Genomic DNA, 46,649 nt, shown 5'->3' on the forward strand with positions numbered 1-46,649 from the left:
GTCCCCGCGTTCGGCCCCAACGGTGCGCCCGCCGCGCCGCATCGCGACCGTGGCGCGGCCCGCAGGCCGCCGTGACATCCGCCTCCATCATCGTGCCGAGCGCCTCGATCCCCGCCGCAAGGCAGAACCGATCAAAGCTCGCCCGCACTTCTGCAAACGCTTCGTCCACAGCCCCAGTCGCCGGCGAACCAGCCGGTGTGATATCTCTCGTCATGGCGTTGCTCTCCTTTGTGGAATCAGCACCCCGAGCCTACCGGCTCAAGGTGGGCAACGCCGACCTCTTCAGAAATTCAACAGAACCCGGGACATCCCCTAGAGGAAGGGCGAGGTGAGATAGGTCCAGAGCGCTTCGCTGGCGAAATAGGCGACATGGAATTTGTCCCAGGGCGTCTCGCGGACATGTCCCTCGAAGGCCGCATCGGGATCGTTGCGCATCTCGCAGACGCCGCCGTCGAGGGTTTCCAGCGTCAGGCGGTCCGGCACGAACACGCTGCGATGCTTGGGCGTGGCGAACGGCGTGATCGAAAGCCGCTCGGCATGGGTGTCGATCTCGAACATCTTGTTCTTGAGCAGGTCCGGCTGCTGCTTGAGGTGCCAGATGGCACCGTCGACGGAGAGCTCGGCGCGCAGCCTGGAAAACGCGTTCCAGCGGGCGAGACCGCCATGGGCTTCAACAGCGAAGGCGAGAAGGTCGTTCATCTTCATTCTCCTGTCGGGGGCCGGGTGGAAGCCCGTCGTCGATGGAGAATGGGTACGCGGGCTCAGGCCGGGCCTGTAGCCATCCGTTTCCGCTAGGATTTATGTACCGCCCGCATAAGCGGTCGGCGGGGCCGGATTTCAGCCCGCCTTCGCGTCGGCCTCTTCCTGGCTGCGAAACTCGGCGGCGAGGAAGTCGGTCAGGGCGCGTGCGGCCGCACGAGTGGCGCGGCCGGCCGGAAAATAGGCGTGGACCGGAATGTCCCGGGTCTTCCACTCCGGCAGCAGCCGGACCAGCGAGCCGTCGCGCAATTCGCGGCGGCAGGCCCATTGCTGCGTGGATGTGATGCCCATGCCGGCCGCCGCGGCCGCGACAGTCGCCTCATTGTCATTGGTCGAGATGTGCGGCGATAATTCGAGGGTTTCCGTCTTGCCGTCGCGTTCGAAAATCCAGGCATTTGGCACCATTGTCGCGGGGCCACCGATGATGCGGTGCTGCGACAGGTCCGCGGGCGCGCTCGGCGTGCCTGCCTGCGACAGATAAGAGGGCGCGGCAACGACGACGCGGTTGATCTTGGCAATCAGCCTCGCGGTCGCGCTGGAATCGGTGAGGCGGCCAATGCGAATGGCGACGTCGACAGCTTCCCGCACCAGATCCTGGCGCTTGTCATCGAGCAAGATCTGGATGTTCAGCTTGGGATAGCGCGCGGCGAACGGCGTCAGGCGCGGGATCACCTCCCGGATCGCCATGCTCGAGGGCAGGCCGATCCTGAGCGTGCCGCGCAGCTCGCCGCCTTCGCGTACGCTTTGCTCGGCTTCATCGAGCGCGTCGAGGATCGGCTCCATCCGGGCCAGAAACTCGGCGCCGGCCTCGGTCGGCACCACCGCGCGCGTGGTGCGTGACAAGAGGCGCGCCCCCAGCGACTCCTCGAGATCGGCGACGAGGCGCGAGGCCTGGGACTGCGAAAGGTTGCACTCGCGCGCGGCGGCCGAGAAACTGCCGAGACGCGCAACCCGCGTATAGAGCTTGAGCGCGAAAATATCTTTCATGTCGGCCCGCACATTCATGTCAAAAACGGGCAACTGACCGGTTCAATCGCCCCATTGATGTGATCGATGCATAGAACATAGCGGGAAAGGCCGGCTACTGGCCAGTGCTGCAACCGGCGAAATCTCCTCCGCCTGACAAACCAAGGAGATTTGCCGTGTCCGACCGAAAGCTGTCCAAGCCCGGCGACGCCATCCGCGACGTCAATTCGGGACTAGTTGCCGCCGAGGCGGCCAGGCCGCTGTCGCGGTCCGGTGCCCTCTATGCGCTTGCGCTTGGCACCTTCGCGGTCGGCACCGAGGGCTTCATGATCGCCGCGATCCTGCCGACGATCTCCCAATCGCTGCAGGTCAGTGTCGAGGCGGCGGGCCAGCTCGTGACGGTTTTTGCGCTGGTCTATGCGGTGAGCTCGCCAATTCTCACGGCGATGACGGCGCACCATGATCGCAGGCGCCTGCTGATGGGCTCGCTCGCCGCCTTCGCGCTCGCCAATCTCATCGCCTCCGTTGCGCCCGGCTATTGGGCACTGGCCGGTGCGCGTGTGCTGCTGGCGCTGGCCGCCGGACTCTACGTGCCGAACGCGAATGCGTTTGCAGGTGCGTTGGTGCCGGCGTCCCATCGCGGCCGGGCACTCGCCATCGTCAACGGCGGCATCACGGTCGCAGTTGCGCTCGGCGTGCCGCTTGGCGCCTTCATCGGCACTCATCTCGGCTGGCGCGCTACCTTCCTCGGCGTCGCTGCGATGAGCGCCGTGGCGCTTGCCGTGCTCGCCGCCCGCCTGCCGCGCGACATCGCGAGCAGTCCGCCTGCGACCTTGCGCGCGCGTCTTGCCGTCATCGCCCATCCCGGCGCATTCATGGTGCTGATGACCACGACGGTGTGGGCGATCGGCGCTTATACCGTCTACACCTACATCTCGCCGTTCCTGGCGATGGCTGCCGGAATGACGACCGCGCAGGCCGGCTTTGCGCTTACGCTGCTGGGGATATCGGCCGTCGGTGGTGTGGCCCTCGGCGGCGTCACCAACGATCGCTACGGCGCGCGCCGCGTTCAGGGCCTTGCTCTGCTGCTGATGGCGCTGGCCTTCGCGGGGCTGACGGCTGCTGCACTGGCGTTCGCGCCGCATGCCTTGCCTGCGATTCTGCCGCTGATCGTGTTGTGGGGATTGAGTGCCTGGAGCTTCTTCCCGCCGCAGCAGAATCGCCTGATCGGAGTCGTCGGTGCGGCCAACGCGCCGGTCGCGCTCTCGCTCAACGCCTCCTTCATGTATGTCGGCTTCTCGCTGGGCGCATTGCTGGGATCGATCGTGATTGCTTCCTCGTCGGTGATCTGGATCGGAGCTGCCGGCGCGGCCTGCGTTTTGGGCGCCGCCGCGCTTTCCACCATCGGATGGCGTCGCGGCTGACGGTCGCAATCGTCGGCGCGTTTCGCTAGACTGAACCCGAGACAAGATGTCTCGGGTCCGGCTGTCTTGCATAGTGCAATGCGCCCACAAAGGACGGCCCTGGGAGGAGAGCCGTTCGATGTCACAATTCGCCGTCCATGCCACACCGGGCAGTCCTTACGCGCGTGCGGTGATGGCCGCGCTGGAGGAGAAAGGGGCAGACTGGCGGCTTGCCGCGCTCAAGCCGGGGACGTCGCGACAGCCCGAGCATCTCGCGCGCCACCCCTTCGGCCGCATGCCGGTGCTCGATCACGGCGAATTCAGACTCTACGAGACCCAGGCGATTCTGCGCTATCTCGATCGCGTGCTGCCGTCGCCCGCACTGACGCCGGCCGATCCCAAGGCGGCCGCGCGCATGGACCAGGTGATGAACATCGTCGACTGGTATCTCTTCCAGGGCTGCGGCAACATCATCACCTTTCAGCGCATCGTGCGGCCGATGCTGTTCGGCCGGCCGACCGACGAGGCCGCGGTGTACGAGGCAATGCCCCGCGCGCAGGTCGTGTTCGGCGAACTGGCGCGGCTGCTCGGGAATGCCGATTGGTTCGGCGGGGACAGCGTGAGCCTTGCCGATCTCATGGCCGCACCGCATTTTGATTTCTTTGCCCAGACGCCCGAATGGCCAGCACTTACCGCAGGGCGCGCCAACCTCGTTAACTGGCTCGCGCGCGCCGAAAATCGCGCATCTCTGAAAGCCACGACCTGGGCCAGGGTCAAGGAGATGGCCGCAGCCGGCTGATCCGTGCCCCAAAAACCGCCAAATCGGCGGTCACTAAGCCCCGCGAGGGCGGCCCGTTGCCTCCTGTGGTGGGGACTTATGCTTGATCCAAGGCGAATGGTTGTGCTGGCGGCGGTTGTGCTGCTCGCCTTGAGTGCCGGCGCGGCCGTGGCTTCGCCGGCCAAGCCGAAGCCGACTGCGATTGCGACGGCCGTGCCGACAGCTCCGCCACCGCCTCCCCAGGTGCAGCTGCCACCGCCGAAGATCTACCTGTTCCGCGGCGCCATGGGCCCGATCTTCTCGACCGGCATGGACCGGCTCAGCGAGAAACTGACCAAGGCCGGCTTCTCGGCCGACGTCTACGAATTCACCCTCTGCCGGCTGGTCGGCAACCGCGTCATCTCCAGCTACAAGGAGAGCCCGGCCCCGATCGTGATGATCGGCCATTCCATGGGCGGGCTGTGCTCGATCATCATCTCCGAGATGGCGGCCAAGGAGAACATCCCGGTCAGCCTCGTTATCATCATCGACCCTGCGCACGCGACCGGCAACGTGCCGCTCAATGTCGAGCGCTTCATCAACATCTTCATGTCTGACAGCGTGCTCGGTGGCGGCGACGTCGTGGCCGAGCCCGGCTACCGCGGTCATTATGCGAGCTTCGACCTCAAGGAAAACTCGCGCGTCACGCACATCAACATCGAGAAGTCGGACGACATCCATCGCCAGATCATCGACATGGTGACGCAGCTGCCGCGCATCCCGCCGCAGACCCAGGTCGATGCCGTGCCGCTGCGCTATGTCGTGCCCGCGAACACGCCCGTCGAGCTCTGGGATTCCGGCGTGCGCGTGCCCGTGCGGGCCGGCGACACGATGGAGAGCATCGCCGCAGCCAATCGCGTGCCGCTATGGTCGATCGCGCAGAGCAACTCGCTGCCGGAGAACGCGCCGCTCACCCCCGGCCAGTCGATCATCGTCCCGCGTCATCTGATGCCGCTCGAGCCGGCCGCTGCCATGGCAACGCCACCGGGCCGGCGGTAGGCATCGCCGCGAATCCGGAGCGTCTTGAGCGACCGGCCGTTCCACAAATTCGTCGTGTCCCGGCAGCTTGGGCAGGCCAATGTCACACGATGAGATCGTGTTGCACATGAGGGGCGACCAAGCCGTGTCCGTGGTGAGCGCCATTGTCCGGCTGGAAGTCCTCGGTCGTTGGCGCCGCGTCGGCATGCCCCTTGGCTTCTGCCGCGCGTCCGTGCTCATAACGCGGTGAGGGGAGATCGCTCACAAACGTGATGCTCGATGTCTCGTGACCCGGATTCAAGAACTTGAAGGAATGGCCGGGTTCACGCGCGTTTTCGTCCGAGCCGAACGCGCCATGAGCCTTGGACAGCCATTGCGCATCGGGCACGTCGAGCCACTCCGCGCGGGCATGGCCGTGTTCGTTCGCTTGACGATAGATCCAACGATCTCCGTCGTCATTCTCGAACCATTTCAGGGGGCTGGATTCGACCGCGCTGTCCGTATCGGCAGCGCTTGCTTGGTCGGTAGTTTCGATGGCGTTGCCATTGTTGACGTGTTGATCGGCCGCAAGCTGGACGGCATTTTGCGTGCCGAGAGTGACATCCACTATCGAATGACTTTCGGTCCCAGTGCCGGCTGTTGGACCGCTCCCCTTCGAATGCGTGCTGTCGGCGGTCTCGGTCCGGTCGAAGACAAATCTGGAGTCCGTCGACGGCGAAATGCTGACCTGTTCCGAGAAAGTGGGCTGCGCCGCAGTGCCGTCCGCGCTGGAAGAGAAGGAATTGTCGTTCGACGCGGTCCGGCTCTGATCGACGGCGGAGTGATGGCCCACGTCGGTTGTTTGGGGAACTGAGCTTCCGTCGACCGAGCGGGAGCCGCTACTGTCCGTCGTGCCGGAGGAGGCGTCGGATGTGTTGACCGTAACGATGGCCGCGCCGCTTTGTGTCGTTGCAGTCGGGTCAATGGCGTCGCTGACCGCGGCGGCCGGTGCCGCGGCCGAGTCTACGATGAAATCGGACGATTCGATGGTCGCGACGCCCTCTAGATGAATCTCGACCAGGCTGGAATCGCCGATATGAAGGGAGTGATCCGTTGGATTGACAAACACGACGGTCTCGTTGGCCGAGCTGTCGTAAAGCCAGGCGATGGTGTGCGCCGGCACAGGCGTGCCTGCCGAGTTCAATGCCAGGATCGCGAATCCGAGCGCACCGATGGCCGTCAGATCGATCTTGTCGGATCCCGATGCGAAATCAGTGATGGTGTCGAACCGGCCCGCTCGGGAATCCGCAGCCGCGAGATAAACGAAAACATCATTGCCGTTGCCGCCCGTGAGCTTGTCCGCCCCGAGCCCGCCGATGATGGTGTCGTTGCCGTTACTGCCGTCGATATTGTCTCGTCCCGAGCCGCCGTAGATGACGTCGTCCCCGTTATTGCCTTTCGTCGTATCGTTGCTCGATCCGTCGAAGATCGTGTCATTCACGCCGGAGCCGTTGAGGGTGTCCTCGCCGGCGCCGCCATAGATGATCTGAGCGGTATTGCTGCCGCCAGCGGTGTGGTCATCACCGGGAGTTCCGTGGACGGACGGGGGATCCGATACGACGGTGTGCCCTACTGCCAGATTGTCGAAATCGTTGGGATCGCCATCGCCGGCGCCATGGATGGTGATCGTGATCTCCTGCCTGGTGCCATCGATGGTCGTGACCGTGAAGTGATCTGTGAGCGTATCGCCGACATCGAGCGCGTCGACCACGCAGTTGTTGTTGTCGAGCGTATAGGTCCATACGCCGGCCGCCGTCATCGTGAAGGTACCGTAGCCGCAGTCGCTTGCCGTGGGGCAGGGCACCGCGGTGAAGGTGTTGGACGGATTGTCGACGTCGGTGTCGCCGAGCGTGCCGGTCGCGACCGGCTTGCCGCATGAGATGCCGCCGGCTTCGAGCACCGAGCCTGTCGTGTCACCAAAGATGACGGCCGCGTCATTGGTGCCATGGATCGTGATCGTCACCACCTGCGGCGTGCCGTCGATGGTCGTCACTGTGAACCGATCGGTCAGCGTATCGCAGACGTTGAGAGCCTGCACTGTGCTGTTGTTGTTGTCGAGCGTGTAGGTCCACACGCCTGCCGCCGTCATCGTAAAGGTCCCGAAGCCGCCCGCGCTCGGCTTTGGAGAACTCACGGCGGTGAAGGTGTTGGGTGGATTGTCGGGATCGGTGTCGGTAAGCAAGCCGGTTGCAGTTGGCCGGCCAGGCATCTGATTGTCGACGCATCCGGCCTCGATCACCGCGCCGGTCTTGCATCCGGAGATGACGGCCGGATCGTTGCTGCCGTTGATCGTGATCGTCACCACCTGCGGGGTGCCGTCGATCGTGGTCACCGTGAAGCTGTCGGTCAGCGTGTCGCCATTGTTGAGCGCCTGCACCTTGCTGTTGGCATTGTTGAGTGCATAGGTCCACGCGCCGTCCGCCGTGATCGTAAAGCAGCCGTAGCCGCCCGAGCTTGCCGTCGGCGAACCGATCGCCACGAACGTGTTGGAGGGATTGTCGACATCGACGTCTGTAAGCGTGCCCGTCGCGACCGGCTTACCGGGCGATGCACAGCTCGCTTCGATGACTGAACCGGCCGTGTCACCGGAGACGACGGCGGCATCGTTGCTGCCATGGATGGTGATCGTTATGACTTGCGGCGTGCCGTCGATGCTGGTCACGGTAAAGCTGTCGGTCAGGGTATCGCCGACATTGAGGGCCTGGACCGCATGATTGGTATTATCGACGGTGTACGCCCACAGCCCGGCTGCGGTCATCGTGAAGCTGCCGTAGCCGCCCGTGCTTTTGGTCGGGGAGCTGACCGTCGTGAAGGTGTTGGGCGGGTTGTCGACGTCCGTGTCAGTGAGCGTGCCGGTTGCCGTTGGCGTGCCCGGCGTCACGTTGGCGACACCGCCTGCCTCCGCCACCGTGCCACCGGCGTTGCCTGAGATGATGGCCGCGTCGTTGACGCCGTTGATGTCGATCGTGAAGGTCTGGCTCACCGAGAGCGAGCCGTCCGAGACGGTGATGACAAAGCCTGTGGTCGTCGGCGACTGCAGGGCATTGATCGCATCGTTGTTCGGAACGAAAGTGTAGGCGCCGGACGTGCTGTTCAAGAAAAGGGTGCCGAAGGGGCCCGTCTGCGAAAGATTGAATGTCTCGCCGTTCAGGACCGTATTGCCGACCGTTCCTCCGCTGAGGCCGAACGTCAGCACGGCATCGCTGTTGGGACTGCTGGCCGCGAAAGTGCCGCTTGTCGCTGCGAACTTGTCGAAAGTGCTCGTGTCGATTTCGATTGGCCCGACCGGCACGCCCAGCGACGGCGGCGCGCGTACGATTATGACTTCGTTGATCGGGATGACGAATGTCGGCAGGGGCGGAAGCACGTTCGGCGGCGCGGGCGAATCTTCCGGAGTGAAGTTGATGGGCTCCACGGGAAACGTACCGACGGACGGTGGTGTACCTGATCCTGTCGCACCATGCGTTAGATTGGCGAGCACGTCCTGTTGAGCCGCCTGCAACTCCTCCATGCGAGCGGCGCTATTGGTGACTTGGCTCACGCTGACCGACGAACCGATCCTGTTCAGGACGACGGTCTCGGCGGGATCTTCAACGATGATGTGTCGAGGTATGGCTTCCTTGGTAATGAGCTCGAAGACGCCGTGCTGCATGTCCTTGTAGTTGATCTTGTCGTCATCCAGGAATGTGGCGTCCGGGTCCGCGGCGTTTGCGTCCGGCATCATCGAGAAAGTCAATGCGGCAAGGGTCAAGATTCCGAATCCGCTTGAATAGGAGCGGCCGCGAATGCTTCCCATGGGCGTGTCGACCGTCAGGGTTCCGCCGTCTTCAAGTCGGCCGGCTGCGAAGGAAAAGCTTCCTCTGGTGACCGCAAGCACGATCGACCGCACGGTGCCGTCGGGATCGTAGACGTACTCGCTCAGCTCGATGCGAGCCCCGCTGGCGACGTTGAAGACGGTTCCGTCGACAAGCAGAATTCCGATCTGCCCGTCCGTCGCGGTCTCGATTATGTCACCATGACAGACAGGGTCGCCAACACTGACTTGCACCGCCGCGCCGCTATCACGCGTCAACGTGGCATGACCCATCGCCGTCTGAACAATGCCGATGATTTGGTGAGGTAGGGTCGAGACGGCCTCATCCGTGGGTTCAACGCCGGACGCAACTAACATTGGATGTAGCCTCGCCTGCTGGATAGTTCAGGCTCAGTGCGATGCCGCAGTCTTCTTATTGGTTTTGCCTACGCCACGGGGCAAATAGATTGGCGTTGGCAAACTTGGGCTTGCACGCCGAAAACGTCTGATGAAGAAAACCGATCTTTATATGTATAGCCAAGAGGATGACGGGTTCACGCGAACGGCAATGCCCGACGCGAGCGGGTGTTGTCTCTCAAGAACAGTTCACGATTGAGCTGCGCAAAACAAAATGTGACTTACTTTTGGTGGTCAGGCAAATGGCTTGGAACTAAGATCGATGGCAAAAAAGAGGTACTCCATCTGGGGGACTGGTCCGCAGGACCGATCCAGGTCGTAGATACCCGTGATGCATGAGGTGCAGGCTTAAGCCAGGGTTCAACGAGACATCAAGCGGCCACGCGAACGAGATCTTCTCGGAAAGGGCGGGTCAATGTGCAGGCAAACGATAGCTGCTTTGGTGGCCGGTTTCGTTTGGGCATTTGCGAATGTTCTCGCTGGTCCAGCGCAAGCGCAAGTCAACCCTGCGACCCCCGCCGTTCAGGATGCTGCGGCAAAACCCATCGGTAAGGTCATAGTCGTCGTCGGCTCGGTCACGATCGAGCACAAAGGCGCGGTCGTGGTCCAGGCGAACCTCGGAGATCAGGCCGCCCAAACCAGGGTTGGCGATGTCGTCTATCTGGGCGATGTGGTGCGAACCGAGGCCGACAGCCGGGTCGGCATCAACTTCAGCGATGGGTCCTCGTTCAATCTGTCGAGCAACGCCCGCATGACTTTGGACGAGTACGTGTATGAGCCTGAGGGAAAATCCAATGCGACGTTCTTCAATCTGACCAAGGGGACGGCCACGTTTGTTGCCGGCAAGGTCGCCAAGACAGGCGATATGAAGGTCGATACGCCGGTCGCAACCATGGGAATCCGAGGCACCACGCCGCACATCGAAATTTCGGATGATGGTTCTACCAAGTTTTCGACTCTTATCGAAGAGGGCAAGAGCAAATTGCTCAAGAAGCGCGCAGCCGCCAAGACGCCGCAGCGCGCAGACGCGGCCGATCGCAAGCTTAACATCTGCCGAGGATGCTGAAGCGAATTCGTGCTGCTCGGTCTGTTTCCATTGGGGCCTGATACGGACATGACCATGAGGGCCGCCATCATCGACAGCGTCGCACCCATTCTCGTCTTGCTGTTGCTCGGTTCACCGGCGGCAGCGCAACAGTTGCAGAAGCATAGCCAGCTCAAGAGCATCGAACAGTGCAATGGTGCGGACCGCATCCCGCCTCAAGCCAGGATCGCCGGCTGTACGGCGCTGATCGATTCCGGTGAGGCCAATGCGGACGCGCTGGCCGTGGCGTACAACAATCGCGGCAATGCGTACACCGCAACAGCGGAGTACGACCGGGCGATCAGAGATTTCGATCAGGCCATAGAGCTCGCGTCAGCTTACGCCAAGCCGATGAACAACCGCGGCGTGGCCTACCTGAGGAAGGGAGCATATGACGACGCGGTCAAGGCGTTCGACCAGGCCATCGAGGTCAACCCCAATTACGGCGGCGCCTTCGCCAACCGTGGGGAAGCCTACCTGAAAATGAACCAGTTCGAGCGCGCCGCGCGCGATTTCGACGAGGCCATTCGTCTCGATCCGAATTCCAGTCTTGCCTGGAGCGGACGTTGCTGGATCCGAGCGATCCTCGGCGATCTGCAGGCCGGGCTCGACGACTGCAACAGGGCGATTCAGTCGGGACCGGAAAATGCTGCGACATACGACTCGCGTGCGCTGATCCATTTGAAGATGAGCCAACTCGCTGCGGCCATCGATGACTACAATTCGGCGCTGCGTGTCGAGCCACGCTTGGCAAGCGCGCTTTATGGACGCGGGCTTGCCAAGCTCAGGCAGGGTGACAAAGCCGGCGGCAACAGCGACATCTCGGCGGCAAGGATCATCGAGGCCAAGGTCGCTGACGATTTCGCCCGCCATGGCGTGCAGTGACGCCGGCCAAGGGGCGACCTGGTCCATAGCCGAGGTGTTCTGCCTGAGTGAGCCCCGTTAGCGCTTTCTGAATGTTTCGCGCGCATCATGCGAGGCTGACACGCCATTCATGCACGTGTTGTCCGGGAAGGCCTGCGCCGGTCGGGTTTGCCTCCATTCCCGGCCTTCGAAGGCCCCGGACGGTCAATTTTGTAAGTAACTAATTACCTCGTGTCCTGTCAGCAAAAGCGCGGACGGGAAGGGTCGGTTTCGGTCTGGATCAATGGTCACCTGATCGGGTCCACATTCTGCGCGGCAGGAACGGGAAGGCGTAGGTCACCGGTGGAAGAGCGACGCAGAGAGCAGCGCACGTCCGTCAGCGAGATCGCCTACATTGCCGGCGACGGATCCAGCATGCGATGCCACGTGGTCAATCTGTCCGATCATGGCGCCGCGATCGAGATATCGGACAAGATCTATGTCCGACCCCGCTTCAAGCTGATGCTGGAGAGGAGCCGTACCATCAGGGATTGTCGCGTGATCTGGTCCAGCGGAAATCGCATTGGCGTTGAATTTGTGGACTAGAGGGCCCGGAGACGCTCCGGGCCGTGATGGTCGAGGAAGACTCAGGCCGTCGATCTCCCTCAACCAGTCTGGCATCGGATGTCACTCCGATCGCGTGCTCTCCCGAGACTGTTAGACGTTCGAGCCGTGGATCGCGTCGATCACGGCGTCGGTGACTTCCTCGGTCGTCGCCTTGCCGCCGACGTCGGGCGTCAGCACGCCGGCCGCGCAGACGCGCTCGACGGCCACCATCAGCCGGCTCGCTGCGTCCTTCTCGCCGAGATGCTCGAGCATCTGCGCGCCGGTCCAGAAGGTGGCCACCGGATTGGCGATGCCCTTGCCGGTGATGTCGAAGGCCGAGCCGTGGATCGGCTCGAACATCGACGGGAAGCGGCGCTGCGGATCGATGTTGCCGGTGGGCGCCACGCCGAGGCTGCCGGCGAGCGCGCCGGCGAGGTCCGAGAGGATGTCGGCGTGGAGATTGGTCGCGACGATGGTGTCGAGGCTCTTCGGATGCAGCGTCATGCGCACGGTCATGGCATCGACCAGCACCTTGTCCCAGGTGACGTCGGGGAAATCGCGCGCGACCTCGGCGGCGATCTCGTCCCACATCACCATGCCGTGGCGCTGCGCGTTCGACTTGGTCACCACCGTGAGCAGCTTGCGCGGACGCGACTGCGCGAGCTGGAACGCGTAGCGCATGATGCGCGTGACGCCGACGCGGGTGAACACCGCGACCTCGGTGCCGACTTCTTCGGGCAGGCCTTTGTGGGCGCGGCCGCCCATGCCGGCATATTCGCCTTCCGAATTCTCCCGCACGATCACCCAGTCGAGATCGCCGACGCCGACATTGCGCAGTGGCGAGGCGACGCCCGGCAGGATCTTGGTCGGCCGCACATTGGCGTACTGGTCGAAGCCCTGGCAGATCGGCAGGCGCAGGCCCCACAGCGTGATGTGGTCGGGCACGTCGGGTGCGCCGACCGCGCCGAAATAGATGGCGTCGAACTTCTTCAGTTCGGCGAGGCCATCAGCCGGCATCATCACGCCGTGCTTCTTGTAATAGTCCGAGCCCCAGTCGAAGGTCTTGACGTTGAAGGCGAGGTCGCCGCTGCGCTTTGCCAGCGCTTCAAGCACGCGGACGCCAGCGGAGATGACCTCGGGGCCGATCCCGTCGGCGGGGATTGCTGCGATCGAATGGGTACGCATGGGAATGCTCCGTTTGAGATATCAGTGCGATTGCGTGACGGGCTCGGCGCGTACGGTCTGTGCACGCGACAATAGCAGGGTGAGGACAGCGGAGAGAACGAGCAGGCCGCCGACGAAGTAAAGTCCGCCGACGAAACTGCCGGTCTGGTCCTTGACCCAGCCGATCATGGCGGGTCCGACGAAGCCGCCGAGATTGCCGATCGAGTTGATGGTGGCGATCCCGGCCGCGGCGGCCGACCCCGACAGGAACATCGTCGGCATGCTCCAGAGCGGCGGCTTGGCCGAGGAGATGCCGATATTGACCAGCGCCAGCGCGACGAGAACGCTGACCACGCCGGTTGCAAGGCCGGCGAAGGCGAGACCTGCGGCAGCGAGCAGACAGGCCCAGACAACGTGCCAGGTGCGCTCGCCGGTCCGGTCCGAGTGCCGCGCCCACAGGATCATGGCGACGACGGCGGCGGTCGCGGGCACCGCGTTGAGGAAGCCGACCTGGAGCGAGGACAGGCCGAACTGCTTGATGATCTGCGGTGCCCAGACGCCGAGCGTGTAGAGGCCAGCCGAGGTACCGAAATAGATCAGCGACAGTGCCAGCACGCGCGGATCGGCAAGCCCGCGCCAGATGCTGTGGCTCGCGGTCGCGGCCTTGCTCGTGGTCTCCGCGTTCATGGCCTCGACCAGCCACCGGCGCTCGTCGTCCGCGAGCCATGTGGCCTTCTCCGGACGGTCGGTCAGGAACACCAGCACGACGAAGCCGAGCACCACCGCCGGCAGCGCCTCCAGCACGAACAGCCATTGCCAGCCCTTCAAGCCGAGCAGGCCGTCCATCTCCAGAAGCGCGCCGGAGATCGGCGACCCCAGCACGGTCGAGAGCGGCGCCGCGGCCATGAACAGCGCGGTCACCGCGGCGCGTTGGCGCGCCGGGAACCAGTAGGAGAGGTAGAGGATGATGCCGGGAAAGAAGCCGGCTTCGGCGACGCCGAGCAGGAAGCGCAGCACGTAGAAGCTGGTCGCGCCCTGCACGAAGGCCATCGCAGCCGACACCAGACCCCAGGTGATCATCACCCGTGCGATCCAGATCCGTGCGCCGACCTTGTGCAGGATGATGTTGGAGGGCACCTCGAACAGGAAATAGCCCCAGAAGAAGATGCCGGCGCCGAAGCCGTAGACCGCCGGCGACAGGCCGATGTCCTTGTTCATCGTCAGCGAGGCGAAGCCGATATTGACGCGGTCGATGAAGGCCACGAAGTAGAGCAGCATGATGAAGGGAACGATGCGCAACGTGATCTTGCGCAGCACGCGCGTCTGAAGCTCGCTCGCCACCCTGGCCTCCTCGATATCTGGTTTATCGTTGTGCCGGCGGACCCTTAAGGTCCACGCCATCAGCAAGCCTAGGCGAGGAGAAGAGGCGGACTCAATTGGCGCTACTTTATACAAAAAAATGATATAATCCAGGGAAAGATCGGGCGAGAGGATTCGGAACAGGACCGGCGAATGGAATTGCATCAGCTTCGATGCTTCGTGGCGGCAGCCGATCAGCTGCATTTCGGCCGGGCGGCGCAGCATCTCCAGATGCTGCCCTCCGCGCTCGGGCGCCAGATCAGGCTGCTCGAGGAGGATCTGGGAACGCGGCTGTTCGCGCGGACGACGCGCGCCGTGTCGCTCACCGAAGACGGCACGACGCTGCTGCGTGATGCCCGCGCCATCCTCGCCCGCGTCGAGGCGGTCGAGAGCAACTTACGCAACCGCTCCCGCGAGCAGACCGCGCGGCGGCTGCGGGTCGGCGCCATCGACAGCGCCGCGGCGGGACTGCTGCCGCTGCTCTTGCGCGACTTTCGCGCCAAGCATCCGGAGATCGCGGTGCAGCTTCTGGAGGACAAGACCGTCCGGCTGCTGCCGAAGATTCTGACCGGCGCGCTCGATCTCGCCTTCGTCCGGCCGCCCGACCGGCCGGACAAGCGGCTCGAATTCCGCCCTCTCTTCCAGGAGACCGCGATCGTGGCGTTCCCGCAGCGCCACGCCCTCGCCGGGAAGAAGTCGATCGCACTGTCCGAGATCGCGGACGAACAGATGCTGGTGCCGGACCGCCGCTCGCGGCCGCACAGCTACGACCTCACCATAAAGCTGTTCGAGCAGGCCGGCCTGACGCCGCGGATCGTGCAGGTCGCCGACGAGAAGCAGACCATCATCAACCTGGTCGCAACCCGCCTTGGCGTTGCGATCGTGCCGCGCTGGACGACGCGGATGGCGGTCTCGGGCGTGCGGTTCGTTCCGCTGCGACCGCGGCAGAGCGGCCCGGTCGGCCGGCTGCCGCTGGCGGCGGCATGGCTGCGTGGCTCGCGCGATCCGGTTCGCGATGCGATGCTGGCCGTGCTCGAGGCACGCCTGCGCAGCTATGCGCGGGAGGCTTGAAGAGCTATGACACCGGCTTGGCGAGAAAGTCGGATGCGATGACCGAACAGAGAGCTTCGAACGAATTGCGGGTGGCGATCGCCGGACTGGGCTCGATCGGCACCAAGATCGCGACCGCGCTCGATCAGGGCATCGAAGGGTTGGCGCTGTCGGCCGTCGCGGTGCGAGATCCCGCCAAGCATCAGGCCTTCCTGAGCGGCCTCCGCCGCCCGCCGCAGGTCGTGCCGATCGATCAGCTCGGCGATGCCGCGGACATCGTGGTCGAATGTGCGCCGAGCCGGCATCTGCGCTCGATCGTCGAACCGGCGGTGAAGCGCGGCAAGACCGCGGTCGTCGTCAGTGTCGGCGCGCTGCTGGACAATTCCGATCTCATCGATCTCGCCCGCGCCAATGGCGGGCGCATCATCGTGCCAACCGGTGCGTTGATCGGGCTCGATGCCGTCAACGCCGCCGCGGTCGGCACCATCCATTCGGTGAAGATGGTCACGCGCAAGCCGATCGACGGGCTGAAGGGCGCGCCGTTCATCGTCGAGAACGGCATCGACATCGATAACCTTCGCGAGCCGCTCAAGCTGTTCGAGGGCACCGCGCGCGAGGCGGCCAAGGGTTTTCCGGCCAATCTCAACGTCGCGGTCGCGCTGTCGCTGGCTGGCGTCGGGCCCGACCGCACCTTGGTGCAGATCTGGGCCGACCCGACCGTGACGCGCAACGTTCATCGCATCGAGGTCGAGTCGGATTCGGCGCGCTTCTCGATGTCCATCGAGAACATCCCGTCCGAAAATCCCAAGACCGGGATCATCACGGCGCTGTCGGTGATCGCGCTGCTCCGCAAGCAGCGCGCCACGCTCTGCGTCGGGACATAGAGCATGATCCGGAAAAGTGTGTAGCGGTTTTCCGAAAGATCATGCTCAAACTATTAAAGTCTTACGCGCCGGTGACGCGCCAGATCACGTTGCCGACGTCGTCGGCCATCAGCAGCGACTTGTCGGGCCCGATCGCGACGCCGACCGGCCGCCCATAGGATTCCTTCTCGTCCGGCGACAGGAAGCCCGAGAGGATGTCGCGCGCCGGGCCGGACGGGCGGCCGTTCTCGAACGGGATGAACACGACCTTGTAGCCGGACAGCTTGCTGCGATTCCACGAGCCGTGCTGGCCGATCACCATGCCGTCCGGGAAGCCCGGCAGCGTGCCGGCCGGCATCCAGCACAGGCCGAGCGAAGCGGTGTGGCCGCCGAGCGCATAGTCCGGCGTGATCGCCCTGGTGACCAGCGCCGGGTCCTGCGGCACGCGATCGTCCACCGTCTTGCCCCAGTAGCAATAGGGCCAGCCGTAGAAACCACCGTCGCGCACCGAGGTGAGATAGTCCGGCGGCGTCTCGTCGCCGAGGCCGTCGCGCTCGTTGACGACGGTCCAGAGCACGGACGTCGTCGGCTCCCAGGCAAGGCCAACAGGATTGCGTAGGCCGCCGGCGAAGATGCGATGCGTCCCGGCGTCGAGGTCTAGCTCGTAGACCGCCGCGCGGCCTTCCTCGACCTCCATGCCGAGCTCGGCGATGTTGCTGAGCGAGCCGACGCCGGCATAGAGCTTCTTGCCGTCGGGGCTCGCGAGCAGGCTCCGCGTCCAGTGTCCGCTCGGCTTGAAATTGGTGAGCCGCTTGCCCGGCGCGGTGATGCGATCGGCGCCTGCGACATAGGGGAATGCCATCACGCCGTCGGTGTTGCCGACGTAGAAGGTGTCGCCGACCAGCGCCATGCCGAAGGGCTGGCTCAAATTCTCCATGAAGGCGCCGCGCTGCTCGGCCACGCCGTCGCCGTCCTTGTCGCGCAAGAGCGTGATGCGGTTGGCGCTGATGCCGAGTGCCGCCGCGCGCCGCATCGTTGCCTGCATCGCATAGTGAAACACGGTGCGGGGAGGGCCTGCGACCTGCGTCGCCTCCGCAATGAGCACGTCGCCATTGGGCAGCACCTCGATCCAGCGCGGATGGTCGAGCCCGGTCGCGAATGCGTTGACCTTCAGCCCCGGCGCGGCCGTCGGCTTGTGCCCCTCGCGCCAACCACGCGCGGTCGGCATCTTCAACGTGGGGATCGCGCCTTGCGGCTTCGCCTCGGGGATCGCCGGGGTCTGGCCCCAGGCCGGCGCCGGCTCGGTGCCGGACATCCGCCGCCATTGCAGCGCGATGCCGCCGAGCAGCGCAACGAACTGCGCGAAAATGCTGGAAAAGCTCATGAAAATCCCCTGTCGAACGTGTGGCACTGTCCGACGCCGGATCGCCCAATGCCCCGCGCGGGCGGAAGGCCTGATCGTCGATCCCCCCGGATCGACGAGGGAATGTCGTCGTGCCTCATTTGCGCGCGCATCCAACTGGGTGGCGGCGCAAACGTCAACCGGTGGGAGGCTTCGCAGACATCCATTACGGCGGAATGGCAGCCGATCGAATTTGCATGGGAGAGATGCCGACGGGCTTCGCCCGTCGTCGCCGGGCATCACCGGCCGATCTGCCGCTCCAGCCGCCGCGCGCTGCGGAAATCATCGAGATGCTGGACGTTCGGCCCGAGCGCCGCCTCCTTGGACAAGAGGTGATAGATGCGCGCGACCGTACGCTGCTTCTGCTTCGTCCGCCCGCGCGGCAAGCTCCGCGCCTTGCGGGCGGCGGCGATCGCGTGCGCACGGAAATAATCGTAAGCGTCCGACATGGTTCAACGCTCAGCCGAATTGCGTCCTTCGGGCGATAACGGCGTTGCGCTGGGGCGGTTCCGGGCGAGATTCGCGGCTAGGCAGTTGCGTAACGAACGGATCTCGCAACGCCAATCCACCCCCGTCATCCCCGCGCAACCGCTTCGCGGTTGCGCGGGGATGACGGGTTTGGCAGCGATGTCGTTGCGGTGAGTGTGACGACGCGATGACCGCGTCGAAGCTTTCGCCTCAGCGCGGCGACAGGAACGGGATGATCATCGGTACGCGCCGGCAATAGGCGCCGTAGGCGTCTTCGCCGAGCTCCTTGGACAGGAACACCTCTTCCATCCGTCCCTTCTGCCACATGCCGAGCGAGATCAGGATCGCGCCGAGGATCGCGGTCACGGTGCCGACTGCGATACCGGTGGCGAGCATGCCCGCGATCAGGCCGGTGTAGATCGGGTGACGCACGATGCCGTACGGACCGGTGTCGATGACGCGGTGGTCTTCCTTGTGCGTGATGGTGTTCGACCAGAACTTGCCGAGATGCAACCGTCCCCACCAGGTGAAGGAGATGCCGGCGAGCACGACGAGAGCCGTGATGTAGACGCCGGCATTGCTGAATACCCAGAGCGGCTTCTCGTTCAGAATTTCCGTAGTCCACGGCGTGAACAGGATGCCGCCGACCAGGATCGGAATACGATAGCGGCCGGATTCCAGCGTCAACACCTGCTTCTGGGTGCGGCCCTGCCAGAACGAGGCTCCGACCCAGCTTGCGAGCCAGGCGAGCCAGATCAGGGCGAGCAGTTGCGTCGGCCAGGTCGTGGTCCAGCCACCCCAGGCGACAGAGAGAAGCTTGCTGAAATCAAAGGACATGCGGAAAGGTTCTTTGGGTTGGGCCGCTCAGCTCGCGCGCGAGCTGAGCGCGTGATGCTCGATGGCGCCGGATGCGTGCCGGCCGCCGCGTGCGAGCAGGTGGGTGATGGTTTCGCGCAGCACCGGTTCGATCGGGCGCGGCGAATAGCCGAGCTCGGTGCGCGCCTTGCCGATCGAAAGGTCGCTCGCCGCGAGCGCAATGCGCACGCCCTCGGTGGTGCCGTTGGGCGGCCGGCGCGTGATGTGATCGGAGATGTATTCGAGCACGGTGGCGGACGCCTCGGCGAGCCTGCCGGGAACCGCGATCGGAAGCTGCCGGCGGCCGCTCATCGCGGACATCATCCGCAGGATCTGGCCGAGCCGCACGCAGTCGCCGCCGAGGATGTAGCGCTGGCCGATGCGGCCGCGTTCCATGGTCAGCACGAGGCCGGTGGCGACGTCGCGCACGTCGACGAGGTTGACCAGGAAGTTGAGATGCGGCTGCACCTTCTTCTGCAGGAAGTACCACAGCATCGCGGTCGGCGGCGTCAGATTGTGGTCGGCGGCGCCGATCGGCATGGTCGGCGTGCCGATGACGAGCGGGAAGCCTTCCGCTGCGGCCTTGGCCGCGTGATGCTCGGCGAGCGACTTCGAGCGCGTATAGGCGCCGGGCATCGCTTCTACCGGCTGCAGCGCCTCCTCGGCGGCACAGCCGTTGAGATTCGAATAGGGGAACAGGATCGATTCCGTCGAACAGTGCAAAAAGCGCGACACGCCGCGCTTCCGCGCGGTCGCCAGCACGACTTCGGTCCCGCGGCAATTGACGTCGTGAAAGTCCTGCTTGTTGGCCACCCACATCCCGGGCAGGCCGGCCAGATGGTAGACCTGATCGACACCCATGAACGCAGCATCGACCGCGGCGCCATCCAGCACCGAGCCGTGGACGTAGTCGACGTCAGAGCTTGCCGTGGCCGGCGGCCGGACATCGAGAACGCGCACCCGCTGGCCGCGGCCGCGGAGCGCTTCTACGAGATGTTGTCCGATGAAACCGCTGCCACCGGTAACCAGTACGAGAGCCATGAAGAAGGTTTGCTGTTCCGCTTCTGGAAGCTATCGGGTTGAAAGTGAATTGGTCGGAAGAGGCGCGAGAATCGCGGCAAGGTCGCGACGGAAGCCCAATGCAATAAACAATTTCGCCATGACAAACATAGGTCCAAGCAGGAAATGAGTCGGATGATCGACCATTGACGGCTGCCGCTCTTCAAAAACCTTGTGGCCGACGGTCTGCGCGCCGACGCCGAGCACGATCAGCACGGCAAAAATCGACCACATCATGACCGTTGAGACCTGATTGCCGATTGTCGTTGCGACCGAAAGCAGCACCACCGCGGCGGCGAGAATGCCGAGCCCGATACCGGCATCCAGCATCAGCCAGTACACCAGCACCGGCAGGGCCAGGATCACCGCCAGGCTCACCTCGAGGCCGAACACGGGGATGTGCACGAGCGTCAGCGGCAATGTCGCGCCGGTGAACAGGAGAAGGATGCCGACCACGTGCATCGCGCAATTCCAGGGATCGCGGTGATATTCGACGTATTCGGCCAGTTGGCGTTGAAAATAGCCAGCCATCTCGGTCTCGTGCATCATGGGGTCGGGAAGGACGAAATGAGCCTATAGCATCTGCCCGGGCACTGCACAAACCGGCGCTTTTGTCGCGCAAAACCGTGCCGTCGCGCCCTGGGACAGGCTATAAAACAGTCAGGACTTCAAGGAGTTCCGCGAGAGCGCGGGACGCACTCTAGTGGTGCTTCTTGGCCGGCTTTTTCGTCGCGGGTGCCGCCGCGGCCGCGGGCCGGGCCGGTTCGTCCTCGGGCAGCTTGGCGAAGGTCAGGATCTGCAGCTGCCCGTTGGCCGCCGAGGTCGGCTTTGCGCGGTCGAGAAACTGCTCTTCCCCGAGCCCAATCGACTGGACCCGCTTGGCCGAAATCTTGAACGTGTTCACCAGCACGTCACGAATCGCATCCGCGCGGCGCTGGCTGAGGATCGCATTGGCTTCCCGCGTCTTCGAATTGGATTCGACATGGCCGACGATCAGGAACGTGTAGGGCAGCAGCGAAGCGTGAACCAGCGCGTCCGCGATGCGACCGACGGTCTGGTAGGAATCCGGCTGGATGATCGGCGTGTCGGCGTCGAATTGGATCTGCGCGTTGAAGGCGGGGAGATTGGCGAGGTCGGGCGCGATCAGCGGCCGGTTCACGGGACCCGGGTCGTTCTTGATGCGCGCCTTTGCGCGCTCCATCACCTGCTGTTTCAGCGCGGGAAGGTCGACCTCGGCAGCCTGTTCGAAATGGTTGAGCTTGCCGACGATGTCGTCGCGCGTCGGCGCCGTCTGCGCGCCGGCTGCGCCCGCGAGCAGGGCGAGGCCGAGCGCCAAGCCGAGTGGGATGCCAATTCCGGCGATGGAAAACCTGCTCGCCCGCATCATCGATATCCCGCGTCGTCTATGGCCTTCAGGCAGTTGTTGCTGATGCCTTTGGGCGTCGTCGTCAGGCACGGGATCGACTTGCTGGTCTCCTTGGTCGAGCCGCCGCAGACCTTGACGATCTCGCGCTGGCAGGCGTTCGCCACCGTGACGCGGGCGGCGACGCGTTTCTGGATGGCGTCGAAGGCGCCGAGGTAACTGCTCTGGCACTGCGGCGACAGCACGTCGCGGTTGCGGGACAGGCACTCCTTCAGGCGGGTCGAGTCCGGATTGACGCCGCGGCAATTGGCGACGATTTCCGCGCCGCAGCCCTTGGCCAGCATCCCGATCGAATCGCCAAAGCTCATGGTTTCCGCCGTCGCAAGCGACGGCATCCCCAATGCCAGCACGATCAGTGTGATGGAGCCCCGGACCATGGTTCGCATCTGATACGGGGAAGTTCGCGGTGGTCAAGGGGCGTGGATGGAAGAAAGGCGGCGGCGTTACGCCGCCGCAACACCGCAAGGCCTACGCCCGCTGTACAAAGCTGTCGACGACCTTCTTCTCGCCGGCCTTGTCGAAGGCGATGGTGAGCTTGTTGCCGTCGATCTTGGTGACGTGGCCGTAGCCGAATTTCTGGTGGAAGACGCGGTCGGAGAGCGAGAATTCCGAGGTCGTGCCGGTGGATTTGGCGACCAGCTCGCCCTCGATGGTCAGGGGCCCGCGCCGGCGCGAGGAGAAGCTGCCGAAATCGGGCGAGGACGACGAGGACGAGAACGAGGAGGCTTCTTCCTCGAAGCCGCCACGGCTGCCACCGCCGCGGCCGCCCTGGCCCCGGTTGCGGTTGGCCTGGGCGCGCTGCCAGCCCGGCGTCGAATAGCTCGAGCCGAACGCCTCCATGTCGTCGAAGCGCGAGGCGCCGTAGCCGCCGGTGCCGCCCCAGGCCGAGCCGCCCTTGGATTCTGTGATCTCGACATTGGCCGCCGGCAATTCGTCGAGGAAACGCGACGGGATCGTGGTCGACCAGGTGCCATGGATACGGCGGTTGGTCGCAAAATAGATTTTGGCACGGCGGCGGGCACGGGTCAGGCCAACATGGCCGAGCCTGCGCTCTTCTTCGAGGCCCGCGCGGCCCTGCTCGTCCAGCGTCCGCTGGCTCGGGAACAGGCCTTCCTCCCAGCCGGGCAGGAACACGTTGTCGAATTCGAGCCCCTTGGCCGAATGCAGCGTCATCAGTGACACCGCGTCCTCTTCGGAGCCGCCGTCGCGGTCCATCACCAGCGCGATGTGCTCGAGGAACCCTTGCAGGTTCTCGAACTCCTCCATCGAGCGCACCAGCTCTTTCAGGTTCTCCAGCCGGCCCGCAGCGTCTGCCGAACGGTCCTTCTGCCACATCTCGGTATAGCCGCTCTCGTCGAGCACGATCTGGGCCAGATCCGTGTGCGCGGTGACTTCGCGCTGGGCGCGCCAGCGGTCGAACTGGGCGACGAGGTCGCGCAAGGAGCCGCGCGCCTTTGGCTTCAATTCGTCGGTCTCGACCACCGCGCGCGCCGCCTCGAACAACGGAATGCGGCGCTTGCGGGCGTGATCATGCAGCATCTGCACGGTGGCATCGCCAAGCCCGCGCTTGGGCGTGTTGACGATGCGCTCGAAGGCGAGGTCGTCGGCCGGCGAATTGATGACGCGCAAATAAGCCAGCGCGTCGCGGATTTCAGCGCGCTCGTAGAACCGCGGGCCGCCGATCACGCGATAGGGCAGGCCGAGCGTGACGAAGCGGTCTTCGAACTCGCGCATCTGGTAGGAGGCGCGCACCAGGATCGCGATCTCGTTGAGCTTCTCGCCCTGGCGCTGGAGCTGCTCGATCTCCTCGCCGATGCCGCGAGCTTCCTCTTCCGAATCCCACGAGCCGGTCACCGTGACCTTCTCGCCGTCCTGATCCTCGGTGCGCAGCGTCTTGCCGAGCCGGCCTTCATTATGCGCGATCAAGTGTGAGGCGGCAGCTAGGATGTGGCCGGTCGAGCGGTAGTTGCGCTCGAGGCGAATGACCTTGGCGCCGGGAAAATCGTGGTCGAAACGCAGGATGTTGTCGACCTCGGCGCCGCGCCAGCCATAGATCGACTGGTCGTCATCGCCGACGCAGCAGATGTTTTTGGTGGGGCCTTTCGGCTCCCTCGCCCCGCTTGCGGGGTCGCGACGAGTTTCGCTCGCGCTGAGAGGGTCGGGGTCCAAGAGCTCAGTCTGCGGAGAGTCCCCCTCACCCGATTTGCTTCGCAAATCGACCTCTCCCCGCAAGCGGGGAGAGGTGAAAGAAGAGGGCGCCTGCGACAGCAGCCGTAGCCACAGATACTGCGCGACGTTGGTGTCCTGATATTCGTCGACCAGGATGAATTTGAAGCGCTGCTGGTATTGCCGCAGGATGTCCGGGTGCTCGCGGAAGATGCGGATGTTCTCCAGCAGGAGATCGCCGAAATCGGCCGCGTTCAAGATCTTCAGCCGCTCCTGGTAGCTCGTATAGAGCTTGCCGCCCTTGCCGTTGGCGAACATCGCAGCCTCCCCGGAGGGGACCTGCGATGGCATCAGGCCGCGGTTCTTCCAGCCGTCGATCAGGCCGGCCAGCATCCGCGCCGGCCAGCGCTTGTCGTCGATGTTCTCGGCTTGCAGGAGCTGCTTGAGCAGGCGCACCTGGTCGTCGACATCAAGCACGGTGAAGTTGGACTTGAGCTGCGCAAGCTCGGCGTGGGTGCGCAGGATGCGGCCGCCGATCGAGTGGAAGGTGCCGAGCCACGGCATGCCTTCCACGGCGTGGCCCAGCATCTGGCCGAGCCGGTGCTTCATCTCGCGCGCGGCCTTGTTGGTGAAGGTCACCGACAGGATTTCGCCGGGGCGCGCGCGGCCCTGGCTCAGGATGTGGGCGATGCGCGTGGTCAGCACGCGCGTCTTGCCGGTGCCCGCGCCGGCCAGCACCAGCACCGGACCGTCCAGCGTCTCCACCGCCTCGCGCTGCTCGGGATTGAGCCCGGATAGATATTTCGGCCCCACCGAGGCGCGCGCGCGCGCGGCAATGCCGCCGGCCGCGGGCTGGTGGTCGGGAACGCTTTGAGAGGTGATCTTGCTCGGCTCGGTCATGCGAATCATTGGCCCCACGATGGCACCGCGGGGTGGCGGAAGGGAGCCTTCATAACAGGGATTACCGCCTATATGGGGCGGCTGCGAGAGGTTTTCCACGTACAGGGAAGGCCGATTTGTTCCAGCCGGCCCAGCGAATTTCCACCTTGCGCGGCTCGGAACCATCGTTTCGCGGTCGAGATTGTCTGGGCAGGTGTGGCGCGGTGGTCAGCCGCGTCGATCACAGACAGACATCAAGACAGAGGGTTCGACCATGCTTGGCTGGGTTGTGACGTTTCTCATTATCGCGCTGATCGCCGGTATTCTGGGCTTCGGCGGCATCGCTGGCGCATCGATCGAGATCGCCAAGGTCATCTTCTTCATCGCTGTCGTGCTGTTCCTGGTCTCGGCCGTGGTCGGATTGGCCCGCGGCCGCAGGATCTAGCGCACCTACCGCTTCGAGGGCATCGCCACGTTCCGGCCGATTCCCTCGGGCCGCGGTACCGCGCTGTGGGCCTTGACGACGGCCTGGATGCGCTCGCGGATGTCAGGCGGGAACGCCGCCACTTTTCGCGAGCCCATGTCGATATGGAGCGACATGTTCTCCGAGGTCGCCGACAGCCAGCCCTCGGTCGCATGCCGCAACTCCTCGAATGTGTGCAGTCGCTTGTCGTCGGCCTCCAGCAGCCAGACCGAGACCTGCACGGGATCGCCGAGATGGATTTCGCGCAAGTAGCGCACATGGCATTCGGCCGTGAAGGTCGAACCGTTCCGCTCCTTCATGTAAGTCGGCCCGATCCCGAGCTTCAGCCACATCTGGTCGATCGCGCGGTCGAACATCACGTTGTAATAGGCCATGTTGAGATGGCCGTTATAGTCGATCCATTGCGGCTCGATCTGCATGATCGAGGCGCGCAACGGCTCAGCAGCAGCGGTCTCCGGCATGTTTCCTTCCAGCCAATCTCTTCCTGACATGCGTCCGATCCCTTGACTTGACCGGTCATATGTCCTTTGCCACGGTTTCGTCTGTCGGGAGGAATGTCCGTGGGTACGACCATCACCAATAATCCGCCGCGGCCTGAGCCGAAAGCCCTCGCGAGCGCGCTGGAGCAGCTTGCCGCACGCTTCGGCAACCGGCTCGTCACCTCGCAGGCCGTGCGCGAGCAGCACGGCCACACCACGACGTGGCTTCCCAACCAGCCGCCGGATGGGGTGGTGATGGCGCAGGAGACTGCCGACATCCAGGACGTGGTGCGCATCTGCGCCAAGAATCGCGTGCCCGTCATCGCCTTCGGCACCGGCACCTCGCTCGAGGGCCAGGTCAACGCGCCGGCGGGCGGCATCTGCATCGACCTGCGCGACATGAACAAGGTGCTCGCGGTGCATGCCGAGGACCTCGATTGCGTGATTCAGCCGGGCGTCACCCGCAAGGCGCTCAACGAGCATCTGCGCGACCAGGGCCTGTTCTTCCCGATCGATCCCGGCGCGGATGCGTCCCTGGGCGGCATGGCCTCGACGCGCGCTTCCGGCACCAACGCGGTGCGCTACGGCACCATGCGCGACAGCGTGCTGGCGCTGAAGGTCGTGCGCGGCGACGGCGAGATCATCACGACCGGCACGCGGGCGAAGAAGTCCTCCGCCGGCTACGATCTCACGCATCTCTTCGTCGGCGCCGAAGGCACGCTCGGCATCATCTCGGAATTGACCATCCGCCTGCGCGGCATTCCCGAGATGATCGCGGCCGGCGCGGTCTCGTTCGAGACGGTGCATGGCGCCTGTCAGGCGGTGATCCTGGCGATCCAGACCGGCATTCCCGTGGCGCGCATCGAGCTCCTCAATGCCGCGCAGGTGAAAGCCTGCAACGCCTATTCCAAGCTGACGCTGCCGGAAACGCCGCTGCTGCTGATGGAATTCCACGGCAGTGAGATCGAGGTCGCCGAGCAGTCGAAGGCCTTCGGCGAGATCGCGAAGGAGTGCGGCGGCGGCGACTTCTCCTGGACCACCAAGCCGGAGGATCGCACAAAACTGTGGCAGGCGCGGCACGATGCCTATTGGTCGGTGAAGGCGCTGCGGACCGGTGAGGGCGTTGGCGTGGTTGCAACCGACGTCTGCGTGCCGATCTCGCGCCTTGCCGACTGCGTCAGCGAGACCGAGGACGATCTGAAGCGCCTCAATCTCTTGTCGCCGATCGTCGGCCATGTCGGCGACGGCAATTTCCACTGCTCGCTGGTCTGCGACGTCAACGACGCGGATGAGATGGCGCGTGGCGAAGAGTTCATGCATCGCCTGGTCGAGCGGGCGCAGGCGATGGACGGCACCTGCACCGGCGAGCACGGCATCGGCCAGGGCAAGCAGAAATACCTCAAGGCCGAGCTCGGCCCCGAGGCGCTGGACGCGATGCGGGCGCTGAAGAAGGCGCTCGATCCGCAAAACATCTTCAACCCCGGCAAGATTGTGCCGGAGGTGTAGCGCCTGTTGCGGTGCGACCCGGCCGCAGGACGCGGCCGGGACGGGAACTTTCGGCTGGCTGGCCGGTTCCAAATCCCGACACGTTTCGATGCCTCACTGGTGCGGATCTGCGGGAGCGTAAGATGTTGCGACCAGTCCTTGGAATTGTTGCTGTGGCCCTTGCTTGCGTGCTGGCGGGCGGAGCTCTGGCAAAAGGCGGCGGTGGTGGTCATGGCGGAGGCCACGGTGGTGGCCACGGTGGTGGTGGTCATGGCGGCGGTCACGGTGGTGGACACCACGGCGGCGGCCATTTCGGTGGTCATCATGGCGGCGGCCATTTCGGCGGCCACGGCTTCGGTCACGCGCATTTCGGTGGCGGCCATCATGGCGGCGCGAGGTTCGGAGCCGTCGCGCGGCATGGTGGACCGAACTTCGGCCAGCTCCGCGGTGCAGCCGTGCGTCCCGCCAATCTCCGCCATGCGCTGAACTTCCACGCCGGTGCATTTCGCAACGGCCGTTTGATCGGCAATCCGGCCGCGCGGGCCCAGATTGCGGCCGCAGCTGCGCTGGTCGGCTGGCACGGTGCGGGCAACGGATGGTGGCAGCACCCCGGCGGCTTCTATGGCTGGGTCGGACCGCTGTTCTGGCCCTTCGCCTATAACGATCTCTACGACTACACCATCTGGGGCGACGGTCTGGGCTTCTGGGGCTACGGCTATCCGGACATCTATGCCGGTATCTTCGGCCCCTATGGCTATGACGGTCTCGCGACCTACCTGCCGCAACGTCCCGTGGGACGACGACAGGCGAGGGGCGTCCCGCTCGATCAGCTCTGCGGCAGCGATCGTCGCGAGATCACCGGCCTGCCGGTCGATCAGATCGCAGCCGCGGTGCAGCCGACGGACGCTCAGGGCGCGAACCTCGACGAGCTCGGCAATGCCTCGATCCAGGCGGCAGCGATCATCCGCGCCTCATGTCCAACTCAGGTCGCGGCGACGGCGCCCGGTCGCCTGGCGGCGATGCAGCAGCGTGTTGATGCGATGGTGAAGGCCGTCGAGCTGGTGCAACCGGCGCTCGACAAATTCTATGCGTCGCTCACCGACGAGCAGAAGGCCCGTTTCAATGCGCTCGCCGAGGACCAGCGCCGGGCCGCGGCTTCCAGCAACGCCAATGCATCGCTGGTGCAGAATTGCGGTGCGCCTGTCGGGCTCGATTGGCCAGGCGCCGAGATCGAGGCGCGGCTCCATCCGAATGAGACCCAGCGCGCTGCTCTGCAGGTGCTTCAGGATACCAGCGCCAGGACCAATGATGCGCTCAAGGCAGCGTGCCAGCCCAGCGATGTGTTGACACCACCGGCGCGAATGGCCGCCGTCCACAAGCGGCTCGATATGATGCTGGACGGCGTCAAATCGGTGCGCGCTGCGCTCGATGATTTCTATGCCACGTTGAACGACGAGCAGAAGGCGCAGTTCGAGGCGATCGGGCCACGTCGCACGTCCTGAGCCGTCGCAACAAGGCGTGGCGGAAAAATCCGCCTCGCCGATCTCGCGACGGTTCTCTATGCTGGGCGGAGCTGAGGTGCGAGAATATGTGGCCGGAAGACCACGAATGGCAGGGCGATGAAGTGGTTCGCGAGGAAGCAACCGGGGGACATCTGGGACGAGGCGATCGCGGGTCCGCTCGGCGACATCGAGGCCGCCGAGCGCATCCGCGCGATCTGCCAGGCTGCGACCACAAGTGCCGAGGCGGTCGGAAGCTCCGGGGCGCGTGCCGACAAGCGTGAAGGCGAGCGCTATGAGCGCGCGGCACGTGCTGCCATGGAAATCGCGATGAAGATTTCCGACGGTCTGATGCGCGACGATGCGGTCAGCCGCATCGTCGGTCTCTGCATGAAGGCCAACGACGCCAAGACCGCGCGGATATTGTCGCGCGCGATCCAGGCGAGCTGGATCCGGGAGGCTGTGCAGCGGGACTATCCTGCGCTGTCGGAGTGAGGCGCAGCTAAAGCGTGATGGCTTGTTGCTGCCACGCATGCGGTGCGCTCCCCTCTCCCGCAAGCGGGAGAGGTTGACCGAGCCTGCGGTCAATCGATTCAACCGAAAGCCATCACGCTTTAGCGCGCCAGCTTGTGGACGGCCTCGTCCACGCTGTGGAACACGTGCTCCCTGGGCAGGGCCTCGAACAGCCTGAAGCGTTCGAAGGCGTTCTGCGCGCGCACCGACTCCAGCCGCGCCAGCGCCACCGTGACGCCCTGCTCGCTGCACGCCTTGAAGACGTCGAGCAGGATCTGCGCGGCGGTGAAGTCGATCTCGACCATGCCGCTCGCCTCCAGCACCAGCAATTGCGGCGTCGAGGTGCTGAGGACCTTTGCGACGTCGCTGCGGAAGCCGGGCGCATTGAGGAAGGACAGCGGCGCCTGAAGCCCGATCACAGCGACGCCGGCGATGCGCTCGCCGGTGATGTGCGGATGGGCGGGCCACCAGATCGTTGTGCCCGGCACGCGCTCGAATTCGACGAGCCTTGCGCGAGTGGTGCTCCAGATGCCGTGCAACAGCGATAGCACGATGCCGAGAAAGGCGCCCTGCTGGATCGGCAGCACGATGATCAGCGCGGCGGTGGCGACGATCAGCAGAAACTCGCTGAAGGACTGGCGATAGATCGTGACGATCTGCTTCACGCGGATGATCCGCAGCGCCACGAACAGCAGGATGCCGCCGAGCGCGGCATCCGGCACGTGCCGCAGCAGTCCGGTGCCGAAAGCGAGAAGCGCCAGCACGATCACCGCCGCGGCAAGGCCCGCGAGCTGCGACTGCCCGCCAGTCTCCGCGACGATGCCCGTTCGCGGCGGGCTGGCATTGACCGGAAACGCGCCAAACAGGCCGGCCAGCACGCTGCCGGCGCCCGCGCCGAGAAAGTCGCGATCGACATCGGCAGGCTTGTCGGGATCGGACGGAAACGATCGCGTCGTGGCGGCGGTCTGCACCATCACGACGACGGTGATCACGAAAGCAAGCGGCACCAGCCGCACCCACAGCTCCGGCGCAAGCTCGGGCAATGTCGGCCGCGGAAGCGTGCCCGGCACTGCGCCGACGACGTTGACGCCCCTGCTCTCGAGGCCGAGCCCGATCACGGCCAGCGTCGCACCTGCAAGTCCGATCAGGGCGCCCGGAATCTTCGCGCTCACTCTTTCGGAGGCGAACACCACGGCCAGCACACCGAAGCCGATGCACAGCGTGTAGGGATTGGCTTTGCCGAACTCGCCGGCGAGCACGCCGATGCGATCGAGCGTCGGTCCGCTCGGGCCCTCGACACCGAGCACGCCCGGCAATTGCGATACGATGATGTGGACGGAGATGCCGGCAAGGAAACCGACCATCACCGGCACCGACAACAGATTGGCGATGCCGCCGAGGCGGAAGGCGCCGCTGGCGAGCAGCATCGCGCCGACCATCAGCGCCAGCGCGATCGCCAGTCCCTGGTATTCAGGCGAGCCGGTCGCCGCCAGCGCCGCAAGCCCGCCGGCGAAGATCGGCGTGATCGTGGAGTCGGCGCCGCAGGACAGGAAGCGGTTGCCGCCGAGCAGGGCAAAGCCGAGCGAGCCCGCCATGAAGGCGAAGAAGCCGATCTGCGGCGCGAAGCCGCCGAGCCGCGCGGTGGCCATCTGCTCGGGGATGGCGATGGCGGCGAGCGTCAGCCCCGCCATCAGGTCGCCCGGCAGCGAATAGGACGCAAGCGAGCCGAACAGCGGCCATGATGTCCTGGCCTCAGATATCTTGGCGTGAGTGTCGTGCGGCATTGATGTGCAGTCCCGGAAAAGCTTCTCTGACGATCAGACTACAGCATTTCCGGACGGCTAGGCGGCAGAGAGGGGCGCTACCATCAACAAGAATGCCCGCAGGTGACCCCTGCGGACATCCATTCGTATCGGGGCGGGAGCCTCAGTACCGGCGGTAGTCGCCGTGTCCCTCGCTGCCGCGGCCGCCCATGCCCATGCCGAGGCCAATTCCGACACCGATGCCGATGCCTTGCATCACGGCTGCGGGCGGTGGACCGGGAGGCGGTGCGCGCTCGACGACGATGTCGTCACGCGGGGGCCGGCGTTTGGGCGGCGTGTCGACGACCCTGCGCTTCGGCGGTGTATCGTCCACCCTGCGCTTCGGCGGCGTGTCATCGACGCGCTTCTTGATGATCGGCGCCACCGCCGGATTGACCGGCGTTGCCGGTGTCGAGGGCGCCGAGCACGGACAGGTCGGCGCCAGCGCGACGGCGACCGGAGCGGGCAGGGCCGCGGTGGCGGCCGGGCCGTAATTGCGGTTCTGCACGCGGAGCAGCAGCCTGCGCGCGGTCGCAGCCAGGTCGCTGTTGTCCCAGTTCGCAAGATAAGCCTCGAACGAGGCGCGCGTGTTGATCGCGACCGCGCGCTCCCAGGCCAGCATCTGGCGCCGGCGCTCCAGGATCGTGCGCATGCGCGGCGCGGAGGCATCCTGCGCGAACAGTTCGACATAGGCCTGATACGCCGGCACGGTGTCGTCGGAGATCACGAGCTCATAGGCAGCCTTGGGCGCCTTGCCGCGCAGCTCGTTGCGCCAGTCGTCGACGCTGCGCGTGGCGCTGGCGAGCGCCGTCGAGCCTGCGCCCGGGACAGAAGACGGCTGACCGCTGCCATCGCCACCGAAGAATTTGAAGTCGGTCGTCAGCGAAGAGCTTTCCCAGGGGATCTGCCGACCGTCGGTCGATTGCGCCACGGCGACGCGGATGCGCTTGAACACTTCCTCGATCGGGATGTTGGGCTCCTTGGCGATGGTCAGCGCTGCCGTGGTGTAGGGGCTGTCGATACCGGAGCCGTCCTCGGCTTCCGCGCCGGGCGAGGTCGAATAGGAGATGAACGAGCCGGGCGCGCCGGCCTTGGTGTCGACGATCGCAAGGCCGTGGCCGGCGCCGCTGAGCGCCGGGAACGGATTGTTGCGGCAGGCATCGAGCATGAAGATGCGTGCCCGCATCGGCAGCGCGCCGAGGGTGTTGAGGAGATCGTTCAGTCGCACGCCCTGGAGCGGGATGTCGGCTTCGCGTTTGGGATCGAGGTCGACCGGCACCAGATAGTTCTCGCCGTCGATCTGCAGGCCGTGGCCCGCATAGAACACCAGTGCGACAGTATCGGCGCCGCTCGCGCTGACCTTGCTCGCAAAATCGCTGATCGTCTGGCGCATCTCGTTCTGCGCGAGGTTCGGCGCCGTGGTGACGCTGAAGCCGGCGTTGCCGAGCAGCTCGGCCATGCCCTTGGCATCATTGGCGGCGTTGGGAAGTTCCGGCACCGTGCGATAGGCGGATTGGCCGATTACGAGCGCGAGCCGTGCTTCTGCCGCGGCCTCCGTGGGCGTCATCATTTGGGCGAGGGCAAGAAGGCCGGATGCAACCAACAAACTGCAAAAGACTGGACGGCGCATGGTGTCACCTCCATCGGCAATGCGCGCGAGGATCTCACCTCTTCTAGGCCTTCGCCACGTTGCCGTCTGTGCGCTGGCTCACGCTCCAAGACATGCAACAAAAAGACATGCAACGAAAAGACATGCGACGAAGCGTGCGACAAAATGGGGCAGGGACCTGCCGGACCCGGTCGCGCCGAGCCGTGTGCGTCACGGCAGTCCGTGGTCCCAGGGCGGGACTGGCGAAAACCGCGCGGCGAGATAGTCGATGAAGGCGCGCACCTTGGCCGGCGGCCGGCGGTCGGGCAGGTAGACCGCATGCACCGCCGATGTCTGGATCTCGGGCTGGTCGAGCGGAAGTGCGATGAGCGTGCCTGCGCGCAGGTCGTCGGCGACGATGAAGGTCGGCTGTCGCGCCAGCCCAAGCCCGGCCAGCGTTGCGGCGCGCAGCGCATCGCCATTGTTGGCGCGCAGATTGCCGCTGACCTGGACACGGATCTCGCCGTCCGCCCCGAACAACCATTCCGCCGCACTCGCCTGCTGCGAAAGCGTGTAGCCGAGACAATTATGGGCGGCGAGGTCGGCGACGTTGCGCGGCGTGCCGTGCTTCGCCAGATAGGACGGCGCGGCGCAGACGACCAGGCGGTTCGGCGCGAGCCGTCGCGCCACCATGCTGGAGTCGCGCAGCTTGCCGATGCGGATCGCGAGGTCCCAGCCTTCCTCGGCGAGGTCGACCAGGCGATCGTTAAGGCCGAGCTCGATCGTGACCTCGGGATGGCGGTCGCTGAACTCTGCGATGAGGGGCGCGATCTGCCTTGTGCCGAACACGACGGGCCCATTGACCCGCAGCAGTCCGCGCGGCTCGACGCGCTCGCGCGCGACCGCAGCGTCGGCAGCCTCCATGTCAGCGAGGATCCGCTCGGAGGATTCGAGATAGCTGCGTCCGGCCTCGGTGATGGACAGCCGTCTTGTGGTGCGGTGGAACAGCCTGATCCCAAGCCGCGCCTCCAATGACGCCACATGCTTGGTGACCATGGTCTGCGACAGGCCCATGGCGCGGGCTGCGCCGGACAGGCTGCCAATGGCCGCCACCTTGGCGAAGACCTCGAGGCTGGTGAGGCGGTCGAGCAAAATGACTTCACTCTGTCAGTGTGAGCTATATTTCCAAAATAGGGGATTATCACTCCATTGAGAATAGATCATATCGCATCCAACAATGGAGACCGTCATGATCGATTCCCGCACCGCTCCCTACGCCGCGCTGGTGCTGCGCGTGACGCTGGGCGCGCTGTTTCTGGCCCATGCCAGCCTGAAACTGTTCGTATTCACGCCGGCCGGCACTGCCAAGTTCTTCGGCAGCCTCGGCTTCCCGCCCGAACTCGCCTATCTCGTGATCGCGGTCGAGGTGCTGAGTGGCGTCGCCCTCATCCTCGGCGTGTGGACCCGCTATGCGGCGCTGGCGGGCATCCCGATCCTGCTGGGCGCGATCTTCACGGTGCATGGGGCCGCCGGATTCTTCTTCAGCAATCCGAAGGGCGGCTGGGAATACCCCGCCTTCTGGGCGATCGCGCTGGTGGCGCAGGCCCTCCTCGGCGATGGCGCCTACGCGTTGCGGCCGTCGCGAGATGTCGAGGCGGCGAGCGGTCAGCTGAGCGGCGCGCATTCGCGCTGACGTTACGGCATCATCAATCGACAAGAGCTGCGGGAGCGCGATCTCCCGCAGCTCTTTCTTTTTGTGTCGCGTGCCGAAGGACGCTCGGCAGTCGAAAACCCAATCAGCAAGGCGCAATCAATATGCGTTCTGCATTGATTCATACCTGAATTGGATCGATCCGCGTCAATCCTGCTCCGCAGGCCCTTAGGTCACCGGATCATCGCGCAGCATTCATCGAAACATCGGCAAACGTAGGCCCTGTGCCGCGATCTACGCCGAAATGTCTGCTTCGCGGATGCTTGCTCCGTCACTGGGCGCGACCCTTGCGTGCGCTGTCGCTTTGGCCATACAGTCCGGGCAACAGGTCGCGACAATGATCGGGGCCGAACAAAAAATGCTTGGGAGAGACTGCATCATGACCATCGTGCCCGTGAGCCGTCGCGCGTTCATCAAGTCGTCGATGGCGGTGACCGCCGGTCTGGTGCTCTCTCCCGCGATCATCGGCCGCGCCCAAGCCGCGACGATGAAGCTGAAATGCTCCTCCTCGCTGCCGAACGATCCGAAATACGCCAACGGCCGCGTCTACTATGACAATCTGGTCAAGAACCTGAAGGCGAATGGGCTCGGCGAGCAGATCGAAGTCTCCTTCTTCCCCGACAACCAGCTCGGTCAGGAAATCGACGTCATCAATTCGGTGAAGCTCGGCGTCATCGACCTCATGGTGTCGGGCTCGTCGATCTCGGCCAATCTGGTGCCGCTCGTCGGCACCTTCGACCTCGGCTACCTCTTCAGCAGCTTCCCGCAGCAGACCAAGGCGTTCGATGCCGGCGCCGCCAAGCCGATCGAGGATGCGCTGCTCAAGGGCGGCAATATCCGGATCATCGCCTGGGCGTACAATTTCGGCTCGCGCAGCGTGCTGGCGAAGAAGCCGGTGAAGACCCCCGAGGACCTCGCGGGCCTGAAGATCAGGACGCTGCCCAATCCCGTCATCACCGAATGTCTGCGCCTGATGGGCGCGGCCGCGACGCCGCTGGCGTTCGGCGAGATCTACACCGCATTGCAGGCCGGCGTGCTGGACGGGCTCGAGCACGATCCGCCGACCATCCTCGCCAGCAAGTTTTTCGAAACGGCGAAGTTCTATGCGCTGACGCAGCACAACTTCTCGCCGCTGGCGATCTATTTCAGCGACATGACCTTCAATCGCATGGATACGAAGCTGCGCGAGAGTTTTCTCGACGCCGCCAAGAAGGCCGCGGCCGATACGCGCACGCACGGGCTTGCGGTGGAGAAGGAGGCGCTGGCAGCGCTCACCGACAAGGGCGTGACGGTCGCCGAATGCGATCGTGAGGCGTTTAGGAAGCGCGTCATGCCGCAGATCGACAACTTCATCAAGGCGCGGCCCGAGTCCAAGCCGGTCATCGACATGATCCGCGCGACCCAGGCCTGAGGCGGCGATGACAGGCGCCGCGTCCCTCTCGGGCGGCCGCCACGGGGGCATCACCTTGCTTCTTCGCGCCAGCGATGCGATCGCGGCCATCCTGCTGGCCGCCGATCTCGTGGTGGTGTGCGGTTCCGTACTGCTGCGCTTCTTCTTCAACGCGCCGGTCGAGTGGTCTGATGACGTCGCGCGCGGACTGATGGTCGGATCGGCCTTCTTCGGCGCGGCGAGCGCGCTGGCGCGCGGTGAGAATGTCGGCGTCTCCTTCTTTCGCGACATGCTGCCGTTGCGGCTGCGCGCGCTGGTCGATGCCGCGAGCGCGCTGCTGATCGTGCTGATCTCCGGCTACGTCGCCTACAACGCGATCAAGCTGGGCTCGCTGACGGCGGGCCAGACCACCGGCTCGGGCCTGCCGCTGGAGCTGACCTTCTATCCGATGGGCATCGGTGCACTGTTCATGACGGTGTTCGCGATCGATCACCTCTGCGCACGGCCGCTCCCCGACATCGCCAAGGGCCTGGTTGCGATCGCCGTGGTCACCGCCTTGTACTTCGCCTGGGACTTTCTGTCGCCGTCAACGGTGCTGTCATCAGGCACGCTGATGCTGATCGGCTTCTTCGCGACGCTGTTCGGCGGCCTGCCGATCGGCTTTGCGCTGGCGCTCGCCGCGCTGATCTTCATCTGGGTCGAGGGTGCGCTGCCCGGCGTCATCTTTGCCCAGCAGATGGCGCGCGGCATCGATAATTTCGTGCTGCTGGCGATTCCGTTCTTCATTCTCGTCGGCTACCTCATGGAAGCCAACGGCATGTCGGTGCGGCTGATCGAGCTGTTGCAGCGCGCGGTGGGGCGCATGCGCGGCGGCCTGAACGTCGTGATGGTGGCCTCGATGGTGCTGTTCTCGGGTATCTCGGGCTCGAAGATGGCCGACGTTGCCGCGGTCGGCTCCGTGCTGATCCCGGCAGCGCGCCGCTCGAAGCAGAACCCCGGCGGCGCGGTGGCGCTGCTTGCCGCATCCGCGGTGATGGCGGAAACCATTCCGCCCTGCATCAACCTGATCATCCTGGGTTTTGTGGCGAACCTGTCGATCGGCGGCTTGTTCGTCGCTGGGCTGCTGCCCTCGGCGCTGATGGCGCTGGTCCTGATCGTCGTCTCCATCATCTTCGGCAAGCGGCCCGCCACGGTCGAGGAGGTCGAGCCGGAGACGCCGGTGTCGGGCCTCTGGACCGGCGCGATCGCTTCGTTCGGCTTGATCTTCATGATCTTCTTCGGCTTCAAGAGCGGCTTTGCCACGGCCACCGAGATATCCGCTTTCGCGGTCGCCTATGCGCTCGTCATCGGCAGTCTCGTGTTCCGCGAGCTCAGCCTGAAATCGGCCGCGCACAGTTTCGTGCAGGCGGCGACGCGCGCGGGGCTGGTGCTGTTCATCGTCGCCGCCGCGCAATCGCTCGCCTTCACGCTGACCCTGCAGCAGGTGCCGCACGCCGTCGGCGATTTCATGCTTTCCTTGTCCAAGACCAGCGGCGTCTGGCTGTTCATGCTGCTCGCGATCGCGGTGCTGATCGTGATGGGCTCGGTGCTGGAAGGCGCGGCCGCGCTCATCATCTTCGGCCCCCTGCTCTTGCCGGTGGCGGTGCAGCTCGGCGTTGATCCCCTGCATTTCGGCGTCGTGCTGGTCATCGCCATGGGCATCGGCCTGTTCGCGCCGCCGCTCGGCCTCGGCCTCTACGGCGCCTGTCTGATCGGCAACGTGCCGATCGAGCAGACGGTGAAACCGATCATGGGATATCTTGGCCTGTTGATGCTGTGCCTGCTGGTGATCGCCTTCGTGCCGTGGCTCAGCACCGCGCTGCCGCGCGCATTCGGCTACTGAAGGAGCTTTGCCGTGAAAGTCCTGTTGGCTCACACGCCGGAGATGCGCCGGAACTATTACGGCGCGCGCAGCCTGAGCGGGCTGCAGGCGATCGCCGAAGTGATCCTGCACGAGGGCGATCAGCCGCTCGATTCCGCTAGCCTCGTTCGCGCGGCGAAGGATGCCGACATCATCGTCGCCGATCGCATGACCGAAGGCCGCGGCGAGATTTTTGCGCAGCTCCCGGATCTGCGCGCCTTCGTCCGCTGTGCCGTCGACATCCGCAACGTCAATGTCGAGGCTGCCTCGCAAGTTGGCGTGCTCGTGACCCGCGCCGGGCCCGGTTTCGTGCAGGCGGTGGCCGAGCTCGCGCTCGGCTTCATGGTCGATCTGTCGCGCGGCGTGTCGCGGACGACGGCGGACTATCAGGCCGGCCGCAAGGTGGAGGCGCGGATGGGCCGCCAGCTCGCCGGCAGCAGGATCGGCATCATCGGCTATGGCAGCATCGGCCGCTATCTCGCCGAGATCGCCAAGGTGCTGCGGATGGACGTGCTGGTGTCCGATCCCTTCGCGACCGTCAGCGACAGCGCCATCAGGCAGGTCGGCCTCGACGAGCTGTTGTCGGCGTCGGATTATGTCGTCTGCCTCGCCATCGCCAATGAGCAGACCGAGAACCTGATCGGGGAGACAGCGCTTGCACGCATGCAGAAGCATGCCGTGTTCATCAATCTTTCGCGCGGCAATCTCGTCGACGAGGCGGCGCTTGCGAGGGCGCTACGCGAAGGGCGCATCGCCGGCGCGGCGATGGATGTCGGCCGCGCGCCCGACCAGATGCCGACGCCGGAACTGGCCGCGCTCCCCAACGTCATCGCGACGCCCCATGTCGGCGGGCTGACCCCGCAGGCGATCGAATATCAGTCGCTGGAAACGGTGCGGCAGGTCGAGGCGATCATCAAGGGCGAGATCCCGCCGGGCGCGGTCAATGCCGACCGCTGGACACGCCGGCCCTGAGGCTGCCTACAGCCGATCGACCGGCTTGAAGGTCCCGTCCTTCTGAATCACGGTCAAAAACACCTTTGGCGGCGTATCGATTGCATGCGCTCCGACGGTGACGATACTGCCGCTGATGTCGAAGCGGCCGACATCGTTGATCACGCGCAAGAGGCCCGCCCGTGTCGGATTGGGGCCGGTCTTCTCCAGCGCCGCGGCGGCAAGGCGGCCGGACAGATAGCCTTCGAGCGACACGAAGTCCGGCGGCAGCGTCGGATCATACGCCTTCTGCGCCGCCTGATAATCGGCGACGAGCCTCAGCGTGCGATCCCAGGGAAATGGGACGACCTGCGAGACGATGACGCCTTCGCCTTCCGCGCCGAGCTCCCGCGCCAGCGCATTGGCGCCGACGAAGGAGATGTTGACGAAGGTCGGATAGAAGCCGTTGCGGTGCGCGCGCTTGATGAATTCGGCGCAGGGGCCATAGGTGCCGACCATGACGATGGCTTCCGGCTCGGCGCGCCTCAACATCCGCCAGGCCGAGCCGACCGCGCGGGTGTTGCGCTCGAAGGTGCCTTCGGCAGCGAGCTCGAGGCCGCGCTTTGCGAGCGCGCTCTTCACGCCGGCGAGACCGTCGCGGCCGAAGGCGTCGTCCTGGTAGAAGATGCCGATGCGGGTGAACTTGCGATCCTCGGTGAGGTGCTTGATCCACGCCTCGGCCTCGGCGCCGTAGCTAGCGCGAATGTTCACGACGTTCGGCAGCTCGAGGTCGCGCAGGAATTCGGCGCCGGTGAACGGGCCGATGAAGGGAACGTTCCTGGCGCTGGTGATCGGAATGGTGGCCATCGCTGTCGGCGTTCCCACCGCGCCGATCAGCGCGAACACCTTGTCGTCCTCGATCAGCCGCAGCGTCTGCACCACCGAACGGTCGGGATCGTAGCCGTCGTCGCGGCTGAGCAATTGCAGCCTGCGGCCGTGTACGCCACCCCTGGCATTGATCTCGGTGAACGCGGCGACGATGCCTTGTCGCATGCGCTGTCCGAGCGCCGACGAGGGGCCCTCGAGCGCGGCCGCCTGGCCGAAGAGGATCGCATCTGCGCTGACGCCGGCCTCATCGCCCCTGGCTGCGGGCGCGAGCGCGGCCAGCAGCACGACGATGAGGGCGACGCAGGTTGCTGCTCGCGATCGTTTCATGAAGACGGTTGCCGGATGCTGGAAGAATTGCAGGAACGATAGTGCGGGCAGCTGAACAGCTCGCTAACCCCCTTGCAAGGACGCTCCGTAAGACTGCGGGGAAAAGCTGCAACTTACGACCGGAATGGACCGACTTGCGGATCAATCGTTAACTAAGCCGCGCAATGCGGGACGTCCGGCTTGCGAAATTGTGCACTTCTTAACTCCGTTCCTTGTCCGATCGTTGCCTCGGCGGCTCAACCAGAGGTGCGATCCGCCGCGCGGCAAGGGGACTGCGGATCAAGATGGGCGATCACGATCAGAATGATCAGGATCGGAAGCGCATGACTGGACGGTGGCGTTCCGCGCCGCTGTTGGGGCTCTATCGTCCTGCGCTGGTCGCGGCCTGCGTCGGCCTTTTGTTCTCGCTGGTCGGCGCGGCCGCCGTGTCGAGATGGGAGGACCGCGTCAACAAGGTCGAGTTCGACAGCGCCGCCGAGACTGAATCCATCGTCATGCAGAATGGCATGAACGAATACATCAGCAGGCTCCTGGCTCTGCGCACCCTGTTCGAATCGGCCAACGAGGAAATCACGCGCAGCGAGTTCGAGACCTTCAGCGGCCGGCTGTTCGAACGCCATCCGGGCATGCTGCGCATCGCCTGGCTGCCGCGCGTCGATCGCAAGGAGCGTGCCGAATACGAGGCCGCGGCGGTGTCCGACGGCGTATCCGGCTATCGCATCAAGTCGCTCCAGGGCCAAGGACATGATCAGGGCTTTGCGACGGCGCCGCAGAGCGATGAGTACTTTCCGGTCTTCTATTCGACGCAGCCGAAGACGTCGGCCGTCTACGGCATGGACTACGCGACCGTTCCGGACCGCCGCGCGGCGCTCGAGCGCGCACGGGACAACGATCGAATCGCCGCGCTTCGGACCGAGCTCTATGGTCCGAAAGAGGGCGGCCAACAGCCGAACGTCCTCGTCGTGGTGCCGGTCTATGCCAAGGGCACCTCGCGCGAGACGGTTGCTGATCGGCGCCGCAATCTTGCGGGTTTCGTCGTCGGCATCTTCGACCTGCCGCTGTTGCTGCAATCGATCCGGGCCACGACCGCGGCAAGTCCGGCAATCAGCGTCAATGTCTATCCGCCGTTCTCGGGGCGGATCGTCAGCCTTGAGCGGTCGATGCCGGATTTCTCGTCCGCTCCCGCCGCGCCGCAGTCGATGCGCGATGTCGCGCGCGGCGTGCACTGGTCGGGGATACTCAGGATCGGCGATAGCGATTGGCAGGTCCGTGCCATCCCGACGGCCGGAGGCACGCTGGAGACGTCGTACGACCGCGCGCTCACGGTGCTGATCGTCGGCATGCTGCTGACGCTGTCGCTTGCCACCTATATCGTGCTCGCAAGCCGCAACGCCCGGCGGCTGTCGCTGGCGAACCGCCGGGTGCTGGAGCTCGCCCAGACCGACATCCTGACAGGCTTGCCGAATCGCGCGTTCTTTCTCGCACAGCTGGACGAGATCAACCGTCAGTTGGAGGAGAGCGGATTGACCTTCTCGATCCTGATGCTCGACCTCGACCGTTTCAAGAACGTCAACGACTCCCTTGGTCACGGGGCCGGCGACTTGCTGCTGCGGCAGGTGGCGCAGCGCCTGAAATCGGCGCTGCGGGAGAGCGACGTGCTGGCGCGGCTCGGCGGTGACGAATTCGCGATCATCCAGGAGGGCTGCGAGGATCAGCGGGTCTGCTCCACCGAACTCGCCGCGCGCATCGCCAAGCTGGTGGCCGAGCCGTTCCTGCTGCCCGGACATCGCGTGGAGATCGGCACCAGCATCGGCATCGCGATCGCGCCGGAGCACGGCCGCGACCAGGAGCAGCTATTGAAGAAGGCCGACCTTGCGCTGTACCGCTCGAAATCGGCGGGCCGCAACTGCTTCACCGTCTACGATGAGGCGATGTCGGCCGAGCTCGTGGCGCGCAACACGCTGGAAGGCGACTTACGCGATGCCATTGCGCGCTGCCAGCTCGAGCTGCACTATCAGCCATTCGTCGACGTCATCGGCGGCGGGTGTCGCGGATTCGAGGCGCTGGTGCGCTGGCGGCATCCGAGCCGGGGCTTGATTCCGCCGGACCAGTTCGTTCCGCTCGCGGAAGAGACCGGGCTGATCGTGCCGCTCGGCGAATGGGTGTTGCGGCGCGCCTGTGCGGATGCCGCGACCTGGCCCGCGGAGCTGATGGTCGCCGTGAACCTGTCTCCGATCCAGTTCAAGGAAGCCGAGCTGTTCGAGGTGATCTCTGCGGCGCTGAGGGATTCCGGTCTGCCGCCAGAGCGTCTCGAGATCGAGATCACCGAGTCGGTCCTCCTGGAGCGCGGCGTGGAGAACCTCGCCTTCATGGAGCGGCTCAAGAGCATCGGCGTCGAGCTCGCACTCGATGATTTCGGCACCGGCTATTCGTCGCTCAGCTATCTGACGGCGTTCCCGTTCGACAAGATCAAGATCGACAAGTCCTTCATCCGCAACCTGACGCATCAGCCGCGCAGCTCGGCCATCATCTCCTCGATCGTGACGCTGGCGCGTGGACTGGACATGTCGGTCACCGCGGAGGGCATCGAGACCCCTGAGGAGTTCGAGCGGCTGACCGCGCTCGGCGTCAATTTCGCGCAAGGCTATCTGCTCGGACGCCCGCAGCCGGTCGACCGAATTGAGTTCGGTGCGTCCGTCCAACCTTCGCGGCGCGACGCCGCCTGAACGCAACGGGCATGCGCGAAAAGCGCTTGACCCTGGCATCCCCAGATGCTCGGAAAGATCGTCCAGGGATGAAACAAACACAACATGCGGCTTCCGTTCTTCTACGGCTGGATCGTGGTCGCCGTGACCTTCGTCACCATGGCGATCGGCGTCAACGCGCGCACGGCCTTCTCGCTGTTCTTTCCGCCGATCATCTCCGAATTCGGCTGGGAGCGCGGCGTCACGGCGGGCGCCTTCTCGTTCGGCTTCGTGGCGTCGAGCGTCGTCAGCCCGCTGATCGGCCGGCTGATGGACCGGGCCGGTCCCCGCGCGGTGATGGAGCTTGGCGTTGCGCTGATGTGTGGCGGAATGCTGCTCGCGCCGCTCACCAGTCAGCCCTGGCATCTCTATGTGACCCTCGGCGTCATGGTCGGCGCCGGCAGCGTCTGCCTCGGTTATTCCGGCCAATCGCTGTTCCTGCCGAACTGGTTCATCCGCACGCGTGGCTTTGCCATCGGCATCGCTTTTGCCGGCGTCGGCATCGGCTCGGTGAGCTTGCTGCCATGGGTGCAGCATCTGATCGAGCAGACCGGCTGGCGCACCGCCTGCACCGCGATGGGCCTGCTCATCCTGATCGTGCTGGCGCCGATCAATCTGTTCCTGCGCAAGCGGCCCGAAGACATCGGCCTTCGACCTGACGGCGATGTAGCGCCGGCCGCGGGGGCGGCAAAGCCTGTCTCCAACGTTGTCGATCCGGCCTGGGCCGGCACCGACTGGACGCTCAGGCGCGCGCTCGCAACCGCGCGCTTCTGGTGGATCGCACTCGGCTATTTCTGCGGCCTGTACATCTGGTACGCCGTGCAGGTGCACCAGACCAAATTCCTGCTCGACATCGGCTTCAGCGCGAACGTCGCGGTATGGGCGCTCGGCATCGTCAGCTTGCTCGGAATTCCCGGCCAGATCCTGCTCGGCCATCTCTCCGACCGGGTCGGGCGGGAATGGATCTGGGCGGCGAGCTGCGCAGGATTCGCGATCTGTTTCGCGGCGTTGATCGCCCTGAAGTTCGAGCCCTCGCTGTGGCTCGTCTACCTGATGGTGTTCACGCAAGGCGCGCTCGGCTACGGCCTCACCTCGATCATGGGCGCGGTGGTGTTCGAGATATTCCAGGGCAGGCACCAGGGCAGCATCTTCGGCACGATCATGCTCGCGGCGCTCGCCGGCGGCGCGGCCGGTCCGTGGCTGACCGGGGTCCTCTACGATCGCACCGGCGACTACACGCTGGCGTTCGCCATCGCCATCGTGGTGAGCGGATTGTCGGCGCTTGCGATCTGGCAGGCGGCGCCGCGCAAGGTGCGGGCCGTGGCCGGCCGCCTGCACAAGATTCACGCGGGACCCGGCGCGGAATGAGTTCCGCACGCATCGTATTGCAGCCGTCGCTTTCGCGGAATGTTAATCATGTCGCGCCTTGGCGGGAGGCCATCCGGTTGCAAAAACGTCTTGGACACCATCGGAGCATTAGCTTCGGACCGATTGTCGCATCTTCACGATGCCTCCGGGTCAACGATGTCTGCCTCCGACTGCCTTGTGACCGAAACTCCGGACGTCCTACGGGCCGCGCTCGAGCGTGCTGACGATGGCGTCGTCATCCTCGACAGCGCGCACCGCATCACCCATTTCAACACCGCTGCCGAGCGGATCTGGAAGCTCGCGCGCGCGGACGTGCTCGGCCGCGATGCGGCCGCTCTCTCCCTGACGTGCCTTCAGGCAGATCCGGTCGTGGACTTCCGCGACGAGATCAGCCTGGTGCGCCGCGACGGCAGCCGGATCAAGGCGGCCATATCGCTCGCGTCGATCGTGGCCGAAGGGGCCATCCATCTCATCGTGTTCGCGCGCGACGTCACCGCCGAGGCCGAACGCCGCGTCCGTATCGGCCTGCTCAACGCCGTCTCCGACCAGACCAACCGCGTGGTGATCATCACCGACACCGACCAGGACATCCGCTATGTCAATTCGACCTTCACCAGGCTGTTTGGCTACACCAGCGCGCAAGCCGAGGGACGCCGCGCGGCCGAGCTGATTGCCGGCAGTCACACCAACCGCAAGGCAGTCAGTAAGCTCGTCGAGCGTCTCATGCATGGCGGTCGGCGCGGCGAGGTCGAGACGCTCGTCTACGACAAGGACGGCGAGGAGATCTGGGTGTGCGCCAGGATCGACGCCTTTCGCGACACGAAGGGGCGCGTCAAGCACTTCTTCGCCCTGCTCGAGGACATCACCGAAACCCGGCAGCTGCGCTCGCTTCAGCAGCTCATCATGAGCGCGCTCGCCGACGAGGTTCCGATCACCGAGATTGCCGACCGGCTCTGCCGCCGGGTCGAGCAGATCGCGCCCGATGTCGTCTGCTCGCTGCTGCATGTCGATTCCGCCGGCCTCGTTCATCCGCTCGGTGGTCCGAGCCTGCCCGAGGATTATTCCCGCGCACTCGACGGTATCGCGATCGGCCCCGATGTGGGCTCCTGCGGAACAGCCGCCTTCTACGGAAGGCCGGTGCTGGCGATCGATCTCGACACCGATCCGCGCTGGCAGCCCTACAAGACGCGTCCGCTTCAAGTGGGCTTGCGCGCATGCTGGTCGACGCCGATCAAGGCCAAGGACGGCCGGGTCATCGCCACCTTCGCCTTCTACTTCCGTCAGTCGCGCGCGCCGAGCAACTGGCACCGGCGGATCGTCGATGCCTGCGTCGACCTCGGCGCCTTCGCGATCGAGCGCAAGGAGGCGCGCGCCGAGATCGCGCGGCTCGCCTATCACGACATTCTCACCGGCCTGCCGAACCGCGCGCAGTTGCGGCACCTGATCACCATGGCGATCGACGCCTGTCCGACCGGCGGCCATGTCGCGCTCGCCTTTCTCGACGTCGATCACTTCAAGGACGTCAACGACACGCTGGGGCACGCCGCGGGCGACGAGCTCCTGGTCCAGCTCGCGCAGCGCCTGCGCGAGCAGATCGGACCCGAGGACATGCTGGGCCGGCTGGGCGGCGACGAATTCGTCATCCTGCTGCCCAATCGCAACGCGGAGAGCGCCGCGCGCGTTGCGGGACAGATCACAGATGCGCTGTCGGCGCCTTTGCGGCTCGGATCCAAGCCGATGCAGATGTCGGCCAGCATCGGCATCAGCCTCTATCCCGATCACGCCACCGACATCGACACGCTGATGCAGCAGGCCGATGCTGCCATGTACATGGCCAAGCAGGCGGGTCGTTCGACGCACCGTCTGTTCAGCGCCGAGATGAACGGGCTCGCCGAGCAGCGGCTGGCCCTCATCGCGGCGCTGCGCCGCGCCCCTACGCTCTATTTCACTATCTCAGCCAGGGCTCCGCGACCCTTGCGCTCGGACAAGGACAGGAAATCCAGATGACTGAGGGCGACTTTGTCGTCATCACGCGCGGAGAGCCCCATGTGTTTTATTCGGATCGCCGGGCCAAGCCTTTGCGGATTATGGATATCGATCGGTCGTCGCCACGTCTTGGCGTCGTTCGTCACGGCAGCCGTGCAAAGCCGCTCTCGACCATGATCTGCGGCAATTTCACAGTGTCACGGCCGCTGTTTGGCAGCGTGCTGGAGTTACTTCCGCCCGTGCTCTTGCTGAAGCCGACGGCGGACCGTAGGTGGCTTGAAGCAATCCTGCGCCGCATGGTCAGCGAGTCCGCGCTCGAACGTCCTGGCCAGCGCGTCGCGCTTTCGCGACTGACGGAAGTGCTCTTTGTCGAGGTGCTCCGAAGCTGGATTGCGTCTCTCAGTCCCGGACAAGGCGGCTGGCTTGGGGCCATCTCTGACCCACATATCGGACCGGCGCTCAAGCTCATTCACGAAAATCCGGAGCTTCCCTGGACCCTGAGCGATCTTGGCCAGCGCGTTGGGCTCGGCCGCTCGGTATTTTCGGCGCGCTTTACCAAGCTCGTCGGCCAGTCCATGCACCGCTATGTGATCGAACGCCGAATGGCGGAAGCGGCGTTCCTGCTGGAAACCAGCGATGAGCCCATCGCACGTATCGCCAGCAAGGTTGGTTACGAGACAGCGGCGGCGTTTTCGAAGTTATTCCATCGACATCACGGCGTATCGCCCGGCCGGTACCGAATATCCCGTCGCTCTGACAGCGGCGAAAGGCAAGGGGACTTTCAGGAAGCAGCGGTCGCCGATTAGGTTTGAAGCGGCCAACTACGGCAGGTCCGCTTACGGCCCTGGCTGTGTGAAAAGTCGCGAGTCGGCTACGATTCCTCCGTTTCCTGATGGGGGATGCGGATGGGACGTTTCGTTGAAGGCGCGGATAGATCCCAGCTGACGCTCTTGCCGGAATGCCTGGAGGATTGGGTAAGCGAGGACAACGCCGTTTATGTCATCGATGCCTTTGTCGAGGCGCTCGACCTACATGGAATGGGATTCGAACGTGTGATCGCCAAGGAGACGGGCCGGCCCTCCTACCATCCGGCAGTCCTCCTGAAGCTGTACATCTACGGTTATCTCAATCGGGTGCAATCCAGCCGGCGCCTGGAACGCGA

38 protein-coding genes and 2 pseudogenes are annotated in these 46,649 nt (G+C 64.9%); 21 read left to right on the forward strand and 19 right to left on the reverse strand.

Annotated features, from left to right (window positions below; translation table 11 throughout):
- The 3 genes and pseudogenes from K289_RS49405 to K289_RS0135475 form a co-directional block, all read right to left on the reverse strand.
- Positions 1–214: pseudogene (locus K289_RS49405) on the reverse strand (IS256 family transposase); the annotation flags it as partial.
- Between the two features lie 98 nt (positions 215–312).
- On the reverse strand, positions 313–699 hold the full coding sequence (locus tag K289_RS46275) for a hypothetical protein (protein ID WP_035687032.1): 387 nt from the start codon (positions 697–699) through the stop codon (positions 313–315).
- Between the two features lie 138 nt (positions 700–837).
- Positions 838–1,746 carry a LysR family transcriptional regulator gene (locus K289_RS0135475; protein WP_027555783.1) on the reverse strand — a complete coding sequence of 303 codons (909 nt, stop codon included), beginning with the start codon at positions 1,744–1,746 and terminating at the stop codon, positions 838–840.
- A gap of 155 nt (positions 1,747–1,901) precedes the next feature.
- Between K289_RS0135475 and K289_RS46280 the strand changes: the two genes are divergently transcribed.
- The 3 genes from K289_RS46280 to K289_RS0135490 all read left to right on the forward strand — a co-directional run bounded on the left by K289_RS46280 (position 1,902) and on the right by K289_RS0135490 (position 4,944).
- Positions 1,902–3,149, forward strand: a complete 1,248-nt coding sequence (locus tag K289_RS46280; protein WP_198024831.1) for an MFS transporter — start codon at positions 1,902–1,904, stop codon at positions 3,147–3,149.
- Between the two features lie 118 nt (positions 3,150–3,267).
- On the forward strand, positions 3,268–3,927 hold the full coding sequence (locus K289_RS0135485) for a glutathione S-transferase family protein (protein WP_027555784.1): 660 nt from the start codon (positions 3,268–3,270) through the stop codon (positions 3,925–3,927).
- A gap of 78 nt (positions 3,928–4,005) precedes the next feature.
- Positions 4,006–4,944 carry a LysM domain-containing protein gene (locus K289_RS0135490; RefSeq protein ID WP_027555785.1) on the forward strand — a complete coding sequence of 313 codons (939 nt, stop codon included), beginning with the start codon at positions 4,006–4,008 and terminating at the stop codon, positions 4,942–4,944.
- Between the two features lie 82 nt (positions 4,945–5,026).
- Here K289_RS0135490 and K289_RS0135495 read toward each other — a convergent pair whose 3' ends face one another.
- Positions 5,027–9,034, reverse strand: coding sequence for a VCBS domain-containing protein (locus tag K289_RS0135495; RefSeq protein ID WP_245284089.1), 4,008 nt, complete (start codon positions 9,032–9,034; stop codon positions 5,027–5,029).
- A 580-nt stretch (positions 9,035–9,614) separates the two neighbouring features.
- On the opposite strand from K289_RS0135495, the gene K289_RS0135500 reads away from it, so the two are divergent.
- The 3 genes from K289_RS0135500 (at position 9,615) to K289_RS0135510 (ending at position 11,705) form a co-directional block, all read left to right on the forward strand.
- Positions 9,615–10,238 (forward strand): FecR domain-containing protein, encoded by a 624-nt coding sequence (locus tag K289_RS0135500; protein ID WP_371260893.1) that lies wholly within the window; start codon positions 9,615–9,617, stop codon positions 10,236–10,238.
- A 48-nt stretch (positions 10,239–10,286) separates the two neighbouring features.
- The gene (locus tag K289_RS0135505) at positions 10,287–11,141 is read left to right on the forward strand and encodes a tetratricopeptide repeat protein (RefSeq protein ID WP_027555788.1); all 855 of its coding nucleotides are present in this window, start codon (positions 10,287–10,289) and stop codon (positions 11,139–11,141) included.
- Positions 11,142–11,462: 321 nt separating this feature from the next.
- Entirely contained in the window at positions 11,463–11,705 is a 243-nt protein-coding gene (locus K289_RS0135510) for a PilZ domain-containing protein (RefSeq protein ID WP_027555789.1), read from the forward strand.
- Between the two features lie 111 nt (positions 11,706–11,816).
- On the opposite strand, the gene K289_RS0135515 is transcribed toward K289_RS0135510, so the two are convergent.
- Both K289_RS0135515 and K289_RS0135520 read right to left on the reverse strand, forming a co-directional pair.
- Positions 11,817–12,890 (reverse strand): tartrate dehydrogenase, encoded by a 1,074-nt coding sequence (locus K289_RS0135515; protein WP_027555790.1) that lies wholly within the window; start codon positions 12,888–12,890, stop codon positions 11,817–11,819.
- Between the two features lie 21 nt (positions 12,891–12,911).
- A complete protein-coding gene (locus K289_RS0135520; RefSeq protein WP_027555791.1) occupies positions 12,912–14,210 on the reverse strand; it encodes an MFS transporter in 1,299 nt (432 codons plus the stop codon).
- A 171-nt stretch (positions 14,211–14,381) separates the two neighbouring features.
- Here K289_RS0135520 and K289_RS0135525 point away from each other — a divergent pair, with 171 nt between their 5' ends.
- The gene (locus K289_RS0135525; protein ID WP_027555792.1) at positions 14,382–15,299 is read left to right on the forward strand and encodes a LysR family transcriptional regulator; all 918 of its coding nucleotides are present in this window, start codon (positions 14,382–14,384) and stop codon (positions 15,297–15,299) included.
- A gap of 38 nt (positions 15,300–15,337) precedes the next feature.
- Positions 15,338–16,162 (forward strand): aspartate dehydrogenase, encoded by an 825-nt coding sequence (locus K289_RS0135530; protein ID WP_027555793.1) that lies wholly within the window; start codon positions 15,338–15,340, stop codon positions 16,160–16,162.
- 61 nt (positions 16,163–16,223) lie between these two features.
- Here K289_RS0135530 and K289_RS0135535 read toward each other — a convergent pair whose 3' ends face one another.
- From K289_RS0135535 to K289_RS0135570, 8 genes are all read right to left on the reverse strand, one after another.
- Positions 16,224–17,525, reverse strand: coding sequence for a sorbosone dehydrogenase family protein (locus K289_RS0135535; RefSeq protein WP_027555794.1), 1,302 nt, complete (start codon positions 17,523–17,525; stop codon positions 16,224–16,226).
- Between the two features lie 257 nt (positions 17,526–17,782).
- Complete coding sequence (locus K289_RS0135540) at positions 17,783–17,992, reverse strand: hypothetical protein (protein WP_027555795.1); 210 nt, start codon at positions 17,990–17,992, stop codon at positions 17,783–17,785.
- 229 nt (positions 17,993–18,221) lie between these two features.
- A complete protein-coding gene (locus K289_RS0135545; protein WP_027555796.1) occupies positions 18,222–18,848 on the reverse strand; it encodes an isoprenylcysteine carboxylmethyltransferase family protein in 627 nt (208 codons plus the stop codon).
- Positions 18,849–18,875: 27 nt separating this feature from the next.
- Positions 18,876–19,907: an NAD-dependent epimerase/dehydratase family protein gene (locus K289_RS0135550; protein ID WP_027555797.1), complete on the reverse strand. Its 1,032-nt coding sequence runs from the start codon at positions 19,905–19,907 to the stop codon at positions 18,876–18,878.
- A gap of 30 nt (positions 19,908–19,937) precedes the next feature.
- Positions 19,938–20,474 carry an Mpo1-like protein gene (locus K289_RS0135555; RefSeq protein ID WP_063614254.1) on the reverse strand — a complete coding sequence of 179 codons (537 nt, stop codon included), beginning with the start codon at positions 20,472–20,474 and terminating at the stop codon, positions 19,938–19,940.
- 151 nt (positions 20,475–20,625) lie between these two features.
- A complete protein-coding gene (locus tag K289_RS0135560; RefSeq protein ID WP_027555799.1) occupies positions 20,626–21,309 on the reverse strand; it encodes an OmpA family protein in 684 nt (227 codons plus the stop codon).
- On the reverse strand, positions 21,309–21,725 hold the full coding sequence (locus K289_RS0135565; protein ID WP_027555800.1) for a hypothetical protein: 417 nt from the start codon (positions 21,723–21,725) through the stop codon (positions 21,309–21,311). The genes K289_RS0135560 and K289_RS0135565 overlap by 1 nt, the downstream gene beginning before the upstream one ends.
- A gap of 91 nt (positions 21,726–21,816) precedes the next feature.
- A complete protein-coding gene (locus K289_RS0135570; RefSeq protein WP_027555801.1) occupies positions 21,817–24,423 on the reverse strand; it encodes an ATP-dependent helicase in 2,607 nt (868 codons plus the stop codon).
- A 244-nt stretch (positions 24,424–24,667) separates the two neighbouring features.
- Here K289_RS0135570 and K289_RS49410 point away from each other — a divergent pair, with 244 nt between their 5' ends.
- Positions 24,668–24,838, forward strand: a complete 171-nt coding sequence (locus K289_RS49410) for a DUF1328 domain-containing protein (RefSeq protein WP_027555802.1) — start codon at positions 24,668–24,670, stop codon at positions 24,836–24,838.
- A 5-nt stretch (positions 24,839–24,843) separates the two neighbouring features.
- On the opposite strand, the gene K289_RS0135580 is transcribed toward K289_RS49410, so the two are convergent.
- Positions 24,844–25,338: a thioesterase family protein gene (locus K289_RS0135580; protein ID WP_027555803.1), complete on the reverse strand. Its 495-nt coding sequence runs from the start codon at positions 25,336–25,338 to the stop codon at positions 24,844–24,846.
- A 99-nt stretch (positions 25,339–25,437) separates the two neighbouring features.
- Here K289_RS0135580 and K289_RS0135585 point away from each other — a divergent pair, with 99 nt between their 5' ends.
- The 3 genes from K289_RS0135585 (at position 25,438) to K289_RS0135595 (ending at position 28,835) form a co-directional block, all read left to right on the forward strand.
- Positions 25,438–26,862 carry an FAD-binding oxidoreductase gene (locus tag K289_RS0135585; RefSeq protein WP_027555804.1) on the forward strand — a complete coding sequence of 475 codons (1,425 nt, stop codon included), beginning with the start codon at positions 25,438–25,440 and terminating at the stop codon, positions 26,860–26,862.
- Between the two features lie 122 nt (positions 26,863–26,984).
- Positions 26,985–28,343, forward strand: a complete 1,359-nt coding sequence (locus tag K289_RS0135590) for a Spy/CpxP family protein refolding chaperone (protein WP_027555805.1) — start codon at positions 26,985–26,987, stop codon at positions 28,341–28,343.
- Positions 28,344–28,460: 117 nt separating this feature from the next.
- Complete coding sequence (locus K289_RS0135595; RefSeq protein WP_027555806.1) at positions 28,461–28,835, forward strand: hypothetical protein; 375 nt, start codon at positions 28,461–28,463, stop codon at positions 28,833–28,835.
- Positions 28,836–28,954: 119 nt separating this feature from the next.
- Here K289_RS0135595 and K289_RS0135600 read toward each other — a convergent pair whose 3' ends face one another.
- The 3 genes from K289_RS0135600 to K289_RS0135610 form a co-directional block, all read right to left on the reverse strand.
- On the reverse strand, positions 28,955–30,637 hold the full coding sequence (locus K289_RS0135600) for a SulP family inorganic anion transporter (RefSeq protein WP_027555807.1): 1,683 nt from the start codon (positions 30,635–30,637) through the stop codon (positions 28,955–28,957).
- 142 nt (positions 30,638–30,779) lie between these two features.
- A complete protein-coding gene (locus K289_RS0135605) occupies positions 30,780–32,285 on the reverse strand; it encodes a caspase family protein (RefSeq protein WP_027555808.1) in 1,506 nt (501 codons plus the stop codon).
- 189 nt (positions 32,286–32,474) lie between these two features.
- Positions 32,475–33,395, reverse strand: a complete 921-nt coding sequence (locus tag K289_RS0135610; protein WP_027555809.1) for a LysR family transcriptional regulator — start codon at positions 33,393–33,395, stop codon at positions 32,475–32,477.
- A gap of 97 nt (positions 33,396–33,492) precedes the next feature.
- Between K289_RS0135610 and K289_RS0135615 the strand changes: the two genes are divergently transcribed.
- The 4 genes from K289_RS0135615 (at position 33,493) to K289_RS0135630 (ending at position 38,216) form a co-directional block, all read left to right on the forward strand.
- Positions 33,493–33,936, forward strand: a complete 444-nt coding sequence (locus K289_RS0135615; protein WP_027555810.1) for a DoxX family protein — start codon at positions 33,493–33,495, stop codon at positions 33,934–33,936.
- Between the two features lie 397 nt (positions 33,937–34,333).
- Positions 34,334–35,365 carry a TRAP transporter substrate-binding protein gene (locus K289_RS0135620; protein ID WP_027555811.1) on the forward strand — a complete coding sequence of 344 codons (1,032 nt, stop codon included), beginning with the start codon at positions 34,334–34,336 and terminating at the stop codon, positions 35,363–35,365.
- A gap of 7 nt (positions 35,366–35,372) precedes the next feature.
- A complete protein-coding gene (locus tag K289_RS0135625) occupies positions 35,373–37,226 on the forward strand; it encodes a TRAP transporter large permease subunit (RefSeq protein WP_027555812.1) in 1,854 nt (617 codons plus the stop codon).
- A gap of 12 nt (positions 37,227–37,238) precedes the next feature.
- On the forward strand, positions 37,239–38,216 hold the full coding sequence (locus tag K289_RS0135630) for a hydroxyacid dehydrogenase (RefSeq protein ID WP_027555813.1): 978 nt from the start codon (positions 37,239–37,241) through the stop codon (positions 38,214–38,216).
- Between the two features lie 6 nt (positions 38,217–38,222).
- Here K289_RS0135630 and K289_RS0135635 read toward each other — a convergent pair whose 3' ends face one another.
- The gene (locus K289_RS0135635; protein ID WP_027555814.1) at positions 38,223–39,389 is read right to left on the reverse strand and encodes an ABC transporter substrate-binding protein; all 1,167 of its coding nucleotides are present in this window, start codon (positions 39,387–39,389) and stop codon (positions 38,223–38,225) included.
- Between the two features lie 323 nt (positions 39,390–39,712).
- Here K289_RS0135635 and K289_RS0135640 point away from each other — a divergent pair, with 323 nt between their 5' ends.
- From K289_RS0135640 to K289_RS0135660, 5 genes and pseudogenes are all read left to right on the forward strand, one after another.
- Positions 39,713–42,115 (forward strand): EAL domain-containing protein, encoded by a 2,403-nt coding sequence (locus K289_RS0135640; protein ID WP_035687038.1) that lies wholly within the window; start codon positions 39,713–39,715, stop codon positions 42,113–42,115.
- Between the two features lie 84 nt (positions 42,116–42,199).
- Positions 42,200–43,501 (forward strand): MFS transporter, encoded by a 1,302-nt coding sequence (locus K289_RS0135645; protein ID WP_027555816.1) that lies wholly within the window; start codon positions 42,200–42,202, stop codon positions 43,499–43,501.
- Positions 43,502–43,657: 156 nt separating this feature from the next.
- Positions 43,658–45,508, forward strand: a complete 1,851-nt coding sequence (locus tag K289_RS46285; protein ID WP_245284091.1) for a diguanylate cyclase domain-containing protein — start codon at positions 43,658–43,660, stop codon at positions 45,506–45,508.
- Positions 45,430–46,293, forward strand: a pseudogene (locus K289_RS46290) (cupin domain-containing protein); the annotation flags it as partial. The gene K289_RS46285 and the pseudogene K289_RS46290, both read left to right, overlap by 79 nt.
- Before the next feature lie 99 nt (positions 46,294–46,392).
- Positions 46,393–46,649 (forward strand): transposase (locus K289_RS0135660; protein WP_198024832.1); only part of this gene is annotated, 257 nt, incomplete at its 3' end.

The sequence above is a fragment of the Bradyrhizobium sp. Cp5.3 genome, from assembly GCF_000426265.1.
Taxonomy (GTDB): Bacteria; Pseudomonadota; Alphaproteobacteria; order Rhizobiales; family Xanthobacteraceae; genus Bradyrhizobium; species Bradyrhizobium neotropicale.

Excerpts from the sequence above, each read along its gene's own strand:
- K289_RS46275 (WP_035687032.1), bottom strand. The coding sequence starts at position 699 with ATGAACGACCTTCTCGCCTTCGCTGTTGAAGCCCATGGCGGTCTCGCC.
- K289_RS0135475 (WP_027555783.1), bottom strand. The coding sequence starts at position 1,746 with ATGAAAGATATTTTCGCGCTCAAGCTCTATACGCGGGTTGCGCGTCTC.
- K289_RS0135485 (WP_027555784.1), top strand. The coding sequence starts at position 3,268 with ATGTCACAATTCGCCGTCCATGCCACACCGGGCAGTCCTTACGCGCGT.
- K289_RS0135490 (WP_027555785.1), top strand. The coding sequence starts at position 4,006 with ATGCTTGATCCAAGGCGAATGGTTGTGCTGGCGGCGGTTGTGCTGCTC.
- K289_RS0135505 (WP_027555788.1), top strand. The coding sequence starts at position 10,287 with ATGACCATGAGGGCCGCCATCATCGACAGCGTCGCACCCATTCTCGTC.
- K289_RS0135515 (WP_027555790.1), bottom strand. The coding sequence starts at position 12,890 with ATGCGTACCCATTCGATCGCAGCAATCCCCGCCGACGGGATCGGCCCC.
- K289_RS0135525 (WP_027555792.1), top strand. The coding sequence starts at position 14,382 with ATGGAATTGCATCAGCTTCGATGCTTCGTGGCGGCAGCCGATCAGCTG.
- K289_RS0135530 (WP_027555793.1), top strand. The coding sequence starts at position 15,338 with ATGACCGAACAGAGAGCTTCGAACGAATTGCGGGTGGCGATCGCCGGA.
- K289_RS0135535 (WP_027555794.1), bottom strand. The coding sequence starts at position 17,525 with ATGAGCTTTTCCAGCATTTTCGCGCAGTTCGTTGCGCTGCTCGGCGGC.
- K289_RS0135540 (WP_027555795.1), bottom strand. The coding sequence starts at position 17,992 with ATGTCGGACGCTTACGATTATTTCCGTGCGCACGCGATCGCCGCCGCC.
- K289_RS0135545 (WP_027555796.1), bottom strand. The coding sequence starts at position 18,848 with ATGTCCTTTGATTTCAGCAAGCTTCTCTCTGTCGCCTGGGGTGGCTGG.
- K289_RS0135550 (WP_027555797.1), bottom strand. The coding sequence starts at position 19,907 with ATGGCTCTCGTACTGGTTACCGGTGGCAGCGGTTTCATCGGACAACAT.
- K289_RS0135555 (WP_063614254.1), bottom strand. The coding sequence starts at position 20,474 with ATGATGCACGAGACCGAGATGGCTGGCTATTTTCAACGCCAACTGGCC.
- K289_RS0135560 (WP_027555799.1), bottom strand. The coding sequence starts at position 21,309 with ATGCGGGCGAGCAGGTTTTCCATCGCCGGAATTGGCATCCCACTCGGC.
- K289_RS0135565 (WP_027555800.1), bottom strand. The coding sequence starts at position 21,725 with ATGGTCCGGGGCTCCATCACACTGATCGTGCTGGCATTGGGGATGCCG.
- K289_RS0135570 (WP_027555801.1), bottom strand. The coding sequence starts at position 24,423 with ATGATTCGCATGACCGAGCCGAGCAAGATCACCTCTCAAAGCGTTCCC.
- K289_RS49410 (WP_027555802.1), top strand. The coding sequence starts at position 24,668 with ATGCTTGGCTGGGTTGTGACGTTTCTCATTATCGCGCTGATCGCCGGT.
- K289_RS0135580 (WP_027555803.1), bottom strand. The coding sequence starts at position 25,338 with ATGCCGGAGACCGCTGCTGCTGAGCCGTTGCGCGCCTCGATCATGCAG.
- K289_RS0135590 (WP_027555805.1), top strand. The coding sequence starts at position 26,985 with ATGTTGCGACCAGTCCTTGGAATTGTTGCTGTGGCCCTTGCTTGCGTG.
- K289_RS0135595 (WP_027555806.1), top strand. The coding sequence starts at position 28,461 with ATGAAGTGGTTCGCGAGGAAGCAACCGGGGGACATCTGGGACGAGGCG.
- K289_RS0135600 (WP_027555807.1), bottom strand. The coding sequence starts at position 30,637 with ATGCCGCACGACACTCACGCCAAGATATCTGAGGCCAGGACATCATGG.
- K289_RS0135605 (WP_027555808.1), bottom strand. The coding sequence starts at position 32,285 with ATGCGCCGTCCAGTCTTTTGCAGTTTGTTGGTTGCATCCGGCCTTCTT.
- K289_RS0135615 (WP_027555810.1), top strand. The coding sequence starts at position 33,493 with ATGATCGATTCCCGCACCGCTCCCTACGCCGCGCTGGTGCTGCGCGTG.
- K289_RS0135620 (WP_027555811.1), top strand. The coding sequence starts at position 34,334 with ATGACCATCGTGCCCGTGAGCCGTCGCGCGTTCATCAAGTCGTCGATG.
- K289_RS0135625 (WP_027555812.1), top strand. The coding sequence starts at position 35,373 with ATGACAGGCGCCGCGTCCCTCTCGGGCGGCCGCCACGGGGGCATCACC.
- K289_RS0135635 (WP_027555814.1), bottom strand. The coding sequence starts at position 39,389 with ATGAAACGATCGCGAGCAGCAACCTGCGTCGCCCTCATCGTCGTGCTG.
- K289_RS0135640 (WP_035687038.1), top strand. The coding sequence starts at position 39,713 with ATGACTGGACGGTGGCGTTCCGCGCCGCTGTTGGGGCTCTATCGTCCT.
- K289_RS0135645 (WP_027555816.1), top strand. The coding sequence starts at position 42,200 with ATGCGGCTTCCGTTCTTCTACGGCTGGATCGTGGTCGCCGTGACCTTC.
- K289_RS46285 (WP_245284091.1), top strand. The coding sequence starts at position 43,658 with ATGTCTGCCTCCGACTGCCTTGTGACCGAAACTCCGGACGTCCTACGG.